Origin of the sequence: Blautia sp. AF19-13LB (genome assembly GCF_003479105.1) — a bacterium.
Lineage (GTDB): Bacteria > Bacillota > Clostridia > Lachnospirales > Lachnospiraceae > Fusicatenibacter > Fusicatenibacter saccharivorans.
In genome coordinates this window covers 1-41,144 of record NZ_QUGO01000022.1, presented here as the reverse complement: position 1 = coordinate 41,144, position 41,144 = coordinate 1, and the positions used below count along the sequence as shown (strand labels likewise).

The following is a 41,144-nucleotide window of genomic DNA, read 5'->3' as shown; positions in this document are numbered from 1 at the left end:
ATATCCCCTAACATTCCAGCTCCTTCACAATTCGAAGCGTTTGAGCCAGAAGCTGAGGATCTGTTCCATTTGGTATTGTTAGATGAAAGCTACCTACAGACAGCTTCATTGACTCTGCTACGGAAAAGTTATTCCCTTCCGTAGCTGCCGGAATTACATTTAATGGCTGTTCATAAGGAATCGGGTCAGTATCATGAAACTCCACTCTGACAACTTCCTGGCCTTCTGGTGCGCGATAGGTGCGTCCAGTTGACGCCGGCAAATCCACACAACCTTTCTGACGCAGTCTTTTTACCCAGTTGTAAAAAGTTCCTGGCTTGATATCATGTTCCACACACCATTGATGATCTGTCAATCCACTTTGACGGCATTCCATGATGAGACGGTATTGTTCTTCGACAGGTATTCTTTTGCTTTTCATGAGCACACCTCCATAACTTGAATAGAGTAAAATGCTCGCACCTATCATTTCTAGCAAGAAAAGATGAAGTAAAATGCTTGCATTCTCTATTGATTATTATGGGATATTTTTTAGGGCAACACAATCCGTCGAATTATTTTGCACTTACAAAGAAAACACCGATCTGCCGGAGATTCCGGATGAAAAACAGATCGATGATTTCATGGCCAGTGTGCATGAACGGATTGTGCGGGGAGAGATGTGACCGGGCCGGGGGCTTTGCCCCCCCCCGGAACCCGGCCACTTGATTTTCTTCTTATGATTTTTCTATGTTTTTTATGCAACATTTTTAGCTTATCATTGCTTACTGCACAATGCTGCTTTCTTCAATCCATTCTTGAATCCTTGAAGCACTTTCGTTAAGATAGTAGGCTATTTTTTAACTTCCATTCCATTTGTGTTCATGAATACAGCCATATCTTTTATTTTTTTCATTTCTTGGTTCCGCAATTCTTCATGAGTTTCTATTTTTTTCAGAATCTCACCGCAAAGAGCATCTTCTCTTTTTTCCATTTCCTCTGCGAATTCTTTACTACTTCCTTGAATTCCATTAATCTGTAACGAAAAAAGAGTCACGATTGCCTCTTTATCGGACTCACCAAAAATAGAATACTCTTTCATTTTTCCATCATCTCGTACTTTAGTTTGTGGACAAAAGATCCCGCCAAACTTGCATTCTGCCCTATACATATAAGACATAATCTGAAAACAGTCTTCTCTTTCCGGTTTATCTGATTTATTTGAAGCAACGTTTTCCCATTCGTTTTTATATTTTGCGTCAATGATCAAGAGTGGTCTGTTTTTATCGGAAATGACCTTTTTATCGGAAATGACCAAATCAGGCTGTAGCTCTATACTTTGACCATTACAGAAAAATGTTCCAAATGATTTTTTTCCCTCTATTTGATATTTGTTTTCTATTTTCTCCTTTACAATTTGAACCAAATATCTTTCCCATATATAATTCATGTTAATTAATATACCATTGACATTCGTCCCATCGTCCTCTGGCGCAATTCCCATATACTTTAAAATCAAAATTGCCGTTTTCCGGACACTTTCCCAATCCGAATATACCGCATGCGTGATTTTTTTTCGTTCCTTCTGAACCAGTTTTCGCGCTTCCTGACGCGACACAGGCTGCATGATATTTTTTAACTGTGAGATAAAATCTTTCACCGGTGTGTATTTTTTTTCCAATTCACGCATAAGGCCCGGCTGTCTTTTTTGCAATGATGTGTATGCCGTAAGAATCATACGATTCATATCATTATCAGCAGTATATTCTCGACTGGAATAGGCAATATTTCCGTTAAATATCGGATTGAGACGAATATGGCGTGCAACATCGATTCTTCCTTTTAATTTCGAATCGTTGTTTTCATACGTTCGATATCTGCGATAGATTCCTTTTCTATAAGCCCTTGCAATTTGTATTGCGAAAATAATTGCAAGAATCAAATCCAGAATCTCCCCTCTTCCCACCGAAGGCTCTACCTTCTGAAGAATATTTGCCTTCAAACCCAGTGCTTTATTTAACATATACTTGGAAAATTCACATGACTCATTTACGTCAAAACGGCTTCTTATAAAAACCTCTTCTTTCGTTCCATCGGAGGTTATCTGCAGCAGTCCAATATATTGTTGCGTCCAATATTCTCCCTTATTGCCCTGGGTCACAATCTTAAAAGGTTCTCCAGCCGCACAGTCGTTTTCATCAAGTACAAGAATATCACTTTGTGAAACTCCATCTATTAGCTTCGCAAATCTGTCTACTCTCTCCTCGGAATCTCCTGTTTCTTTATATATACTTTGCAGCAAACTACTTTCTTTATTAATTTCTTCTGATATGCACTCTTCCAATTTTGAGTAATCTTTTAAGTAAATCATTCCTTTTCCTCTGACGGAGTATTATTCTGAGCATTCTTTTGCACCTTTTCCCACTCCTTAAACGCCTCCAAATTGCACTCATTCACAAACTTCTCTTCATTTCCTTCTCCGCGTACATACTCGTAAAGAAGAGATTCTAATCTAAGATTCCAGACTTGTTGGATCAATTCATCGGCATTTTTGCAATTATTTATCCCAGGAACATTAGCAAACTGTCCTTGGCTGATATCATAATGCCTATTCAGTCCCTGATGATCTTCTATTTTTTTATTTACAAAACTAATATACTCAGCAATTTTCGAAAATTCAGCGTCTTTGTCTTTGCAGTTACTAAAAGCTTCTTCTGGTAACATATCCTGAATAATCTTTTTGAGATTTTCCGTAGCTTTTTCTACCTCTATCTCTTTCCATATAAATCTACGTCGCAACGCAAAATCCATACTTTCGACTGAACGGTCGATGTCATTCATAGTTCCTATCACAATAACATTCTCTGGAATATAAAATCCATCTTTAAACACATCTTTTTTTTCTTTTGAATAGTAACTTCCATTTTCTGGATCATAAGTACGAAGATTTGCATACTGTGTCTGAACAGAATTTTGTGGACCACGTTTATCTGACTCAAGGCAAAACATCAACTCACCAAATACTTTTGACAAATCGGCTCGATTGATTTCATCCACAATAAAGAAATATTTATCTTGGTTTTTATCCGATTCATTTCTTTCTACAACTTTACGGCAGAATTTTTTGAAAATGCCATCAAGTTTCCGAAATTCAACTTTTCCATGTGCATCCTCCACTGGCCGAAGCCCCTCAACAAAGTCTGTGTAATCATAGGATGGATGAAATTGAACTAATTGATAATCTGAGTTTGAATCATCTTTTTTCTGATCATCTGAATTTGGATCATTTTCTTTCAAATGCTTTTTATTATTTTTTGCAAACTTTTTGGCAACTTCTTTTGCCAGTCTGGTTTTTCCTGTTCCTGGGGCACCGGTTAAAATTATTTGTGTTGCACCATTTTCTACTAAATTATATAAATCCCCGAAATCATTCTGTTTATTATCCATTTTTAATATATCCTTTCCCGGTATATTTTCTATTATTTCTCTTAAGCGCTTTGTAAAGTCCTCTTTATCAAGCTGTCTTTCTTTACCTACTTTAGCATACATTTGAGAAGGTTGTTTAACGTCATCACCCAAGTTCTGAAACCACTTTTTTTCTTCAAGAATCCATCTGTCTTTCTCAGCATCCTTAGTGTCTGTATTAATCGTGTTGTAAATAATTACATAATCGCAATCGAATTCTCCTCCTTTTAACTTCAAAAGGTTTCCTTTTGATATACCATTATTGCTCAAAACTTTAAACCTTTGTCTCTCAATTTTAAAATTATAAGCGCGCAAATTCGTTTTCCAGTCCTCATCCTCAATGTTAATCTTATTAACATCAAATATCTCCTTCAATTGATTTTCTGCAGCTGATTTACTCATTTTGGTTCCTTTCATGATTTTATCTAGATACTGTTCTTTTTTCATGATATCGTAATTTCATTATTTAACAACGTTACCCTTTGGCACACGCTGAATGTGTAAGCATATTCCACTCACTACCGCTCATTATACCATGTATTTTTGTTACTGTACATATTTCAGCATATGTTTTTATGCAAAAAGCTTATATTTTTTAACTGTTTTTCGCTTTTTATACATATTTTGCACAAAAAGATTGTCCCAATTTTCCGTCTTCTTTTTCTACAGTATCAGACCTGCACCTGGCTTCAACCGTTTTTCTTTTCACTTCTATCCGCAAATCACCCGCACCGCCTCACTCACTTTCCTGTCCTCCACCGTCTCATACAGTTTCATCACTTCCATTTTCTGATCCCGATCCAGCCCCTTCTTTTTTGATATGTATATTTTGCACTGCAGTTCCCCTTCCTCATCCCACGCTTTTTCATTTCTCGGACATCCATTCAAATAGTCCCATTTTTCTTCATAAAACTTCCGCAACACTGCAAACGCCGTATTCCAGTCCATCGTTTCCTCTTTCTGCGTATCCAAAGCTGTCCTATTTTTACTGTTTCTCTGCTTTCCTTCCAGATTTTCTTTCTTCTCTTCCTTTTCTTCCCTCTCCCACTGTCTTCTCACAGCGTTTTCTCTTCCATAAAACCCAAAAACTCCGACAACTTTCGCCAGTACTTCGTTTTCCCAAAACAACAAAAAACTGCCCAGATAAACCAGCACTTCCGGAAGGAACAAAAGAACATGTCTCACAGCTTCCTCCCAGCGTGCTGTTTGATACTTTTGCACCAGCTGTCCTTCCATTTCTGTTTCTTCTATCGCTTCTGCTTCTTCCGTCAGTTCTGTTTTATCGCGCAGTCTTTCCCCATATCCGTTTCTTTTACTGTCCAGTTCTTCCTGTCCGAACCAGCTGTTCCGCGTCCCCCTGAACCGATTTTTCATGGTTCGACTTTCCATAATTCGACTCTCTATAAATCGCTTTTCCAATTCCGGTTTTCTCTTTACCGGCTGAAATGTTAATGGCTGTCTTCCCATAAAACTGCACACACCATGCCGGCAGAACCGCCCTTCTCCTTTATCCTGGCCTTTCAGTACAATTTCCAGCCATTCCTCTGCCAGAAATTCTTTTGATCTTTCCGTCTTTTTTACATCTGTCTTTTTCATCGTCACCTTTCCATCCTTTCCTCAAACATCCATTTCCAGAATCACCCGAATAGCCTCACATACCTTTGGTTCCATGTCTTCTTCCAGCAGCCACTGCAGAATCATTTTCTCCTGGTGATCCAGCTTATATCTTTTTTGAATGATTTTTTCCAGCTGCAATTTTGTAAATGCTACATCTAAATCGTAATCAATCCAGTTATCATCGTACATACCGTAAATATTTCGAGAATATTTAATATCTTTTTCCACTTATCTTTTTATAACTTCTTAAATGTCAGTTTAGCTTGATTTTATGGGCTTTTCTGGCATTTTTGTATAGGGAAGATAACTCACATATCTTTTTATAAGTCTATGTGTTTTCTCTGTGGGAAGTAGTAAATTAGTAGTATGTTCCGTATTTACTACAACGCACATATCCTTTCCATTTCAGCTTTTGCAGAACCAAATGAGCCGTGAGCGTAATAATTCAGCGTCATGCTTATATCAGAATGTCCCATGATATACTGTAAGGTATTCGGTGTCATTCCTTTGTTTGCCATTTTCGTACAGAACGTATGTCGCAGGCTGTGTGGCGAAATCTCTGGCAGTTCATCATCATGTGTCTTGTTGTACTTCTTAACCAGACCTTTTAATACCATGTTGTAACTGCTTGCTACTTGCGGTAAGCCTTTACCGTTCAACATCAAAAAGTTGCTGTAACCGTCAATCACGATTGGTTCTGTTTTCTTTCGGCTCTTGATAAGTCGCTGGAAAGCGTCATAGGCTTTGTCAGTCATTGGAATTTTACGGATACCGCTTTTTGTCTTTGGCTTCTCTATATAGTAGCCCGTTTCCGTGTCTTTCAATAGCTGGTGTTCCACAAGGATTGATTTATTCTTCATATCAACGGCAACGTTCAAGTCCAGACCGCAGAACTCGGAAATACGAAGTCCCGTTTCCAGAAGTATTACAAGTTCGTCATAATACTTTTTGTAGGTTCTGTCGCTTTTTGCAAATGTCAGCAAGGCTTCTTCCTGCTCTAAAGATAGGGCGGTCTTTTCTTTTCGGGTATCATCAAGAATATCACTTAGCACAAAATCAAACGGATTTTTTCTAACGTAATCATCTTGTATCGCCATGTAGAACGAAGCCCTCAAAGAACGCATATAATTCTTGATTGAGTTATACGCTATCCCGTTTTCGCTCATGCGGATAGCCCATTCTTTAGCGTCTGATTGCTTGACGCTATCAATGCTCATACTTCCGAAAGGGTCTTTTTTCAGAACGTTCATAAACTGTTGTCTGCCTTTGACCGTATTTCTGCGAATGTTCTTTCGTAGATTATTTTTCTTTTCGTAAAGCTGGCATACCGTCATTTTCTTGCCTGCGGTGTCGATACCGTCGCTTAAATCTCTCTGGACTTCTGCGATTTTCTCACGTAATGAAATATCATCACGTTTGCCTTTTGGTACTCTGTCCGTAGGAACAAGTTTCCATGAATAAATAAATTTCTGCTCGCCTAATGAATTGATGTATTTGTAAACGTATCTTCCCTCTTTGTTCTGGCTTTCCCCAGTTCTTAAAATTCGTCGTCTGTTATCTCGTCTAACTTCTCTTGACATAGTAGAAAACTCCTCTCCAAAACTGGAGCAAGCCTAGATACGTCATATAAATATTATAACATATTCTAGGCTTGATTTCACTATATTGTGTCCAGTGTATCAATGATTTTTTCAAACTGTTTTCGCTTTATCTGAATACGGTTGCCGTTCATAATAACCCATTTCGCACCGATATTTTCTTCTGCCAGACGACGCAGTTTATTTTCGCCAATGCGAAAGTATTTAGACGCTTCCTCAATGGTAAGCGTGTATTTTTCCCATACAGGCACATCAGTATTGTTTATCATAGTATATAACCCCCTTTACTGTGTGTCATTTTTTACAAGCAGGCAGACGGCTTTGGAAAGCTCCGTTAGTATCTCAACTATTCCCATTCTTGTGGGCAGAACCGCACCATGCGGACGTATCATTATTCTGTGAGGGTAGGTCGTGGCAAAGCGACTTTTCCAACGGTCGCTCTCGGATCACTGCGTGGGTCGCTCGCTTTCTTTTGGAAAGGTCATGGCGTACAGTTCCCGTGGCTTGCTACCTCACAAACGTATCTGTCTGCTTTATTCAATTTTCAAAGAACTATCGGCTCATACGTCCGTCAAAATTTATCTACTTTTCAATAAACTTTGACCGATATATCAATCCCAAAGAGGACGCAGGAAAGGGGGTATAGCGTCGCTCTTGTTGATAGGACAGTCCGTTTATGCTACTTTAAATTCAAGTATCTGTTGAATAAGTTTTGCTTCCAAACGGCTACGCATATCTTCATCAACGCAAGTATGCGGATTGCCGTATTCGTCAATGCTTGTTCTCATAGACAGTCTGGCAATGTAAGGCTCATAATGACTTAATACTACATTCATAGCCAGAATATCGCCTTGAGAAGCAGAAACGATAACGGGATATGGCAATAAGTTGTTGCCCTTATGTACTGCATTATTCTTTCTCATGCTGTTTTTCCTCCATTCTTTTCTTTACTTTTTCAAAGCCTTTTTTACGTTTATAGTGCACTGTACGACGAACAATTTTCATAAGGTCAGCAATTTCAACGTCATTAAAGCCCAAACCGTACAATAACAAAATAAGACGTTCTTCTTCTGAAAGTTCCTGCAATGCTTCACTTAACAACTCATTTTTGATTTTTACGTCATAGCCCATAACCTTGTAAGTGTCATAGTCTGTTGAATATTCATCATAAGTTGCAAGTTCGGCAAGCTGTTCTGGCGAAAGTTCTGAAAATGAAACTTGCATATTATTCAAACGCTGGTATTGCTTCTGAATATTGATAGCTTCATGTTTCAAAATCTTTTTGCAATAACAGTCAAAAACTTTCTGAATATCTTCATGGGAAGTCGATTTTTTCACGTTTTCACCTCCTTCCGTTTCTCAAAAGGCGGTGAGATTAACCGTTCCTTCCCCCTTTCCGTTATTAATACAAATGAGGGGGCATGGATTGGCAAAGATTGAGAAAAAAATTTAAGAAAAGTAAAAAAGCCCAAGAAGTCATAAAAACCTCATTGAGCTTTGCAAGGCAATATCAGCAAGCAAACTGTTTTTTATCTAAGTATCAACAGAGTATTACCTACTGTAATTTATAAGATTTTTAACGAATTTCTTTTATGCCATCTTATCATTCCAATTCCTCTCGTGTAGAAATTGACGCTATATCATAGCTTTCTACAAGATAAGCATAAAATATAAATCCGTCTTAATTCCGTCCGTATTCCTGTTTTTTAGCAGGATATAAAAAAGGTTACTGCAATATGTCAGATACCCGACCTTGCAATAACCTATCCATTAAAAGTCATGCGTATTTTCTTTTATAAGTTGGCGATAGTAACTCTGTTTCTCTGTTGGTATCTGATTGAGAAAATCTTCTATCCATTGGCTTGTCTGCTCTAGTATTTGTTCGTCCTCATAATATTCTGGGTAATCAGCTAAAATATCATGCTCTCTGTCAATTTGCTCTACTTCCTTGCAGGCTAAGTCTAAATAAGTGCTTATCAATGTCTGTGTATATGCCGTATAGCCTAGCGATAGTGTAATATGGGTAATACGTTCAAAATCTGCTTGTGTCATTTTATTTTTACCCGTTAATAAATCATAATCATACTGTCCACAGATTGATAAAAAATCTTCCCTTTGCTTCTCTGATTGTTTCATAATCGCCACTCCTTACATTCAAAATTTTAGCTTTTTGCTGGTAATACAGATAAATTCCTCTGGTGTTGGTGTCTTGTTTCCAAACAGCCTTTGAAATTCTGCTTGTTTCTCTGCGTCGGGATTGTTTCTTGCTTCTTCAATAGCAAGTTGCATTTCTTCCCGAACTTCCGCAACAGAAACGCCACGAAGTCTTGCAACTTCCTTTAACATTTTTTTGCTATCTCTTTTATTGAACTTTATCATACCATATCCACCTCATTTCTGGATAAACTTTATTTTTGATGTCCATAATAAGCGAAACTATAACTTATGGAATAGTTTATTTTATAGGGCTATTATAATACATTTTCACAAAGGTTACAATGTAAAAGAATGGTTCGAGGAAAGGATGTGTGTGCTATGGAGCTTGATTTTAAAGCGATAGGGAAACGAATAAAAATTGCAAGGATAAAGAAAAATTTTACCCAAGAAGCCGTAGCAGACAGAATAGGCGTTTCCCCACAGCACGTCAGTAATATAGAAACTGGAAACTCCAGCGTCAGCCTGCCGACTTTAGTTGCGATTGCAAATATGTTATCTGTATCGGTTGATGAACTTTTATGTGATACTGTTCTTACCTCTAAGCCCATATTTGAAAGAGAAGCAAAAGATATTTTCGAGGATTGCAACGAATATGAAGTCCGTGTTTTAGTAGATGTTTTGAAAGCAACTAAAAATTCTATGCGTCATGTAAAGATGTTTGAAAACAAAATGAATAGGAACGAATAAAACCGTAGTGTACTGATCACAAATGATTGTGAAGTACCGCTACGGTTTTTCTTCGCTGAATTTATAACCCACACCCCAAACAGTCAAAATATACTGCGGATTGTCTGGATTGGGTTCTATTTTCTTTCTAAGTTTTCGGATAAACGAAGTCATGTTGTTTGCATTCGGTATATCATCATCTCCCCATACATTCTGATAGAGTTGTTCTTTTGTGAATACCTGTCCTTTATGAGAATACATAAAATACAATAGGTCAAATTCCTTTGCAGTCAGATAAATTCGACTGCCTTGTTTATCTACCACAGTGCGAGTAAAAGGATTGATATATAATTCTTCTGTTTGTATGTTCATAAGTGTCGGACTTGTATTCAGTTTCGTAGACAGCCATTCTAAGGTTTGCTGAAATAAGTTATTCTCTTTATCATTAAATTCTACAACTAATATTTTCCCATAGTATCCCCCCTAATTAAAATTTTCTATCAAGAGGGAACACGAGAGTAACTCTTGCCCCTATAATCTTATTATTTTCTTCTAAGTTTTCAAGCCTGAGAAATCCAAAATGTTCCCGCATGATTTTGTTTACGATTGCAAGTCCCAAACCGTAATGAGTGCCATTTCTCGCCTTGTTTTCAGAATAGAATTTTTGAGTTGCTCTTTTTAGGCTTTCTTCACTAAACCCTTTTCCGCTGTCAGTAACACTTATCCTATATTCAGATATATGTTTTTGAAATTGCAATTTTAATTCTGTATATTCTTCCGAAAAATCAACAGCATTTGATACTATATTTTGGAACGCTTTTTGTATTGCTTTTCCATCTATCAATAAGTCATCAGCAATATCTTTTTGTAGAACTACAATAGATATATTTTTTAGGGAAGCTATTTGATTTGCCAGTGAAATTAGTTCATTTACATATTCTTCGCCCAAGGAAATATAATCCGTTTTTAAGTGTTCCATTTTCACAAGATTTTTTAGTTCTTCTACATATTCTGATATTCTTTTTATTCCGTCTTGCGCATTGTTTAAATACTCCTTTTGTTTTCCTGTTATTTCTGTTTCTTCCAGCAATTCCAAATTTCCAGATACAACCGTAGCAGGTGTTTGTATATCATGCGTAAGTGCTTGAATACCATCTTCTAATAATTGAGCTTGCTTTAATTGTTTTTTTGTACTGTCTTTTACTGCTTTTTCCATTTCGTTCAAAACAATTAAAATATCATTTATTTCTTTTAATGTACTCGATACCCCAGAGATTTGTTCATCATCATTCAAAATGGTTTCACGTATACTTATGATTTTATTTAGTTCTTTACGCAACTGATTTCTATGCCATTTTAGAATGATAAAAAAACCTATAACAACTGTAACAAAAAAGGAAAGAACAACTGTTAAATCAGCACTCGGAAAAACATTTCTCAAAAAATCATTTGAAAATTGGGAAGTGCCACTTTTATATCCCAAAATCCATTTTTCAGATAAACCATTGACACATTCATATTTCGTTCCGTTCATAAACTGCAAATGTGTAACTTGTCCCTCTTTATAAACTTCTTCTATAAGTTCTTTATCCTGTATTGTGCCAGTTATATAATTGCCGTCGTTTGAAAGTTGCGCATATTCTATATATGCTGGTATATCCTTAGCTTCAAGCACTCCATTGACAGCTTTACCTGTTATATTTTCCACACTTTCAGATATTACTTGCGGAGAAAGAATTATCCCTGTTTCCGTTAAAAATAAAGTTCCTGCTCCAAATATAACAATCACTATGAAGATGTAGCATATTTGAGAAATACTAAGAGTTAAAAGCATTCTCATTATTGATTTTTTTCCCATTGATAGCCCACTCCCCAAATTGTCTTTATCGGTTCTTCGTTATAAACTTTAAATTTCTTTCTTATCTCTTTTATTCTTTCTCGTATGGTCGTTTCAGCGTCTCCAATACCGTCAAATCCGAAAATTCTTTCATATATTTCATCTTTTGTAAATACACGATTAGGATTTTTCATGAGCAGACAACATATTTCATATTCAGACGGCGTCATATTTAACTCTGTTTCATTTACATAGATTTTCCTGCTCGTAAAATCACAAAAAACCTGTCCTATATGAATTAAATTGTTTTTTCCTCTATTTTCTCGACGCAAATGTGCTGTTATCCGACAACGAAGTTCTTTAATGGAGAACGGCTTAATAATATAATCATCTGCTCCAACCGAAAATCCTTCTACTAAATCTTGTTCAAAATTTTTGGCAGTTAAAAACAATACAGGTATATCAATTTCACGCCTTTTATCTTTCAAAAAAGTAAACCCGTCTAATTCGGGCATCATAACATCAAGTATCATCAAATCGTGTGCATTGATTTCTCGAATAGACACTCCCGATAAACCTGTATAAACCGTTACAGAATGTTCTTTTTCCAAAGTATTTTTTATAAGTTGAAGTAATGTTTTATCATCATCTATCACTATAATATGAGCCATGCTGTTTCTCCTTTATTCTTTTGATTTACCCTCCCAATTTTTAAACCATAATACAACTCCGATAAGCAGTAAAACAAAAGATACAAATTGTATCGCTAAGTCTAACGGTAAATTTACTCCCTGTACGCTTAAACTAATATTCTCGAAATAGAGGGTTGTTGTTTTTAAAGTCCAAATCCATGGAATAACTCTCCAAAGTTGTTCTTCAAGCATAGGAAACGAGCTGATATAAGAAACAAATATTGTTCCTAAAATTCCAATTCCTATGGAAGCTCCCATTCCCAAGTAAATACTAATCCATAATTGAAATGGAACTAAAAAAAGAGAACCTACAATAAAAATCAATGTAGTTTTTAAAGCAGGGATAAGCGTATAGTTTTCTGGTTTATAGATACACCATATACTAACATATAATAATAACATAGAGAATACAACAAAAAAAGTCAATATACCTATCAAATACATAGCTTTTGCGAGAAAGTTCATTCCCCTGTGCGTACTTTTTCTTATAATTTGATAATTCCCAGCTTCTTGTTCTTGCTCTCCTGTAATTCCAGCCAAAATCCCAATTAAGATAGGCGCAATCATAGCCGATATAGTTATCCAATAATTACCGCTATTCATGACAATTTCATTTTTATCGCTTGACCTAAAAACAAACAGAATAAAACCAACTATAACAAAAGCCAGTACAAAAGGTATTTTCTTTAATATCGTTCGCTTACTCTTTAAATGCTCTGCATATAAGACTTTCATGAAATACATTTTAATTTCCCTCTCTTTTTGCAAAAAAGATTGATGTGATATAGGTAAATATCATGCAACATAATACCGCTGACAATATTCCCAGTAGGATTGAATTTGTATTTAACAAATTACTTGTATTTTCCAAAACAATTCCATTTGGGTGTATTTTTGTAATCGGTACAATACTTCTTACCGCATAGCTATATGGATTTAAAATCCAATAATTTTCTGAAGCCATAATCGGAGCTGATACAAAGCCAACAAAGCCTATACCTAATGCACCAGCTAAGCCAAAATTATGAGTACAGAACAATGAGATCGGGATAATCGCCAATGACATCAACCATGTAATTCCACCCATTTCTAATATTGATATAACGGTATTCATACCAAGATGATTGCATAATGCCAATCCACATACGAATATAGTCAATAGTGCAGTAGCCACAAACGAGTAAAATGCTAAAGTAAATACTTTTACTGTCCAAACCCGTTTCACTGAATATGCTTCTACATAAATAGAACGATAGGTATTATTTTTCTTTTCTTCATACTCGCTTAAAATACACAATAGTGAAATTCCAAGTGTATTAAAAGATATTGTCCACATATTAAAAATCATTTTTGTGTAATGTTCCCAAGAGTTTTCTAAGGTATCTGGCGCAAGATTTGCTACAATCATAAGCAGAACAGCAAATATGACAGCACCAAGAAAAAGAACAGGTCTAAGCAATGTCCTTTTGGATTAGAAAAAATTATATATGTCTTTTTGACTATCTTTTTATATCTTCTTAAATGTCCGCAAAGCCTTATTTTATAGGCTCTACGGGCATTTTGCTTTTGTGGTAAACCTCGCATATCTAGGTCTATCTTCTTATATTTTCTCTATCAATCGTTGTTAAAATCGTGGTAAATACTTTTATGCGATTAGACGCTGAACCTCTGATTTTGCGGTATCTATGGACGCATGAGCGTACCAATTCATTGTGATACTAATGTTTGAATGCCCCATGATATACTGTAAATCTTTTGGGTTCATGTTCTTGCTTGCCAGCCTTGTGCAGAACGTATGGCGTAGCGTATGCGGTGTGATATGTGGCAAGGGATTGTCTTTGTGGTGCTTGTTGTATTTCTTTACCATACGGACAAATAAGGCGTTGTAATCAATCGCAACTTTTGGCTTGCCCTTATGATTGACAAATAGGAAATTGCCCTGTCCGTCTATCACAAATGGTTCTGCCTTTGGGCGTTTCTTCATAACCCGTTGAAATGCCTGTATCGTTTCTCTGCTTAATGGTACTTGCCTTATTCCGCTTTTCGTCTTAGGCGTTTCAATATAATAGCCTTGTTCCTTGCTCTTTAGTAACTGGTGGTCGATAATCACAACTTCATTCTTGAAATCAATGTCGGCTACTGTCAGTCCGCACAGTTCCGAGATACGAAGTCCAGTTTTTAACAGTATCAGCACATCATCAAAATACTTATGATACACATTGTCCGTCTTGATGAATAAGAGTAGGGCTTGTTCCTGTTCCTCTGTCAATGCGACTTTCTCTTTGGTATCATTTTCTAGGACTTCACTCAACTTGAAATCAAAAGGGTTTTTCCTTACACAATCGTCTTGTATGGCGATATAGAATGACGCTTTTAACGAGCGTTTATGGTTGTTAATGGTGTTATAGGAAAAGCCTTTGTCTTTCATGCGTAAAGCCCATTCTTTAGCGTCAGAGGGTTTGATTGTATCAATGCTCCTAGCACCTAACTTGTCCTTTTTCAATAACCGCATGAGCTGTTCCCGTTGTTTTATTGTGCTTTTCTTCACGTTTGCCCTCTGTGCGTTCTGTTTGGCGTAGAGTTGGCAAAGTGTCATTTTCTTGCCTGTGCTGTCGATACCGTCCTCAATATCCCGTCTTATCTGCTGTTCCAGTTCACGAAGTGAGGGTTTTTCCCGTTTTCCCTTTGGTGTCGGGTCTGTGGGTGTCAATCTCCAAGCATACACATATTTTGTGTTTCCAAATGCGTCCACATATTTATATAAGTATTTTCCGTCTGTTCGTTGGCTCTCTCCAGTATGCAGGATACGACCTTTGATATCCCGTCTTTTTTCTTTCATGGTGTCTGCTCCTTTCCTTGTTGGAAAGAGCCTTGATATGACTTGTGTTCATCATAACACATACAAGGCTCATTTGCATTAGATTGCGTCCAATTTATCAATAACCTGTTCAAACTGTCGGCGTTTAATCTGTATGCGGTTGCCATTCATAATGAGCCAGCCAGCGTCCTTGTTTTCCTCTGCCAAGCGTCTTAACTTGTTTTCTCCGATACGGAAATACTTAGACGCTTCTTCAATGGTAAGGGTGTATTTTTCCCATACGGGAATATCGTTGTTATTCATCAGATACCCCCTTTCCCATGTTTTGTGTCATACTGGATATAAGGGATAAGGTCGGTGCGGTTTATCCTCTGTAAATGGGCGGTTAGTTTACTGGAAAGGGAATTGCTGTATCTTGCCTTATCAAGCATAGTTCCCACTTTTTCCAATCCACCTAATGCGTCATGTTCTTCTAAGAAGTAAAAACTTTTGACAGCGGAAATCACGCCACCCTCTGTAAGCCATTGCTGTGTTTCCTCAAGGGAATTTTGCTGTTTTGCTACTTGCAGTTTCGAGACTTCCACAGCCCCTAAAAAGCGTTCCCAAAACCGACACGTTTTCCATCTGCTTTTATTACTTTCGTTTCTGTTTGGCACGACAAAGCGTAGGTTGTTTGACAATAGCCCGAAAGCCAGTTCTCCCAGTTCCAGCGGTCTGTCTTTGAATGTCATGGCAAAAGCATGAGCCTTATCATCACGCAGTTGCATTTCTGTCCGTTTCCAACTGCCGACTTCCTCAAGTGTCTTATTATGTTTTGAACAGACTTCCTTATCCTTATCATAAAAGCGGTAGGACAATCCCGATTTACCAGCACCGATATAAACTGTCTTTGCGGTATCGAAATCGTCAAACTTGCTTTCGTCAAAGTGGTAGCCCTCACTATTCGAGATAAATTCCTCTTTTTCGCATTTCTTCTTTATCTGCTCTATGGTAAAGAATGGCTTTTCGTTCTTATCATCAATGGCAATATCAAGCCTTGTGAAGTGGAAATTATCCAGTCCGTATCTTCGCTCACAACGTCGGAACATATCCCCAAAGGTATAATTCCTACTGTCGAGAATACGGAAAATATCATCACAACCTCTGCCAGTCATAACAAGATAACAGCCTAGCCCTTGTGGGTTATCCTCTGTCTTTCTTGCGTCCCCCGATACATAAATATCTCCAATCTGCCAGCGTGCTTGATAGGTTTTGTATTTAACGCTTGCCGGATAGACATTGAAAAGGTCAGTCGGTAAACCTAAAATGTGCATGATGACATCTTCTGCGGTTGCAGTATCAAATACAATACTGATGTAATCAATCTTAACGGATAAATTTTTGTGTGTAGTTATAGTGCATTACTCCTTTCGTACTTCCCGTTTTTTTGCGGGGTAAAAATCGTGTTTTGTCCTTTATTTATCACAGTTTCTAGGTACTATGACATGTATGCGCAGGGCGGTGTTACATATACGCCCTTTACGAACGCCTAAAGGCGTTCCCTTTCTTCCTGTGTCTGCTCCGTTCTTAACGCTCACGAGCCTTGTAAGGCTCGTGGCTAAACGGAACAGCCCCAGTCAGAAACCTTATTTTCGGTCTGATAGTCTATGCTTATTCATGCTATCAAAATGAAAATACATCTTTTCTATGCTTACTCAAGCGTGTGATTGGCCCTAGCGTGCTTAATCACTCTATCTGATACGATAATAACGCCATTAGAATTACTTGTCAAGAAGTTTTTGTTGACTTTTAGATATATATTAAGTATGATATGCTTATAAATACCAAAAAAAGCAATGAAAGGAGTGTTTATACTAAGTCATGGAGCATTACGAAAAGAAAATCAGTTTCTTAGGAGAGAACATACAGACCATAAGAAAGCATAGAGGAATGAAACAACAGGAACTTGCTGATAAAATCGGTATCAATATGCAGAGCCTTTCCAAGATTGAACGTGGCGTGAATTATCCTACCTTTGATACGCTGGAAAAGATAATGGACGTGCTGGGAGTAACACCCAATGAATTATTGTCGGGAGAATGGAAGTATATTGACCACACCGAGCCCTATATCATGGATATTATCAAACGGGAACAAGACTTCAATGTTTCCTTAGATTACCTGTCTGAAAATGAATTTTTCGATGATGAAAAAGAATGCACATTTTACAAGGCATATAAACTCATACAGTATATCCATAACTACATTACCAATGAGGTTACGGAGTTGGAAGAACTTATGGAAATCAAGCAGTTGATACAGCGTCAAAAACTGGAACGCATGATAAAAGTACATAAGGAAATGCGAGGGTTAGACCGATACAGAGAACAGCCCAAAGAGTATAAATACCATGACCCTTATGATGATTGGATATTTCGTCAGCTTGCGGATATAGACAACAGAAACAACATTCCCGACACTTCTCCACAAGTAGACTTCAATGAAGCAGACTATGAAGATTATCTAAAGGCGAAATGGAACAGAGGTCTTTAATTTCCTCTTGCATGGAAGATACAGCAAACAAAAAGCCCAGTAAAGAGTGCAAAGCACCACCAATGGTGGCAAGGCTCTTGACAGGGCTTTTTCTTTTCTGTGGTAGGTAATCAAGAGGAAGAAAGAAAAAGTGTGTTTGTTCAATGCAGAAAATATTCAAAGGGTATGCTGATTTTTATTGTGGCGGATATATGGAACTGTTATAATATGGTATGAAGAAACGGACAAATAATAAGGTGTAAAGGAGTAGTGCTATGAAAGATAAAAACATTTTAAGTTGTGTGGGAATAATTATTTATATTGCTATGTCTGGAATTGATAGATTTGTTTATCATATACCTAATATTATTTATATACCAGTTGCAATTCTTGGTATTGCTTTAATTTTAATTGGCTTTTTCAAAGATAAATTTAAACAAGAAAATTTCGATTTATAGAACTGAAAATTAAAGATTTAGAAAAGGTGGTAAATATGATAGGGCTAATACTTGGTATTATAATGGTGGTTTTAGGTGTATTCAGTATTATTAAAGGTAAATTGCCCCTTATCAAAAGGTATAATGGGGTAAAAAATATAAAGCTACATTCAAGAATTGAGGGAACAGCTACATTGTTAGTAGGAATTATGCTGATTTTTCAATGTTTTATATCACTAGGAAATGTTGAAATTGTTATCATTATTTTATCAATTTGTATTTTTTCGTTGATACTAGAAATTGCATTAAAAGTAATATAAAAAACCCATTTTGACAATTTCATATCCATACACACAAAGCAGTTAGTCTTAGGATTGACTGCTTTTTAATAAAAGACACCGCTTAGGTGTTAAGGGTGTCTTTTTAGTGCTATTTTATTGTCATATCAAGGCTCACTCAATCGTGGTAAATTCGTGGTAAATTGAATAATTTTCTATACTTCAAATTGCTTGAAAGTATAGTGTTTATGCGAATAATCGAAAATTATATATAAAATTTTTAATAATTCCATACGAAATAATTTATACATAGAAACATTCCTCCTCTTTGGTAACGTTCATAAATATCGTTTCTAAATCATCAGTATCGTTGATTTCTCCCTCATACTTTAGTTTTCCATTGATGATAATTCCGATGTAGGACGCTATATGTTGGATTTCTGCAAGGTTATGACTGGAAACCAAAACCGTAATTTGATTTTCATTCAGTCTTTTTATTAAATCTCGTAATTCTTGAATACCAATAGGGTCTAAACCATTTGTAGGTTCGTCCAAGATAATTAAATCTGGATTTCCTAAAAGAGCTATTGCAATTCCTAATCTTTGCTTCATTCCAAGCGAAAAATTAGAAACCTTTTTCTTTCCTGTCTTATCTATTTTTAATAGTTTTAAAACACGGGTTATTTCATTTTCTGATACTCCTAACATACAAGCGTGTATCAACATATTTTCTTTTGCCGTCAAATTGCCGTAAATTGCAGGACTTTCTATTAAAACTCCTATTTTGTTCAACGTATCTCTTGACCACGGCTTTCCTTTAAAAATAACTTCTCCCTCACTAGGTTTTAATAATCCGCAAAGTAATTTCATGGTTGTGCTTTTTCCCGCACCATTTGGACCAAGCAGACCATAAGTTTCTCCTTTTGGCACTTTCAAAGAAAGTCCTTTAATAATATTTTCGTTTTTGATGTTTTTGGTTAAATTTTTTGTTTCTAAAATGTAGTCCATGTTCTACCGCCTTTCCTTACTTGAAATTTACTTGTCAGTGTATGTATCACTTCAAGCATTTATAAGATAAAACATAATTATAATTAAATTGTAACTGAATTAAAAAAAGGCTTACGAAACATAAAAATTGAATCGTAAGCCTTATATAACTATCCTACAATCTTCCAGTTGCTATCCTTATGTAGCACCAGCTCATACTGTGACACCTGCGTTGCCTTTGTCTGATTATCAATGAATTTCACAGCTACCTTGACTTTCACATTGTCCCCGTCCTTTGTAAAGATAGGGTTTACCAGTTCAGAATAAAGGCAGTCCCTGTCAATAGGTTCAAGCACATTTCCCGATACATAATAGGCAAGTTCCTTTTCTGTGGCTGTCGGGTACAGCTTAAAGAATGTTTCCAGAAATGCCGTAGCGTCATTGATTGTGTCAGCGTCCACGCTGTTGTCGGCTTCTGGTGTCTTTGGTTCATAGTCCGATTTTTCGATTGCTGGGGCAAGGGTAGGGTTCTGAACGATTACCATATTTCCGTCAGCGTCTACATGGACTTTTACGGTATAGGTTGCCTTGACGCTCGTTGTCTGTTCTCCCTCTTTTATCTGCTGATCTACTTCGTAGGTAGCAGAAAAAGTGTCCGTACCAGACTGTTCAATGCTCCATACAAGTACATCTGTTACCGTGGAGCTGGTCGGTATATCTGTCCGAATGGTATCTACATTCAAGTCCTGCAATTCCTTTGTCAGATAACCGCTGATTGCCTGCGTCCTTGCTTCAATCGCTTCTTTGCTGTTGTTCCATGTGTAATAGGACTTTGCAAAGTTCTTCACGAAATTTTCAATACCGCTGGTATCATGTAATCGTAACTGGATTGTTTCTGTTTCGTGTACCGTGTGCATATCAATAGCGGTAAAGTTCTTATATACGCCAAAGCTCACGCTTGCAATAAGCACCGCCCACAATGCAATCACGGATTTTTTATGTGTGCCTACCTTGAAAGTACGCACCTTTTTTTCTTTGGGTTCTTTGATAGTTTCTGTCTGTTTCTTATTCTTTCTAAACATGATGAAATCCTCACTTTCTATTGTTTTACTCGTCCTGCACCGATTAAGTGCTGTTGCCAGTAACTATTCGTTAGGTCTGCATATCCTATCGGGTCGCCTGCATGGTACATCTGTGTCGGGGAAATGACAATACCGACGTGTGTTACATAACTCCCTGCGTCATAGGTGGAATGGAAAAATACCAAGTCGCCAGCCTTTGCCTGTGATAAGGGGATATGCTGGGTTGCGTCATACTGCATTTGTGCCGTTCTCGGTAAAGAGATACCAGCTTTCCCAAAGCACCATTGCGTCAGTCCCGAACAGTCAAAGGACGTGTTGGGATTGCTACCGCCGTACACATACTTCCACCCTTGATATTTCAATGCTTCATTCATAACCTTTTGTGCCAGCTCGCCCGATATTTGAGGAACAGTCAAATACTGATTGACTAATTCCACATAGAACATATTTCCATAGCCATACCGCCAGCCACCATTCTTTGCAACGGCTATCGGGTTGGTGTAGGTTACTTTCTTTCCACCCGATTTTTCTTTTGCGAAGTTTTCCGCAAGATTGTATGTATGCTTCTTACCTTTTCCAGCTACATAACCCACATAGCCACCGCCATAGTTATAGGACTGTATCGCTACATTCAAATCGTCGATACCTTGACTTTTGCAGGAAGAAAGCAGGGACGCAAAATATTTACACCCCTGCTTGATTGAGCTTTCCGTATCTAAAGAATTAGGCGGTAAACCAAGACTTTCCGAACTCTGCATGACATCTTCTGCCGTACCGCCACTTTCTACTTGAATGATAGCCAGCAACACATTGACATACTCGGAAATGCCGTATTCTCTGGCGTACTTTTCCACCATAGGCTGATGTTTCAACACTTCTGCGGATAGGTTCATACCACCAAAGGAAGAAGAATAGTTACCGCCCCCGTCGTCGTCCTCTGCACTAATCAGCACCCCGAAAAACAATACAATGGAAATGAGGATAGGAAACAGACTGCCGATAATGGCGATATGCTTCAATCTCATTTTTTCTTTCGTCCTTTCTGTAATACGGTCTTACGGTTTTTCTCGGTATTTACTTCCGATTGCTTCGTAGTTTGTGTCTGTTGAACCTTTGTCCTGCGTTCTTTCGTGTAATTCTGGCGTGTTTCCTGCGATACGGTCTTTTCTACATTCTGTTTATGTAGTAGCTGTTCAGATTTAGTCGTTTTTATGTCAGAACCACCCGAAGATAGCGGACGTTCTTTCACAGCATTTGTCTTGACTGGTTCACTTGCTTTAGAAGTGGTCGCTGTGGCAGGGCGTTTGACTTCCTGCATTTTTTCCACGCTCGGCTTTGCGGTTGTGGCTGGTCGTTCATGTGGACGGGTAGCTCCTTTTGTCGCTGATCCGTCCGTATGCGTTCTTTCCTGCCTTGCTTCTTGTGCCTTTTGAAGTTCCATTCGCTTGTCAGCGATATTTTTCTTATGCTGTTGCTGTTTTTCTAAACGTCCCGATTGCCGTTCTTTCTGTTCCTGCACGATACCACGCTTGAAATCGGAAACACTGGACTTTGCCTTTTCCTTTGCGGAGTGGACGGCATAAGCGGTCTGTGTCGGCATATCTTTGATATTCTCTTTGACGGCGTTTGCCTTGTCTTTCACTTTATTTTTCGTATCTAAGACAGCACCGACCTTTGAGCCTGCACGATTTCCAAAACTGGAAGAAGTGTTGCTTCGTGAAAAGGTTTGTTTATCTTTTTGAGGATTACTCCTTGAAGAACCATTACCCGATAGCATAGCTCCCGTAACTGCACCCGTGCCAGCTCCAACCATACTTCCATGACTAACAGCCCTTGCGATACGGTGTTCCATACGCCTAGCCCTATGTCGCATGAACAGATACGGTCTGCGGAATATCCTGCGTCCCATGCTTTGACTGTCGCCAGCGTTTAAGCTGAACATACTCATTAAGTCGCCCAGTTTCATGTAGATACCTGCAAAGCACACTATCTGCAAGAACGCTATCATAAAGAACGGATAGTCTGTGGAAATGTTGTAAAACATACTGGAAATGCTAAACGCCACCGTTACAATGAGCGTTATTCCTGCCCGTGTCATTATGGTATTAAATACCCTTACGATTGCCTGCTTTGCCATGCTTTCATAGCTCGGTATCATGGAGAGTAAAAAGCTGATAGGCAAGAACATAGCGAAGATAATAAAAAGTATCTGGCTAAATATCATCATGCCCGTAAGCAAGAATACAAATATCGTGATACCAAGATTGAAGAACAAGAGGAAGAACACCATACCCAAGCGGTTAATGACCTGCGGTATCGTCAGATTGTTGTTGTCGTTATCCTCGATTTCTGTTTTTACGACTTCCTCTCTTGTTTCGCCGTCCTCGTCCTCTGGGCTTGCTGATACGAGAGCTTCGACACGTTCTGCCCCGATTTCCTCTGCGTTGCTGTTGCCAAATTGAAGCAAGAGCCACGGCTGTTGTACTTGAATGGAAAACAAGCTGTCCCGTATCAAATCCACGCTATCCCTGCCCTCACTGTCAGAATTAGGGAGCATGATTTTTGTTCCCAAGTCCAATGAAGCGGTGCTGATGTCGCTTGAAAAGTCATTGACTTTCTTAATGTAGTTGGGAGCATAGGCAATAAACGAAGCCGACAGAATGAACACCACAACAAAGTTGATAACGGCGTGTAATGCCTTACTGGTTTCCCGTTTGATTAGTCCCGTATAGGCAACATACATTCCCACCACTAAGATAATGAGAAGCAGGAAACCGACATAAAATCCCGTAGAAGAAAAGCCGTTCTCGGTAACGCCTGCAAGGGTCTGTATGCTTTTTCCGATACTGTCTGCCATATCGTTGATAAAATCCAGCTTGTAGGCTTCCTGCACCACATAGCCCGTTGCATTGGATAGGTAAAGGCTTATCGTCCAGACAAAGTTGGTAATGCAGTAAAGCCCGTACTGCACCGATTTTCCGATACCGTCCAGCCAGTTCCACGGCAACCACGACCAGCTATTATCCACATAAAAATCAAGCTGGTAGTTGGAAAGCGGATATTTGGAATAAAGATTTTCTGCGTTTATGGTATCGTCCACAAGCCCCGTCGCATGAGCCACCGTCCCCAGAAGTGAAAGCAGGATAAGGGAAAGTGCCACGACAAACAGAGCCATTTTGAGAAAGTGGAAAATCTTCTTTTTTGTGAACGCACCTTTTATCCTTTCTTTCATCACTCCACCTCATTTCTTTTCACTGGCGGTCTGGTATCAAAGGCGTGTAGCAGTTCTTCAAAGACTGGGTGTATCTGCACCACACCGACACGTCCGTATAAGTCCTGCAATAAACATTGTCCGTTCTCCAAATCACGCAAGCGTTTCTGGTTGTTCTCGTCGTCCTTGTCGATACCGAAAAATTCTAAGGTCTGCTTTATCTCGTTAATATCAGTAGAACGGAAAGCGAATTTCAAGCCGATATTGTTTTTCAGACTTTCTTTTGACACGTCCCCAGAAGATTGTGTAACAAAATAAACGCCTGCCTGCATTGCACGTCCAGCACGCACCAGCTTATTTGATAAGGTTTCGCCTTGTGCCACATTTAAGAACGCCCACGCTTCATCAAGGTCTACGATTTTGAAAATAGAACGGTCGCTGTGAATAAAATCTAAAGCAAAGGTACTAATCACAATAAGCATAGACACCGACAATAATTCAATGGTTGTGTATTCCTCAAAGGTCGTGTCCTTATCTGGCAGTACAAGGTCTGCTACTTGAATGATATTGAGCTGGTTATCTAAACTGATTGCATTTTCTACCGTACCGTCTGAAAACAGCAGGTGTGCAAAGTCGTAGTCCGTGAAGCTGTCGATATGGTCTGCGATATTTCTTGATATGGGTGTATCTTCACGGCGTAGCTCGTCTATCACATGAAGTAAGCCCCGTTTGTCGCTTTGGGTAACGGCACGAACTGCTTTACGAAGTACGGGGAATTTTTCGCCGTCCCTAGAGGAAATACCCGTAAGGAATGTTAAGATGTCGATTGCCAGACTTTCAGCGTCTTTTACATTTTTCATAATCACGAACGGGTCAAGAAGTCCTGCATTGTCCTTGTCGCTGGTAAGATTTACGATATTGATTTCATGGGCTATCTCTGGGAGTGTTTCTTTCCAATTTCCTCTTTCACTCTTAGGGTCTAAGATAACTGCTTGTCCCCCAAAGAGAACCGAATAATAGACAAGCAGATTGTTGCAAAACGACTTTCCACCGCCAAGCGAACCGACAAAGGCAGACGCTAACGCATTGGTAACAGTGCCTTTTACACCCTGCGAAGCTAAAGACGGTTGCAGGTACACATTTCTTCCCGTATCAACGGAATAACCAATATAGATACCCGTGTTTTCTCCTAACTGCTGTGTAGCACCAAAACCAAGCCCTGCTAGAAAATCACTTTTAACATACTGCACATAGTCATTGATGTATCGCTTGCTGGCAGGAAGAAATTCAGAATGAAGCCCCAGCATATCGCCAGCAGGACGCACCAGCTTTACATTGAGGTCGTCGTAAAAGTCCTTGACTTCATCACAACGGCGTTTCAGCTCGTCAAGATCGGGTGCAGACACCCGTATGACGTAGCTTAACTTATACATACTTTCTTTGCTCTGGTCTAAATCGGTTTCCAACTCGTCCACGCTGTCTAATGCGTCCACCACATTTGAGCTGGTTTCACTTCCTGCTTGATAAGCGTGATTGTCAAGGTCTTTCAATTCCTTTTTCTTGTTGCGGACTGTCGTTAATGCTTTTCGGTTTTCCACGATTTCTACATTCATAGAAGTATCAACGGGGAATGTGAATTGCTGTTGCTGGAAATAGAAGATTTCAGACGACGGAAAATCAAGCTCCCCGACAATCGCATTGACGGTAAAGTAGGACACATAGCTTTCCTTGTCCTCGTGTTCCAATCGTAAATACCGCTGGCTTTCCTCAATCACACACCTTGTCGGACGGATAAGGTCGTAGTATTTTATCAGCGTTTCTTTCTTATAGTTCTTCTTTGGTATCTGGTACTCATAATCTTCATAGGCGATACCGTCCCTGCCGTAAAGATGTTCCATGAGATACCCAAAATCATGGATTTCCAAGCGACGCACCTTAAAGCGACGGGAGATTTTATTCTCCAGTAACTTTTCCATTTTCATGTAACGGTTGATTTCATCATTCGGCATGGAAACAAAATCATTCATCAGCGTGTGATTGACTTCATGGAGAAATTCTTTAAATGTCAGCCACGCCGATTTTTTGAGGTTCTTCAGATTGAGCTGTTCTTCCGTAACCATGAGCTTAAAGCCAAGAAAAAAGCGGTAGTCCACTTGATTGTCCCCAATCATAGAAACCAACGCCTCGGTCTGTTCGTCTATTTTTTCTAATGCCACTTCACGAAGTTTCCCCGTTACTAATCGTTTGGATTGTTCCTGCATACTTCGTATGGAGCTTTCCGTCGCTATCTGCAAGGCATGGATTTTACCCTCACGGGACTGTGCGATAAGCTGGCGAAAGCTGTCATGCACGATAAACTTTTCTTCTGCGGATAGAAAAGAATAGTTGTAGGGTATCAGCTCATAGTAAGCGAACACCTCATTGTCCTTGTTCCAGACAAGGTTGTTGTCAATATATTTTATCGGAAACATAGTTCATACTCCTTACTGCCGTAATATTTTCATGTAGTATCTGCTTATCCAGTTTTACGGCTTTTCCTGCATAAGTGATTTTCGGACGCAACGCATAGGTTATCTGTGATTTCAAAAAACTGTAAGGCTTCTTGCCGTCAAAGGTTTTCTGGCTCATAAACCAAGTGAGGAAAACGGGAATACCGAAGTATTTTAGAAACGCCCCCTCAATCATGGAAAGTGGCGGTAAGTCCCCAAACAGAATGATGATAAATTCCGTAATCACAAACCATGTAATCTGTGCAAAGGTAACGGGAAAGGGCAAGTTAAAATCGTTGATGGCATACAAGACTTTTTCCACGTTCCAGATACCCGTGTAACTTTTAATCTTTTTCAAGTTCTTTCAGCTCCTTTCTTTATTCCTGCCGTGTTTCTCACGGCATAGAGGTATCCCTTGTGGGATTTCGTAAGTTCTAAATGAGAAAAGGACAGCCATGTTTCAGACTGTCCCTCAATAAAATCGCTGTCAGTAGCAACAATGCTGTTGCTGATCTTCCAGCTTATCGTTTGATTTCACACATACCGTACCTTGTTTCGATAAAGTAATCTTCAATCTCAATATCTCTGCCGTAGGCTTCACAGTCTATGTAATGGTAGAGGGCAGGCGGTATCTCGCCAAGTGCATTTTCTTCATAAATTTTTTGGTATGCCACATCTTCCATACTGTTGCACCCAGAATAGCAGATAATATCGTCGATATGGTCTGCCAGTTCTTCGACACTTCCGTAATAAGAAACAAAATCGTCCAGCTTATCCAATACTTCCTCTGGAAAATCTTGTATCAGTTCATAGATACGGTTCAGTTCATCAATGGACGTGTATTCTTCAATCTTCATCGGGAAGTTTTCAGTATCGTGTATTGCGTATTCTTCATAGCGTCCGTTTAAGCCGATACGTTCTCTAATTTCTTCCTCATTTAAGGGAAAACGAAACCAAGCCCCTTTGACACCGCCCTCAACATAATCGCCTAAGTTTGCGATATAGACTGCCATATCATCAATGCTCATCAGACCACCTCATTTCTAGGGCAGTTCATAAATGCCGTGTTCCGTTTCCACGAAATGTCCGTTATCGTCCAGATATTGTCCGTAGGCTTCAAAATCGAAATATCGGACTAGGCGTTCGTCAATCTCTGCAAAGGCAGGGTCATTGTCGAGCAGATGTTTCGCCACATCAGCCATGTTCTTACACCATGAATAGTGGATAATGTCGTGTCGGTGGCTGTGCAGTTCGTCAAGGTCAGTAAACCAGCATAACAGCTCCGCACAATCTTCTTTCAAATCCGCTGGCAGACTTGCATAGGTGGAATAAAGGTCATTGAGCCTTTCGACGCTGGTATCTTCCCGTACATCATCAGAAAAGGGGAGTGCTTTGTCTACAATGCGGTAGTTCTCGCTTTCTGCGTCTATTCCCAGCTTTTCTAAAAATTCTTCCTCGTCAATCGGCAGGGTAAACCATGCGGACAATAGTTCCTCATTGGTTGCTTGTGTGCTTTCGATACACACCCTTAATTCATTCATACGTTTTCACGTCCTTTCTTCAATGCTTCTGCTATGACGGCATAGGGAACGCCGAATACATAGCGTGTAAAATCTTCTAATTGTTTCGTCGGATAATCAGCAAGGCAGATACGCTTTAATTCAAACCACACCGCACGACGTTTGTAGGGCAGGTCTGAAATATATTGACAGCCGATTTTTGCCTGCATATCCGTAAAAATATCATTCAATGTATCACTTCCAATCTTGATAAATCTTAAATTTAGGTATGAAAAAAGCAGTCAATCCTAAGACTAACTGCTTTGTATGTATGCTGGTATGAAGTTGTGAAACTGGGATTTGTCGTCTGTTCTATTTTTTTAGATTTGTTATAAAACCAGAAATAGCAGATATAAGCCACCCCAAGCCAATAACAATTAACGCAATTTTCCACCCTATACCATTATCAAAAACAAAGATAAATGTATATAAAGCGAATAAGCTAATAGGAATAGCAAGTCCATATAACACTAAATGAAATTTTCTCATTTTTTCTTTATCCATTTCTTTGTTACCTCATTAACTTCCAATCTTTTTACTTCTCGCTATAATCATATCACTTTCATACCAGCACTACAATGAAAATCATTATGCACCGATAATCTTATTGAACAGTTCCAGCAACACGTCTTTTACACCGCCAGCATTGAACACCAATCCGACGGCAACAAGGGCAACCACCAAGAACCCAATGAGTTTTGAAAACTCACGTTTGAACCCTAAATAGATACCGATTACCACGATTGCCATTAACACTAATGACTGTGCGTTGCTTAAAAACCATTGATATAAATTTTGACCGAAATTCATTTAATTGTCCTCACTTTCTTTTCTTTGATTTCTTCCATGTGTCTGTCAGCTTCTTTGCCGACGCTTATAATACACATCAAGACTACGCCGATACCCATTCCAAGCGATACCAGCAGTAAGTCTTTTCCTAATTCCCACATTTTTCATCACTCCTTTTCCTTGACAATCATATCCTCAACCGTAGCGGTCTGTTGCTTGATTATCTGGTGGTGGCGTTCCGTCAGCCTTGCCTGCTGTTCAATCGTTTCCAAATAGTCGGTCTGATTGTCTTTGTCTATCTTTTTCAACATTTTCAAGGTCGGGGCAACCTGCCTTTGTAGCCAGTTGAGCGTCCGCTCCAATGTGTAAGGCTCTGGCTTTGTCGTCAGCTTCACGGGCGGTCGCCCCTCACCAATGAACCAAGACCAGCGGGCATTGGTTTTCCAGTCGCTTTTTCGCTTGTCTGGTTCTTTATCGGCAAAACGGATATACTGATTGATGATAGAAAAAGCAGTCTGCTCTGCGTCGTAATTCGTCAGCAGTTCCCGTACCGCATAATAGGCACGCTCATTTTTCAAACGTATCTCAAAGCGGTTTTTAATCGGGACTTCCTCAATCGGTATTCCCAGCTTTGCGTACTGTTCATAGTTCTTTTCATAACAGCAGAAGTACACTTCACTGGAAAATGAACCGATATACAGCGTATGCCCCATACCGCCTTTGTCCGCTTCGTTGTGCTTTACCAGCTCGCCAGAACCATAATTCTTAAAGGAACGGAATTTAGAGATACATTCTTCGTTTTCGCATTTCTTAATCAGTTCTGGAATATCCAGCAGTCCCGTTCTGTCATTGATTGCAAGGTCAAGGCGTTTCATCACGCCACCCTCAACCAAAGCGTCCATGAAGAAGTCATACCAGCTTCTTTCTTGTGCCAGCAGATAACTTTCAAACTGGCGACAGCCTTTGCCTTTCAGTTCCAGCAGGACGCCTTTTTCTTCATCAGCGGAAGTGTAGATAACCACGTCCCCGATATAGTAATGCTCCGTGTATTTGTAATGCCCGTAATCTTCATGGAGCATATAGTTGATATTCAGCTTTAGAATATCTTTGATGATGTGCTTTATATCCATTGTGGGAAAACGGATACGCACATAGTCGAACAGCAGGAACATAGGATTGTCGGGATTGAATTTTTCCACGGCTTCAAGGAGCTTGTGTTTCATATCCTCTGTCAATGTTACCCTGCCAGCTTCGATACGGCTTAAATGTTCTCGGCTGATACCAGCCATGATTGCAAGCCTTGTCTGCGTTACGCCGTAATCACAGCGTTTCTCTTTCAAGGCGGTTAGAAAATCAGTTTCATTCAGTTGTCATACCCCCAGTCGTGATATTTTTGTGATTTTGTGATAATTTCAAGGCTTTATCACAAACGGCGAAAGGTACGAAAAACCCTTATTTTATGCGGACTTGCAAAGGTTTTTGTGGAAGTTTCCGCCGTAATTGTGCCCCTCTGTTAGATAATGAGGGGCTTGTATATGCTGGCGTGGCTAACGCCACACCAGCAACAACGGCATACACGGTCTGGTTCGCTTCGCTGACCGTTCCTGCCGTTTCGGTGGACTATCCGTATACATTCATACCCATATACAAAACAATGAAGTCCATATCCTCGTTTTCGCACAGCTCTAAGGCTTCTTCGTCAAGCTCATATTCATGTTGCATACGCATAAATATGGATTTATCCATAACGATAAACTGATAACAGAACGTACAATTTAAGAACGTCATTTCTTCTTCAAGAGGAATTGAGAACAGTAACGGTAATTCCTGCTGTCTGCGTTCTGCTTTTTCCAATAGCTCCCTCATTTTCGCATGGTAACGCTCAATCGGGTATTCTTCTGATTGGTAATAGTCCATATCGCTGGAAAAATCCAAGTCATCAATGAAGTTGCCGAAATTTAGGCAAATCCCTTTTGTGCTTGCTTCTCCCGTTTCATTTCTTAATTCCATTTCCATATAACTCATAATGTTTTATTCTCCTTTTCTTGTTGTTCTGGCATGACTTGTCTTTGTTCTGCAAGCCTGCCGATTGTCTGTAAAAAATCATGTCCTTTTGGGACTAACGGCGTGTAAAATTCACTTATTACGCTTGTTCCCACATCACAATAGCCACGTCCTTTGATACGCTTCTGAAAAAACTGTTTCTTCACATCTGAACCGAACAGCATACCGTAACCAAGCTCACTGATACGCCCCAGTCCTACACGAAAGTTGAAGTTATCCCTTATCCCGTCCGAGAAATATTTTGCGTCTGGTCTTTGACAAGCGACGATAAGGAAATATCCTGCCTGCCGTCCCAGCATGACGATTTTCTTTAACTGGCTAAGTAGGCTCGTACTTTCTTTTATCCCAAGCATTTCAAAGAACGCCACATATTCGTCAAAGATTAAAAAGCAGGGTGGCAGTTCCAGATAGGCGTAGTTTTCGCCCGTCTTATAATCTGGGTGTCGCTTCATTTCCTCGCTTCGCTGTACCATGCCCTCATAAAACGAATTGACGCAATCTATCATTTCTTCTTTGGTGTGATACACATTTCCCATAACTGTTCCTAAGTCTGCAAGGTCAGCGTTCTTCGGGTCTAAGATGTAAAGGACAGCGTTGGTATGTAGTAAGGCTTCAATGAGCGTCAGCAGAAAATAGGTTTTACCGCCACCAGTCCCACCAGCAATCAAAGCGTGAGGGAGTGCGTCATATTCCCAGACAAGATTTTTCATCAGTCTAAGACAGCCGTTTTCTGCCCGTACTTCATCAATGGTAATACGGTTTGCTATCATGTCATAAAGCAGGGTGTATTCAATATATCCGTCATGTAAGGTCTTGTCGGTCAATTCACAATACAAGCCACTTTCCAATTTATCCTCTAACCGTAAAAGCTGGTCTTGATATTTTCCTAACGTAATTTCACAGCGGATATGGAGCAGTCCCTTTTCCATTTGATAATAAATCTTTGGAAACCAGACGATTTTTTCCCTTGATCTGCTTTGCAGGTCAGTGAAAAAACCGCTGTCTTGTACGGTATCAGCTTCATACCACTTATTTTCCAGTACCATTCGTGCCAGCTTTTGACGGTGTAATAGTTTCTTGAAACTGTCATAGCAGAAACGATAATACAGAAGAGCGACCAATGCACAAACACCAGTCGCTATCAGTATGGTTATGAAGTTGTAAGGGGAAAGCGTCAAGCCGTTGTCTAACAAGCTGAAATGCTCCCAATCGGTACGCATGAGCTGTTTCATATTCAGTAGCAAAAGAACTGCCACGAATACAAACAGAAGTGTACCAGCACAGAAACGATATACTAAGCCTTTGTCGCTGGCTCTGATACGCTTTCCCTTGTATTTATAGAATGTCATAAATGCTCCTTTCTTTGCATGGAAAAAGCGGTCAATCGTAATGACTAACCGCTTAATGAACATAAAATTATTTTGCTTGCTTTTTTAGAATAGTATAACTTGCAACTAAAACCACGAAGAATAGTAATATGAAAGTTAAAGTATGAAATATTCCATTTGGATAAGGTGCTACCCAGCCTTGTTTGAAAACAAGGATAGAAATATATCCCGTAATCATAGAAATAGGCATAAAAGTAATCCCAATTATATTAAACCAACTTACATAAAATGTTGCTTTTTCTTCTGATAATATTCTTGCAATAAAATACCCAATAATTCCTACCGCTTGAATAATCATTGAACCTGCAACAACTTCCATTGTTTGCAATTCATACCAGCCACCAAAAGCACAGAGTAACCCAATAGCAACAAAAGCTGTTGATGAGATATAAAGTATTTTACTTGCAATCTCTTTACTCTTTTGTTCTTTATCATTAACTGGCTCAATGCCCTTTAGAATGTAATCAGTAGTTACTCCAAAAAAATCGCTCATTATAATTACTTTTTCTAAGTCTGGTGTACTTTGCTCACTTTCCCATTTAGAAACAGCTTGTCTTGAAACACCAACTTTATCAGCAAGTTCCTCTTGTGATATTCCTTTCGTTTTTCTTAAATATTGTATTCTGTCTGACATATTCATTTTTAGCACTCCTTTCTTCATGGTTATTGTACCAATATTGGCAGTTGCACAGCCACCATTTAGGAATGGAAATATGTCAACTGACAGTTGCAATCGTGTTTTTTGCGAAATATTCAAATATTTTTGATTATAAATCGTGCTTTCAACATATTCACATTATAACAATTTTTCACAATCGCTACAATGAAAACCTAATGTATCAACTTATTTCTTCGGTTGTCCCTGCGGTGTATGGTTCTGTGGATTGCCAGTTTGATTGCCTTTGTTCTTCAAGACAATATCATCAGCCTTGATATACCAGTCCACAACCACACCTCGATAGTTGGCATTTGCCACCGTATCGGCTACGGGATTGACAAGCTCCACCTCTGCATTATACGGATATTCCTTGACTGGAATATCCGCAGGGATTGACACTTGTATCATGCGTTCCTGCACACTGCATTTTAAATCATAGGTTCTTCTTGTGATTTCCTCACTGGTTGAGCCGTCGTCGTTTTCTGCTCGCACCTCATGTCTAAGTGCAGAGAATTTCAATGTTCCGAATGTCTTTTCTTTGTCTAATACAATACCGTTTGCTAATCTCATAATCATTTACCCCCTTACTTGCTTTCCTCGACTGGCAACATATCATCAGCCGTTAAAATATAGTTTGTAAAGCCACGTCCTTTGACATTTTTACCGTCAGCGGTAATCTTCGGATTGATAAGTTTTACCCTCTGCTCTGGTTTAAAGTGCTTTTCGCCTGCTTTCGCTGGAATGGTTACGATAATGTCGTCGGCTCTCTGCACATCAGAGTACAAGTTATAGCTTCTTGATACGGGCATAAAGCGTCCGTTCAAGCGTTGCTGGTTTACATTGTTTTCCCCAGCAAATTCCAAGTTTCCAAAAGTCTGTGCCATGTTCGGCACTACATATTTTAATTCCATATTGTTTTACCTCGTTTCTTTCTGTTGTTTTGATTGATTTGTTCTATTTCTTATTCTGGCGGTTAAGGAAGTACCAGCAATCCCACAGATAGTAAAGGGTAAACTGTATGCTTCGCACCCTTGACTATCCGTGTTCTTGCAGGTTGTTAGCAGACAAGCCAGAATAAGAGGAAGTCTGCTGTTTGACAGCTTCGGTGGAGAACGTGATTTTTCTTTCATCATATCGTTACCGCCTTATGATTTTTTCACTTTACGGCGTTTGTAAAGATATGTTCCAGCCAGCCCAGCACCAGAAGTCAGAAGAAGTGCAAGCAGTCCGTAAAGGTTGGTACTGTCGCCCGTTTTTGGACTGTCTGTTTTCTTTGGTGTATCGGGTGTCTGTGGTGTTTCTGGCTTCTCTGGTTCTTTGGGTTCTTCGGGCGTTTCGGGTACTTCTTTGATAGTAACCGTCTGTCCGTCGTCCTCAATGTCTTTGTGTTCCGTAACCTTTTTCGGTTCATCTGGATTGCTTACATCATACAATTCTTCAAAGGTTACAAGCTGTTTACCGCCAAGAGAAGAAGCGTCAAAGGTAAAGGCAATCTCTACTTTCATGCTTTCTTTATCAGCGATAAAGGTATAGTCATTCTCTATACGTTTGCCGTCAATGATAAGCTCAGCATTTTCTTCTTTCAACATCTGCCAGCCTACAAGCTGATATTTTGTACCGATTTCCAAGCCCTCTAAAGTAACCGTATCAACGATTGTAACGTCTTTTCCTGCTTCAATCTCTTTGTTGCCGTCTTTATCGGTAGCGGTTGTATGTATCTTGATGATACGTTCGGTAATCAATACCGTTTGCCCGTCGTCCTCAATGTCCTTGTGTTCCGCAACTTTTACGGGTTCGTCTGGATTGCTCAAATCGTATAATTCCTCGAATGTTACCAGATTTTTACCGCCAAGCTCGGACGCATTGAATGTATAGGAAATTTCCACTTTCATAGCTTCATCATCAGCGACAAAGGTATAGTCATTTTCTACACGCTTTCCGTCAATGATAAGCTCGGCGTTTTCTTCTTTCAGCATTTGCCAGCCTACAAGCTGATACTTTGTGCCTTTCTTCAAACCGTCTAACTTGACGGTATCAACGATTGTTACCTCTTTTCCTGCAAGGATTGTCTTTTCGCCGTCCTTGCTGGTTGCTGTGGTATGGATTGAGATTTCTTTTTCGTATTCATCAGTCAAAGTTCCTAAATCAATCACACGATTATTTCTTGATACTACGATTTCAAATGGTGGGATAAGCTCAAAACCCTTATTGCTTTCACATCTCAATTCTTCAATGATGTAAGTATCATAAGGCAATGCCCCTTTGCTGTCGTCTGGTTCAGAAGTTCCAAACCACACACCGTCCTCACTGGTCTTTCCTGCGTTGGTATTGTGCTTATGACTAGCCCATTCAGCAGAAGTAGAGAACTGTCCGTTATCATCAGTTACCACGATATGACTTTCTCCCGTCGTCTTGCTTGTGATCCTAAACGGAACATCAGCAAGACGCTTGTGTGTTCCTGCACCGATTTTTACGCCCTCAATATCGCCACGCTTAATCTGATTGTAGATAGAATGGGTTGCGTCGGTTAAATCAACGATTTTTCCATTTTCTGTGATTGTAAAATCAATCGGTTTTGCACCGTCAGTCAAGTAACCGTCGGGAGCTTCACTCTCAACGATACGGAAGTTTCCATAAGGTAAGAGGTCGGCAGAAGTAGAAGCGATACCCTCAATATCCGTATGGATTGTCTTTACCACTTCATTTTTCTTGTATAGCTTGCCCTCAACCAATACCGCATTATCATTTAAGGAAATGATGTCAAAGGCAGTATCTTTCAAGGTCGCACTTCCTTGTGGCTTTGTATCGCCAGTTTCTAAATCTCGTTTCTGAATTTTGACACCGCCACGGATAACCTTGTCTGATACGGAAAACTGGTTACTTCCAGATAATACGGCAAGGTTGCCGTCCTCGGTAATCTGTGTTACATATAAGCCTTTCATCTGTTCGGACTTATCGCCAGCCTGCATATATGCACCGTCCAATAAGTACCCGTTTGGAGCTTTTGTTTCCTCAACGGTTAGCGTTCCTAAAGGAAGAACCGCTTTTCCGTCCTGCATATAGAAGCTGTCGCCAGATACTTTGTATGCGTCAGCTAATTTTGTAACATAATGGACTGTACCGTCGCTGTCCTTTTCAGCGATTGTCTTTGTCGTCCATGTACGAGTAGCTTTTTCTGGAAGATTGTTCTTGTTGTAATAACCGTCATAATATTTCCATGTAAACTCCGCACCTGCCAGAGAAGCGTTCCCTTGTGGGTTGTCTTTCTGTGTTTCCATGTCGATTTTGAAAAGCTCAATCAAAGTGTCTGTTACTTTCGGTGTATCAGATACATTCAAGGTCGCTGTTTTTCCGACTTCTACCTTTAAGGAATAGACCGTATCATCAACCTTATATCCTTTCGGAGCGGATAATTCCTTGATATAAACTGTTCCTGCTTTGACCTCTACAATCTCTGTATTGCCGTTACTATCAGTCGTAAGGGTAGCAAGCTGTTTCGTGCAGTCTTTATCAGAAAAGACACCGTAAGTTGCACCAGCGATAGAGTAATTCCCGTTACCGTCTGTAATGCTGGCATTACTAGAAGATTTCTTCAAGGTGGCATTTCCGACGTTTAAGTTCGCCCAGAACTGTCCTAGTTCCTGCCCCTCGCCAGAGTAGATATAACCGCCACATTCATAACGTCCTTTATTCTCTTTGACAAAGGATTTCGCCCCTGCGAAAACTTCGTCCTGCGTTGCCTTTGGTATTTCATCATAAGAAGCTCGCACGTTGTCGCATTGCCAGCCCAGATGAACGCTTAATCTCTGCCAGACCACAAGCTGTCTTAAAAGGTAGGCGTGATTGTTGCTTATTCCGCTGTGGCTGTCTGTGTACTGTTTTACATATTCAATGGATAAGGCAACGTCGCTTATCTGGTCGGCAGTCATGCGTGAGCTTGCGTCAGTTCTGGTCTTATAGCCGTTCTTAAAATCTGTGTTAATGTCGATACAATAAGCGCCCTCGCCCTCAACGGTCAAATGCCCCTCATTAAAGGTAGAACCAATCGAACCGTCATTCATTACTTTTTCAACGATACCGACACGCTCATTGGATTGCGTCCAGTATTGCTTACTTTCTGCATGAACGGTTGTACTCGGTAAGGTGGTAACGACAGTCGCTAGGGCAAGTACGCCCGTACACAATCGTTTCAATATCTTTTTCATAAATCTAATGCTCCTTTCATTTTGGGTAATAAAATAGCCGTCCATAAAGAACGGCTGGAAATAGAAAAGGAACGTCATTTTTAGGCGTTCCATAGTCTATGAAATATTCAATTTTTTGTTGTTTCAATACTGATGTGCTGTATTCATAACTTCTTAAATCGGGTTAAATCAACGTATCAAGGCTCGCTCGCAGGTAGTAAATTAGTAGTAAAATGAATGTTTTGAACCCTTATAAAAGCGAATACAGCTAGGTTTTTAGGGGATAATTGGACTTTTTATTGTGATATTCTGATAATAGTTATTATAAATTTCATATGATTCTTCTAATGTCATGTTTGTCCTCTTCTCTCTTCCATTTCATTTTGCTTTTCTTTAAAACGCATTTACCCCGGAAGAGAAATTTCTTTTCTTCCGGGGTAAATGCGTTCTTCCTATACCTCAAGCGGGGCATGCAGACTGCGGAAATGATTTTTCAAACACGCTCCAGCGTCCACTACAGAATTCTTTTTCTCTGTCCCTGTTGTTTTTTCAAAAATTCTCAAACAGCCCATCAATTAATCTGCTGTTCTCTACGCGATTGGCTAATTTTTCAAGTTCTTCTGTTACTTCTCCGCCCAGTTCCTGGTAGAATTCAAGCAATCTTTCCTGGCGTTCCTCGCATCCTGGCACTTTTTCCCATTCACGCGCCATTTTTTTGGAAAACAGACCGTTTACGTTATAAGTTTTCTGTATCTCCTGTTCTCCGTAATACTTCAGATCAATTTCTCTTTCTGCCGGCTTTGCCAGTTCCGCGCGCATCTGGCCGATAATAAAGTCCATGGAAAATGCAGGACTCTCCCATTCCAAAAAAGCACGGTACATTTCCACATCGGTATCGACGTCTCTTGGAAATCCCGGTGCTGACATGTATGGTGTCCGTATGTCTCTCAGATTGAAAAACAGAGTTGCATACCAGTTCAGATGCTCGAAATGTGTCTCTAACAGATAACGCAGCAGCGGCACATTTCCGGCTTTCATCACCTGATCCGGCTCTGCAAATTCGATTAATCCTGTGTAGTGTTCCAGCATGTATTCTGTCAGCTCTTTCCCCGCACCGGCAACTGCCTGACCCAGTGCCTCTTTTTCTCCGTACGCCAGGCTTGCGCCATCGATATCATAATGGTCGATGCAGTAATCCAGCATCTCCGGACTGCCGGACAGAATCGCCGCTGTGAGAATACCCGGGATATAAAAATCTCCGACAATCGTTTCCCGGCGAATGCTGTAATAGGTTTTTCTGGCTCCCGGAATACGATCCCATTCACAGGTGTATTCCCAGTACTCCATATTTTCTTCCGTCATTTCCTCGTCTTTTGCTTCAAACATCTGCAGCAGGGAAACGTTTCCGCTCATCACAGCCGCCAGATAATTGGGCGCATCGGTCCAGCACAGTTCTTCATGAAGATACATCTTTCGGAACGCAACGACACCGTATTTATCCATGCTGATAAATTTCTTTGCAATTTTCTCCAGATGGGACGACTCCTGTACCTGAAGAAGTCCGTCAATCGTTGTGGCAGATTCGAGTGCCCACAGGCAGACATCTTCCCTGCCGCAGCCTCTTCCATACCAGTAAGTATAGGCGGCCAGCGGAATGGCATTTCGGTTATACTGGTCTGGTTTCAGTTGATTTTCATCAAAGAATCTCTTGATTTCTTCCAGTTCTGCGTCCTGATCCAGGAGTTCCCGGATCTTTTTCGTATCCCAGACTGTTTTTCCGATATCATTTAAGGCTGTGGATTTTTTCAGGTGTACTTTCTGCAGTTCTTTCTCAAAAATCTCTCTTTCTACTGGGTTCATTGCATTTAAGACTGTCTCTTTCATTCGTTTTTCCTTCCATAATAATCTCTTTTTTCTCTTGTTAATTTCCTGTTCTTTTTGTTTCATCTCCATAAAGAAGCGCCTCTCCCAATGCTTCGATTTTGCCCCTGCAGACTACCGGGTTTTCCAGTTTGTAATGGTCGAAACCATATTCCAGCATTCCCATATCCCCTGAGAGAATGAGTGCGGTGAGTACATTTGGAATACAGAATTTTTTCGAAACGTTTTCCCGGCCTATCGTATAGCAAGGCAGCTTTCTGCTCCTACAAGGGGCAAATTCTTCCTTCCAGCCAAGGTCTTCTTCTTCATCCTCTTCTTCCATTTGTCTTTCCTTTTCAAATGCCTGCAATAGTGCAATATTGCCACTTAAAATAGCAACCAGCGTATTCGGTGCATCCGTCCAGAAGTTCGCGGATTCCTTTTGTATTCCAGACCGCTTTTCCTGCATCCCGGAAAGAGTGCGTCTGTTTTGTGTACACTTTCTGCAATTCTGCTTCCAGGATTTTTCTTTCCTTCGGATTCATTTTGTTTAAAACAGCTTCCTTCATCTTATATCTCCCCTTCCAATCTTCAGCGCAAGGCTGCTTTCCTTCGCTGTTTGCTGTTTTTTTCGTCAGGTATCCTTAAAACAAGGGTACCACACTCCTTACCTTTTCGCATTCATCCGTCAGATGAAAACGGATATTTTTCATTCATCTGTCAGATGAATTTTCTCGTTAATGTTCACTCAGTACCTGAACACTTGCTGTTCAGGTACGTAAGAATGTGATTCAGGTGTGAACAGCCCTCCTTTTGCGAAGCAAAACTCTAAATGAGGGCTGCTTACGTTACTGTTCGCAGGACACCTGTGAACAGTAACATTTTCTCCCTTGTAATCAAATGCCCTTTATGATAAGGTTAAGATATCTTTAGATTTGACTTTTATTCGTAGCTATGTCTGTAAATCATGCAGACACTTCCATTTAGAAAGGAGCAAATACCCCCGATGGGAATCTATCTAAACAGCAGCAGTGCTTTTGGATTATTTCGCAGAGATTGTCTATCAACCTATTTCATAGATAAATCTTCTATCTTAAAAGAACTTGTTCCACTCGTTGAATCAGATGATTATGATCCGGAAAAAACCGTTTTGAATTCTCAAAACAGTCAAAAATATGTGGCGATTACCAGACCGCGCAGGTTTGGAAAAACCGTCATGGCCAATATGATTGCTTCCTACTTTGGCAGAGGAATTGACAGCAGTAAAATTTTTGATCGATTAGCTGTCTCTCAGTATCCCTGGTATCAAAAGCACTTAAACCAGCATAATGTGATTCATATCATGTTCAATGAGATTCCTGCTGAAATCACCGATTATAACCATTATATAAACCGCATAAAAAAAACGCTGCTTCTGGATCTGCAAAAAGCTTACCCAGATGCTGCGATTGAAAAAGAGGACTCGGTATGGGATGCGTTGACCAGAATTTACGAATATTGTAACCAGGAACAATTTATTTTTATATTAGATGAGTGGGATTACATTTATCATCAGCCTTATATGACCGATGCAGATAAGACTGCCTATACCAAATTTCTGAGCAATCTTCTGAAAGATAAAGCTTATGTAGAAATGGCCTATATGACCGGTATTTTGCCAATTGCAAAATATTCCAGCGGTTCTGAACTGAACATGTTTTTTGAATATTCTATGGCAACCCGCGCAAAATTCAGCGAATATTTTGGGTTCACGGACGATGAAGTCAATCTGTTATATCAAAGATATTTGCAAATAGAAAAAAATCCTTCCGTTACGCGGGAAGGATTGGAATTATGGTACGATGGCTATCAGACCGCAGGCGGAAAAAAACTCTATAACCCACGCTCTGTCGTAGGGGCTTTAAGTGACAATCAATTGGGAAATTACTGGACAAGTTCTGGTCCGTACGATGAAATTTTCTATTATATCGGCGCAAATGTAGATGCTGTAAAAGATGATATTGCTCTTATGGTCGCCGACATTCCCGTTCCTGCCAAAATTCAGGAATATGCGGCAACGTCTATGGAACTGAAAACAAAAGATGAAATTTTTTCTGCCATGGTAGTCTATGGATTTTTAAATTATTCCAAGGGTTATATATCCATACCAAACAAAGAGTTGATGGACAAATTTGCCGAAGTAATTCAAAGAGAACCATCCCTTGGAAATGTTTACAAGCTTGCGAAAGAATCCGGCCGAATGCTTGCAGCTACAAAAGCCGGCGATACGAAAACAATGGCCGAACTGCTGGAATACGCACACAACACCCACAGCCCGCTGACACTGTATAACAATGAAGCGGAACTGGCTTCTATCATTCGCTGGGTATATTTGAAGGCTTTAGATTTTTATCGTATTGAACGGGAAGATAAAGCCGGTATCGGTTATGTTGATTTTATTTTCTATCCATTTCAAAAAAATGATGATGCCATTATCATAGAATTAAAAGTTAACCACTCTGCTGATGAAGCCATCCAGCAAATCAAAGACCGGCAGTATGCATTACGTTTTGAAGGAAAATTTGGCGAAAAAGCGGAATATACCGGTCGTATTCTCGCGGTGGGTATTGCTTACCATAAAGACGATATCAAAAAACTTCATGAATGTAAGGTGGAGGTTCTTCGTGAGAAAATTGTCTGATGCAGTTTTTCTGTCTATGAGAGACTGTGAGAAAAAGTCTGTAAATAAGATTCTTCTATGATATGCAAGGGTGGTGAG

Annotated in this window: 46 protein-coding genes; 5 read left to right on the top strand and 41 right to left on the bottom strand. The window is 39.6% G+C overall.

Annotation, left to right across the window (positions count from 1 at the left end; translation table 11 throughout):
* Window positions 1-7 precede the first annotated feature (7 nt).
* The 11 genes from tnpA to DWX32_RS16815 form a co-directional block, all read right to left on the bottom strand.
* Window positions 8-421, bottom strand: coding sequence for an IS66 family insertion sequence element accessory protein TnpA (tnpA, locus tag DWX32_RS16870; protein WP_199671284.1), 414 nt, complete (start codon window positions 419-421; stop codon window positions 8-10).
* 411 nt (window positions 422-832) lie between these two features.
* Entirely contained in the window at window positions 833-2,350 is a 1,518-nt protein-coding gene (locus tag DWX32_RS16865; RefSeq protein WP_118594511.1) for an McrC family protein, read from the bottom strand.
* Window positions 2,347-3,891, bottom strand: a complete 1,545-nt coding sequence (locus DWX32_RS16860) for an McrB family protein (RefSeq protein ID WP_118594512.1) — start codon at window positions 3,889-3,891, stop codon at window positions 2,347-2,349. The genes DWX32_RS16865 and DWX32_RS16860 overlap by 4 nt, the downstream gene beginning before the upstream one ends.
* Window positions 3,892-4,155: 264 nt before the next feature.
* A complete protein-coding gene (locus DWX32_RS16855; protein WP_118594513.1) occupies window positions 4,156-5,040 on the bottom strand; it encodes a hypothetical protein in 885 nt (294 codons plus the stop codon).
* A 21-nt stretch (window positions 5,041-5,061) separates the two neighbouring features.
* Window positions 5,062-5,289 carry a hypothetical protein gene (locus DWX32_RS16850; RefSeq protein WP_118660672.1) on the bottom strand — a complete coding sequence of 76 codons (228 nt, stop codon included), beginning with the start codon at window positions 5,287-5,289 and terminating at the stop codon, window positions 5,062-5,064.
* Between the two features lie 152 nt (window positions 5,290-5,441).
* Window positions 5,442-6,641 carry a tyrosine-type recombinase/integrase gene (locus DWX32_RS16845; protein ID WP_118660670.1) on the bottom strand — a complete coding sequence of 400 codons (1,200 nt, stop codon included), beginning with the start codon at window positions 6,639-6,641 and terminating at the stop codon, window positions 5,442-5,444.
* An 80-nt stretch (window positions 6,642-6,721) separates the two neighbouring features.
* The gene (locus tag DWX32_RS16840; RefSeq protein ID WP_002317707.1) at window positions 6,722-6,928 is read right to left on the bottom strand and encodes an excisionase; all 207 of its coding nucleotides are present in this window, start codon (window positions 6,926-6,928) and stop codon (window positions 6,722-6,724) included.
* A gap of 405 nt (window positions 6,929-7,333) precedes the next feature.
* Complete coding sequence (locus tag DWX32_RS16830) at window positions 7,334-7,582, bottom strand: helix-turn-helix domain-containing protein (protein ID WP_002317709.1); 249 nt, start codon at window positions 7,580-7,582, stop codon at window positions 7,334-7,336.
* Window positions 7,569-7,997, bottom strand: a complete 429-nt coding sequence (locus tag DWX32_RS16825; protein ID WP_002317710.1) for an RNA polymerase sigma factor — start codon at window positions 7,995-7,997, stop codon at window positions 7,569-7,571. The genes DWX32_RS16830 and DWX32_RS16825 overlap by 14 nt, the downstream gene beginning before the upstream one ends.
* Window positions 7,998-8,429: 432 nt before the next feature.
* Window positions 8,430-8,795 carry a hypothetical protein gene (locus DWX32_RS16820; protein ID WP_002317711.1) on the bottom strand — a complete coding sequence of 122 codons (366 nt, stop codon included), beginning with the start codon at window positions 8,793-8,795 and terminating at the stop codon, window positions 8,430-8,432.
* Window positions 8,796-8,813: 18 nt separating this feature from the next.
* Entirely contained in the window at window positions 8,814-9,038 is a 225-nt protein-coding gene (locus DWX32_RS16815; protein ID WP_002317712.1) for a sporulation initiation factor Spo0A C-terminal domain-containing protein, read from the bottom strand.
* 156 nt (window positions 9,039-9,194) lie between these two features.
* Here DWX32_RS16815 and DWX32_RS16810 point away from each other — a divergent pair, with 156 nt between their 5' ends.
* Window positions 9,195-9,563, top strand: a complete 369-nt coding sequence (locus tag DWX32_RS16810; protein ID WP_002317713.1) for a helix-turn-helix domain-containing protein — start codon at window positions 9,195-9,197, stop codon at window positions 9,561-9,563.
* Between the two features lie 39 nt (window positions 9,564-9,602).
* Here DWX32_RS16810 and DWX32_RS16805 read toward each other — a convergent pair whose 3' ends face one another.
* The 8 genes from DWX32_RS16805 to DWX32_RS16765 all read right to left on the bottom strand — a co-directional run bounded on the left by DWX32_RS16805 (window position 9,603) and on the right by DWX32_RS16765 (window position 16,253).
* Window positions 9,603-9,914 (bottom strand): winged helix-turn-helix domain-containing protein, encoded by a 312-nt coding sequence (locus DWX32_RS16805; RefSeq protein ID WP_002317714.1) that lies wholly within the window; start codon window positions 9,912-9,914, stop codon window positions 9,603-9,605.
* Window positions 9,915-10,029: 115 nt separating this feature from the next.
* The gene (locus DWX32_RS16800; RefSeq protein ID WP_243037618.1) at window positions 10,030-11,400 is read right to left on the bottom strand and encodes a sensor histidine kinase; all 1,371 of its coding nucleotides are present in this window, start codon (window positions 11,398-11,400) and stop codon (window positions 10,030-10,032) included.
* A complete protein-coding gene (locus tag DWX32_RS16795; RefSeq protein ID WP_002317716.1) occupies window positions 11,382-12,050 on the bottom strand; it encodes a response regulator transcription factor in 669 nt (222 codons plus the stop codon). Before DWX32_RS16795 ends, DWX32_RS16800 begins: the two co-directional genes overlap by 19 nt.
* A 12-nt stretch (window positions 12,051-12,062) precedes the next feature.
* Window positions 12,063-12,815 (bottom strand): lantibiotic immunity ABC transporter MutG family permease subunit, encoded by a 753-nt coding sequence (locus DWX32_RS16790; protein WP_002317717.1) that lies wholly within the window; start codon window positions 12,813-12,815, stop codon window positions 12,063-12,065.
* A gap of 1 nt (window position 12,816) precedes the next feature.
* Window positions 12,817-13,530 carry a lantibiotic immunity ABC transporter MutE/EpiE family permease subunit gene (locus tag DWX32_RS16785; protein WP_118660668.1) on the bottom strand — a complete coding sequence of 238 codons (714 nt, stop codon included), beginning with the start codon at window positions 13,528-13,530 and terminating at the stop codon, window positions 12,817-12,819.
* A 186-nt stretch (window positions 13,531-13,716) separates the two neighbouring features.
* Window positions 13,717-14,910, bottom strand: coding sequence for a site-specific integrase (locus DWX32_RS16775; protein WP_118660666.1), 1,194 nt, complete (start codon window positions 14,908-14,910; stop codon window positions 13,717-13,719).
* Window positions 14,911-14,988: 78 nt separating this feature from the next.
* Window positions 14,989-15,192: an excisionase gene (locus tag DWX32_RS16770; protein ID WP_002607397.1), complete on the bottom strand. Its 204-nt coding sequence runs from the start codon at window positions 15,190-15,192 to the stop codon at window positions 14,989-14,991.
* Entirely contained in the window at window positions 15,192-16,253 is a 1,062-nt protein-coding gene (locus DWX32_RS16765) for a replication initiation factor domain-containing protein (RefSeq protein WP_279220380.1), read from the bottom strand. The genes DWX32_RS16770 and DWX32_RS16765 overlap by 1 nt, the downstream gene beginning before the upstream one ends.
* Window positions 16,254-16,749: 496 nt before the next feature.
* On the opposite strand from DWX32_RS16765, the gene DWX32_RS16760 reads away from it, so the two are divergent.
* The 3 genes from DWX32_RS16760 to DWX32_RS16745 all read left to right on the top strand — a co-directional run bounded on the left by DWX32_RS16760 (window position 16,750) and on the right by DWX32_RS16745 (window position 18,157).
* On the top strand, window positions 16,750-17,421 hold the full coding sequence (locus DWX32_RS16760) for a helix-turn-helix domain-containing protein (protein WP_002322214.1): 672 nt from the start codon (window positions 16,750-16,752) through the stop codon (window positions 17,419-17,421).
* Between the two features lie 254 nt (window positions 17,422-17,675).
* Window positions 17,676-17,858, top strand: coding sequence for a hypothetical protein (locus DWX32_RS16750; RefSeq protein WP_118660662.1), 183 nt, complete (start codon window positions 17,676-17,678; stop codon window positions 17,856-17,858).
* A 35-nt stretch (window positions 17,859-17,893) separates the two neighbouring features.
* Window positions 17,894-18,157 carry a hypothetical protein gene (locus tag DWX32_RS16745; RefSeq protein WP_055221194.1) on the top strand — a complete coding sequence of 88 codons (264 nt, stop codon included), beginning with the start codon at window positions 17,894-17,896 and terminating at the stop codon, window positions 18,155-18,157.
* 261 nt (window positions 18,158-18,418) lie between these two features.
* Here DWX32_RS16745 and DWX32_RS16740 read toward each other — a convergent pair whose 3' ends face one another.
* The 22 genes from DWX32_RS16740 to DWX32_RS16630 all read right to left on the bottom strand — a co-directional run bounded on the left by DWX32_RS16740 (window position 18,419) and on the right by DWX32_RS16630 (window position 38,955).
* A complete protein-coding gene (locus DWX32_RS16740) occupies window positions 18,419-19,123 on the bottom strand; it encodes a lantibiotic protection ABC transporter ATP-binding subunit (protein ID WP_002317719.1) in 705 nt (234 codons plus the stop codon).
* A gap of 149 nt (window positions 19,124-19,272) precedes the next feature.
* Window positions 19,273-20,184 (bottom strand): conjugal transfer protein, encoded by a 912-nt coding sequence (locus DWX32_RS16735; RefSeq protein WP_002317720.1) that lies wholly within the window; start codon window positions 20,182-20,184, stop codon window positions 19,273-19,275.
* A 17-nt stretch (window positions 20,185-20,201) separates the two neighbouring features.
* Window positions 20,202-21,209 (bottom strand): C40 family peptidase, encoded by a 1,008-nt coding sequence (locus tag DWX32_RS16730; protein WP_002317721.1) that lies wholly within the window; start codon window positions 21,207-21,209, stop codon window positions 20,202-20,204.
* On the bottom strand, window positions 21,206-23,416 hold the full coding sequence (locus DWX32_RS16725; protein ID WP_118660660.1) for a CD3337/EF1877 family mobilome membrane protein: 2,211 nt from the start codon (window positions 23,414-23,416) through the stop codon (window positions 21,206-21,208). The genes DWX32_RS16730 and DWX32_RS16725 overlap by 4 nt, the downstream gene beginning before the upstream one ends.
* A complete protein-coding gene (locus DWX32_RS16720) occupies window positions 23,416-25,866 on the bottom strand; it encodes an ATP-binding protein (RefSeq protein WP_117557166.1) in 2,451 nt (816 codons plus the stop codon). Before DWX32_RS16720 ends, DWX32_RS16725 begins: the two co-directional genes overlap by 1 nt.
* Window positions 25,844-26,242, bottom strand: a complete 399-nt coding sequence (locus tag DWX32_RS16715) for a conjugal transfer protein (protein ID WP_118660658.1) — start codon at window positions 26,240-26,242, stop codon at window positions 25,844-25,846. The genes DWX32_RS16720 and DWX32_RS16715 overlap by 23 nt, the downstream gene beginning before the upstream one ends.
* Before the next feature lie 163 nt (window positions 26,243-26,405).
* Window positions 26,406-26,912, bottom strand: a complete 507-nt coding sequence (locus DWX32_RS16710) for an antirestriction protein ArdA (RefSeq protein ID WP_002317725.1) — start codon at window positions 26,910-26,912, stop codon at window positions 26,406-26,408.
* Between the two features lie 15 nt (window positions 26,913-26,927).
* A complete protein-coding gene (locus DWX32_RS16705) occupies window positions 26,928-27,425 on the bottom strand; it encodes an antirestriction protein ArdA (RefSeq protein ID WP_002317726.1) in 498 nt (165 codons plus the stop codon).
* Window positions 27,422-27,634, bottom strand: a complete 213-nt coding sequence (locus DWX32_RS16700) for a hypothetical protein (protein WP_002317727.1) — start codon at window positions 27,632-27,634, stop codon at window positions 27,422-27,424. The genes DWX32_RS16705 and DWX32_RS16700 overlap by 4 nt, the downstream gene beginning before the upstream one ends.
* A 121-nt stretch (window positions 27,635-27,755) precedes the next feature.
* Window positions 27,756-27,947: a hypothetical protein gene (locus tag DWX32_RS16695; RefSeq protein WP_002317728.1), complete on the bottom strand. Its 192-nt coding sequence runs from the start codon at window positions 27,945-27,947 to the stop codon at window positions 27,756-27,758.
* Window positions 27,948-28,031: 84 nt separating this feature from the next.
* Window positions 28,032-28,253, bottom strand: a complete 222-nt coding sequence (locus DWX32_RS16690) for a hypothetical protein (protein WP_002317729.1) — start codon at window positions 28,251-28,253, stop codon at window positions 28,032-28,034.
* A complete protein-coding gene (locus tag DWX32_RS16685) occupies window positions 28,250-28,393 on the bottom strand; it encodes a DUF3789 domain-containing protein (RefSeq protein ID WP_002317730.1) in 144 nt (47 codons plus the stop codon). The genes DWX32_RS16690 and DWX32_RS16685 overlap by 4 nt, the downstream gene beginning before the upstream one ends.
* Before the next feature lie 6 nt (window positions 28,394-28,399).
* Complete coding sequence (gene mobT, locus DWX32_RS16680; RefSeq protein ID WP_002319753.1) at window positions 28,400-29,599, bottom strand: MobT family relaxase; 1,200 nt, start codon at window positions 29,597-29,599, stop codon at window positions 28,400-28,402.
* Between the two features lie 253 nt (window positions 29,600-29,852).
* On the bottom strand, window positions 29,853-30,257 hold the full coding sequence (locus DWX32_RS16675; protein WP_118660656.1) for a hypothetical protein: 405 nt from the start codon (window positions 30,255-30,257) through the stop codon (window positions 29,853-29,855).
* Window positions 30,254-31,645: an FtsK/SpoIIIE domain-containing protein gene (locus tag DWX32_RS16670; RefSeq protein ID WP_118660676.1), complete on the bottom strand. Its 1,392-nt coding sequence runs from the start codon at window positions 31,643-31,645 to the stop codon at window positions 30,254-30,256. Before DWX32_RS16670 ends, DWX32_RS16675 begins: the two co-directional genes overlap by 4 nt.
* Before the next feature lie 67 nt (window positions 31,646-31,712).
* Window positions 31,713-32,324 carry a helix-turn-helix domain-containing protein gene (locus DWX32_RS16665; protein ID WP_002317734.1) on the bottom strand — a complete coding sequence of 204 codons (612 nt, stop codon included), beginning with the start codon at window positions 32,322-32,324 and terminating at the stop codon, window positions 31,713-31,715.
* 204 nt (window positions 32,325-32,528) lie between these two features.
* A complete protein-coding gene (locus DWX32_RS16660) occupies window positions 32,529-32,912 on the bottom strand; it encodes a YdcP family protein (RefSeq protein WP_002317735.1) in 384 nt (127 codons plus the stop codon).
* Window positions 32,913-32,926: 14 nt separating this feature from the next.
* Window positions 32,927-33,253, bottom strand: a complete 327-nt coding sequence (locus DWX32_RS16655) for a YdcP family protein (protein WP_002317736.1) — start codon at window positions 33,251-33,253, stop codon at window positions 32,927-32,929.
* 234 nt (window positions 33,254-33,487) lie between these two features.
* The gene (locus tag DWX32_RS16645; RefSeq protein ID WP_118660654.1) at window positions 33,488-36,547 is read right to left on the bottom strand and encodes an SrtB-anchored collagen-binding adhesin; all 3,060 of its coding nucleotides are present in this window, start codon (window positions 36,545-36,547) and stop codon (window positions 33,488-33,490) included.
* Window positions 36,548-37,075: 528 nt separating this feature from the next.
* Window positions 37,076-38,410 (bottom strand): hypothetical protein, encoded by a 1,335-nt coding sequence (locus tag DWX32_RS16640; protein ID WP_147398225.1) that lies wholly within the window; start codon window positions 38,408-38,410, stop codon window positions 37,076-37,078.
* 37 nt (window positions 38,411-38,447) lie between these two features.
* Window positions 38,448-38,729: a hypothetical protein gene (locus DWX32_RS16635; protein WP_118594516.1), complete on the bottom strand. Its 282-nt coding sequence runs from the start codon at window positions 38,727-38,729 to the stop codon at window positions 38,448-38,450.
* Window positions 38,730-38,742: 13 nt separating this feature from the next.
* Window positions 38,743-38,955: a hypothetical protein gene (locus tag DWX32_RS16630; protein ID WP_118594517.1), complete on the bottom strand. Its 213-nt coding sequence runs from the start codon at window positions 38,953-38,955 to the stop codon at window positions 38,743-38,745.
* 437 nt (window positions 38,956-39,392) lie between these two features.
* Here DWX32_RS16630 and DWX32_RS16625 point away from each other — a divergent pair, with 437 nt between their 5' ends.
* Window positions 39,393-41,066 carry an AAA family ATPase gene (locus tag DWX32_RS16625; RefSeq protein ID WP_118594518.1) on the top strand — a complete coding sequence of 558 codons (1,674 nt, stop codon included), beginning with the start codon at window positions 39,393-39,395 and terminating at the stop codon, window positions 41,064-41,066.
* Window positions 41,067-41,144 lie beyond the last annotated feature (78 nt).

Coding starts and splice junctions, on each gene's coding strand:
- DWX32_RS16840 (WP_002317707.1), bottom strand. CDS start 6,928: ATGATAAACAATACTGATGTGCCTGTATGGGAAAAATACACGCTTACC.
- DWX32_RS16730 (WP_002317721.1), bottom strand. CDS start 21,209: ATGAGATTGAAGCATATCGCCATTATCGGCAGTCTGTTTCCTATCCTC.
- DWX32_RS16690 (WP_002317729.1), bottom strand. CDS start 28,253: ATGAATTTCGGTCAAAATTTATATCAATGGTTTTTAAGCAACGCACAG.
- tnpA (WP_199671284.1), bottom strand. CDS start 421: ATGAAAAGCAAAAGAATACCTGTCGAAGAACAATACCGTCTCATCATG.
- DWX32_RS16745 (WP_055221194.1), top strand. CDS start 17,894: ATGATAGGGCTAATACTTGGTATTATAATGGTGGTTTTAGGTGTATTC.
- DWX32_RS16675 (WP_118660656.1), bottom strand. CDS start 30,257: ATGAGTTATATGGAAATGGAATTAAGAAATGAAACGGGAGAAGCAAGC.
- DWX32_RS16770 (WP_002607397.1), bottom strand. CDS start 15,192: ATGAATAACAACGATATTCCCGTATGGGAAAAATACACCCTTACCATT.
- DWX32_RS16860 (WP_118594512.1), bottom strand. CDS start 3,891: ATGAAAAAAGAACAGTATCTAGATAAAATCATGAAAGGAACCAAAATG.
- DWX32_RS16805 (WP_002317714.1), bottom strand. CDS start 9,914: ATGAACATACAAACAGAAGAATTATATATCAATCCTTTTACTCGCACT.
- DWX32_RS16865 (WP_118594511.1), bottom strand. CDS start 2,350: ATGATTTACTTAAAAGATTACTCAAAATTGGAAGAGTGCATATCAGAA.
- DWX32_RS16665 (WP_002317734.1), bottom strand. CDS start 32,324: ATGAATATGTCAGACAGAATACAATATTTAAGAAAAACGAAAGGAATA.
- DWX32_RS16625 (WP_118594518.1), top strand. CDS start 39,393: ATGGGAATCTATCTAAACAGCAGCAGTGCTTTTGGATTATTTCGCAGA.
- DWX32_RS16820 (WP_002317711.1), bottom strand. CDS start 8,795: ATGAAACAATCAGAGAAGCAAAGGGAAGATTTTTTATCAATCTGTGGA.
- DWX32_RS16830 (WP_002317709.1), bottom strand. CDS start 7,582: ATGAGAAAGAATAATGCAGTACATAAGGGCAACAACTTATTGCCATAT.
- DWX32_RS16795 (WP_002317716.1), bottom strand. CDS start 12,050: ATGGCTCATATTATAGTGATAGATGATGATAAAACATTACTTCAACTT.
- DWX32_RS16845 (WP_118660670.1), bottom strand. CDS start 6,641: ATGTCAAGAGAAGTTAGACGAGATAACAGACGACGAATTTTAAGAACT.
- DWX32_RS16760 (WP_002322214.1), top strand. CDS start 16,750: ATGGAGCATTACGAAAAGAAAATCAGTTTCTTAGGAGAGAACATACAG.
- DWX32_RS16635 (WP_118594516.1), bottom strand. CDS start 38,729: ATGGAAGAAGAGGATGAAGAAGAAGACCTTGGCTGGAAGGAAGAATTT.
- DWX32_RS16720 (WP_117557166.1), bottom strand. CDS start 25,866: ATGTTTCCGATAAAATATATTGACAACAACCTTGTCTGGAACAAGGAC.
- DWX32_RS16735 (WP_002317720.1), bottom strand. CDS start 20,184: ATGTTTAGAAAGAATAAGAAACAGACAGAAACTATCAAAGAACCCAAA.
- DWX32_RS16705 (WP_002317726.1), bottom strand. CDS start 27,425: ATGAATGAATTAAGGGTGTGTATCGAAAGCACACAAGCAACCAATGAG.
- DWX32_RS16855 (WP_118594513.1), bottom strand. CDS start 5,040: ATGAAAAAGACAGATGTAAAAAAGACGGAAAGATCAAAAGAATTTCTG.
- DWX32_RS16810 (WP_002317713.1), top strand. CDS start 9,195: ATGGAGCTTGATTTTAAAGCGATAGGGAAACGAATAAAAATTGCAAGG.
- DWX32_RS16800 (WP_243037618.1), bottom strand. CDS start 11,400: ATGGGAAAAAAATCAATAATGAGAATGCTTTTAACTCTTAGTATTTCT.
- DWX32_RS16640 (WP_147398225.1), bottom strand. CDS start 38,410: ATGAAAGAGACAGTCTTAAATGCAATGAACCCAGTAGAAAGAGAGATT.
- DWX32_RS16775 (WP_118660666.1), bottom strand. CDS start 14,910: ATGAAAGAAAAAAGACGGGATATCAAAGGTCGTATCCTGCATACTGGA.
- DWX32_RS16725 (WP_118660660.1), bottom strand. CDS start 23,416: ATGAAAGAAAGGATAAAAGGTGCGTTCACAAAAAAGAAGATTTTCCAC.
- DWX32_RS16685 (WP_002317730.1), bottom strand. CDS start 28,393: ATGTGGGAATTAGGAAAAGACTTACTGCTGGTATCGCTTGGAATGGGT.
- DWX32_RS16790 (WP_002317717.1), bottom strand. CDS start 12,815: ATGTATTTCATGAAAGTCTTATATGCAGAGCATTTAAAGAGTAAGCGA.
- DWX32_RS16670 (WP_118660676.1), bottom strand. CDS start 31,645: ATGACATTCTATAAATACAAGGGAAAGCGTATCAGAGCCAGCGACAAA.
- DWX32_RS16645 (WP_118660654.1), bottom strand. CDS start 36,547: ATGAAAAAGATATTGAAACGATTGTGTACGGGCGTACTTGCCCTAGCG.
- DWX32_RS16655 (WP_002317736.1), bottom strand. CDS start 33,253: ATGGAATTAAAATATGTAGTGCCGAACATGGCACAGACTTTTGGAAAC.
- DWX32_RS16630 (WP_118594517.1), bottom strand. CDS start 38,955: ATGAAGGAAGCTGTTTTAAACAAAATGAATCCGAAGGAAAGAAAAATC.
- DWX32_RS16695 (WP_002317728.1), bottom strand. CDS start 27,947: ATGGATAAAGAAAAAATGAGAAAATTTCATTTAGTGTTATATGGACTT.
- DWX32_RS16660 (WP_002317735.1), bottom strand. CDS start 32,912: ATGAGATTAGCAAACGGTATTGTATTAGACAAAGAAAAGACATTCGGA.
- DWX32_RS16750 (WP_118660662.1), top strand. CDS start 17,676: ATGAAAGATAAAAACATTTTAAGTTGTGTGGGAATAATTATTTATATT.
- DWX32_RS16740 (WP_002317719.1), bottom strand. CDS start 19,123: ATGGACTACATTTTAGAAACAAAAAATTTAACCAAAAACATCAAAAAC.
- DWX32_RS16710 (WP_002317725.1), bottom strand. CDS start 26,912: ATGAGCATTGATGATATGGCAGTCTATATCGCAAACTTAGGCGATTAT.
- DWX32_RS16815 (WP_002317712.1), bottom strand. CDS start 9,038: ATGATAAAGTTCAATAAAAGAGATAGCAAAAAAATGTTAAAGGAAGTT.